Origin of the sequence: Ginsengibacter hankyongi (assembly GCF_008710285.1) — a bacterium.
Classification (GTDB): Bacteria; Bacteroidota; Bacteroidia; order Chitinophagales; family Chitinophagaceae; genus Ginsengibacter; species Ginsengibacter hankyongi.
In genome coordinates, this window is the sequence record NZ_VYQF01000011.1 from 1 (window position 1) to 57,671 (window position 57,671).

Below are 57,671 nucleotides of genomic sequence, written 5' to 3' on the forward strand. Positions count from 1 at the left end.
TCCTTTTTATCGTTTAGCATCAACTTTATTACTGGCAGGTTGCTCTTCAGCAGAGCCTGATTCCTCTTCAAGTTGATAAGCAAAGTTCATTACTCAAATCAACAAAATCACCAACCATTTTTGTCCACATTGCCTTTGACATTGCAGTCCAAAGCGCTTTAAAACCATTTAAACTCGATTATTATTTACCCACCACCTTCATAATCCCTCTCATAAGAAGATAATGTCCCGGATAAGTGCATATGTAAGGATAGTCTCCGGGTTTTGAAGGTGCAGTGAAATAAATAGATTCCGATTTACCGGGTTGCAATAATAAAGTATGATACAATACTCTTGAAGTAGCTGGCACAAAACTCAGCCTTTGTCCCTTCAATCCCATTTCCAATGCCATTTTACCTACAATATCGGCTGAACCCGGCACGGTGATTACCACATTGTGCAGCATATCATCCGAGTTTCTGAAAATGAGTTTAATCTTTGCCCCGGCTTTCACGGTGACAGAGTTGATGTTGTATTTTAATCCCGGAACAGGATTTAGCGCAATAATTTGATCGGGCCCTTTTTTCCAATCTGACGGCTGTTTTGTAAGATGCTTAATTGTAACCGTTTTCTTTATTGACGATAGACTTTTTCCTTCATTGTTCAGCATAGCAGCATGATGCATCATTGCCATCCTATTTACTTTATTTTCACTGGTAATCGTAAGCTTGTCACCGTCGGGGAAATTATTAAGGGTATAATATCCAAAGTCATGCACCAAAGCGTAATTTTCTGTTGACCGTATACCTGAAGCTTTTATTTCATGAATGTAACCCAGCCTTAAGCTATCTACAACCAGCCTTACTTTCAAACCATCAGGCGATACAACAATTGCCTTTATAGGGCAATTGCCTTCGTTTATTACAGGGCTTCCATATTCGTGGCCATATTTATAAGTAAAGCTTGTGATCTCATAAGAGTGAACATCCGATGCCCTATTCCTGTCGACAGGCAGAGTAAATTCAATTTCAAAACCATCGGGCTTTGCTTGCACCGTTTTCATTTCAAAAGGAATTTTTCCATTCCAAACTAACTTTTGCAAGCCATAAAGTTCCCCACCGGTAGAGCCCCAGCCCCTGGCGGTCATACCAACAAACATACTTCCATCGGAACCCCAGTTTAGTCGTAAAACGCCGGAGCTAAAACCTTCACGGAAGGGAAAAGAAATTCCCTGGTAAACGCCTTTTATCTTTTCCAAATATACACGCATGATCTTACTTTGTCCCTGGTCGCCTACAAATAACTGTCCTTCGAAAGGCCCCATTTCCCCTTTATCTTCATAACTTAATATCCCGGAGGTTGAAACGCCGAGAATGGATTGAGGAAACCACACAGACGGACTTTTCAAACCGGGGACTCTTTTTGCTACATCATATTTTGGCTCACCATCATCGGGAATATCCTTAATGCGCAGTTTCACCGGAGAGCCGGGAAGCCCTGCCCATCGTAAGCTGGCTGGATTGCCCAGGAAATCACCTTCATTTATTTCAGTAATATGGCCCGAACCTACCCATTCACCCTGGTTCTCGGCATAAAAAATATCTCCTTTATTATTCAATGCAAATGCTGCCGGTGAACGCATACCAGCTGCAAAAGGTTTCATACGGCCATCCGGGGTTATCTTCAACATCCATCCATGCCATGGGGAGAGACTTTCCATCTTATTTGTCCATGCAAGGTTTAATGTAACGACCAAATTACCTTCTTTATCCAATATGGGACCAAAAGCATATTCATGATAGTTACCTGCTAAAGGCCATGAATAAATGGTTTTATATTCATCCGCTTCGCCATCGTGGTCCAGGTCACGCAATCTTGTAATTTCTGACCGTTGGGTGACGTATAGTTCGCCGTTGATGTAATTTATCCCAAGAGGTTCATGCAGGCCTTGTGCAAATAGCCGATAACGAGGTAAAGATCCATTCTTCATGTACGGATTAGAAATCATCCAAACCTCTCCCCGGCGGGTGCAAACAGCCAACTCATCATCAGGCATAAAAGTCATTCCTCCTACTTCAAGAAGAACACCTTCAGGGATGGGCACAGAATAAATTTTATAAAAATCTTCTTCCTTTTGGATTTTTGCTGTATCCGTATTTTCTTTTTGTGCAAATACTGTATTTAGTAAGAAACTAAAAATAATTTGCAAAAAGACAATTATGAAAATCCTGTTTCTTGTAAAAGACATAAACTAATTATATTAATTACCAAATAAATGAATACTCAACCGGTTGCTCCCCATTAATCTTCACGATAATCTCCTTCCCGTTAGGGGAATTTCGAATGATGGGGGCGTATTTATTATCAATACGGATATAAAACATTTTATCATTAACTGAATATAAATCTTCTCCAAGCCGGGTGATATCTTTTCCATTAATGATCCTGCAGTATACATTTTCCGGAGGATTAGTAATAGAAATTTTGCGTAAAATACCTTGTCCATTTGCCTCACAAACTATGCTGTCTTTTACGTCGATACCTTTAATAGTATAGAGAAATGTGGGATTTCTTTCCTTATTCAGCACATAACCATGATCTTGCAAATCATCGAAAGATACAGAATCGGGCCAGGGGGCATTTTCATCATGTAATATGGCAACTGCGGGTGCATCATTGAGGATAATGACACTTCCTAAAGGCGATGCAAGTTGTGACTCTCCTCTGCCTACCCACATGTCTGTAACGTCCAGAAATTGTCCTCTCCATATTTTAAAAATCGCTCCTTGTTTCAGGTCGTAAGCAAAATTCACTTGCGATGGGCTGCCAATTGAAATCATATGTGTAAGCTTTTTGTCTCCATACTTCATAAAACTTCGCAGCACATAATTTTTCGTTTGTGGATTTATATAAACCGGATTTTTTGGCCGCCGGTTGGTAGCATTATTATCACCTTCCACGTTGTCGTTAACAGAAGATAACTTGCGGTATTGTATATTTTTAAAAGCGACGGGTCCATGATCGCCCTGTAATACCACGGGGCCCGTAGCTTCTTCATCAGTAAACATACCTGAAGTGGTTGGGCCTGTAACGTTAGCCCCTTCCTGTATAAGAACTCCGTTTAAATAAACTTCTTCAAAACGTGCGTCTTTTATTTTATTTCCATTTTTATCAAACTGTGGTGCACGAAATTTTATATCCAAATGCTGCCATAACCCTGGCGCACGCGCAACATTCATCATTGGCGGAACTCCTTCAAAACTTCCACGCTGCTGATCCCTCCTTGGATAGATCGCCCCTTCATCATAAGCCGTAGGATTGATCTTTGTCCAGCTATCCAGTAATTGAATCTCGTACCGCCCCTGCAGATATACCCCCGAATTGGAATTTTTCGCCATCATAAAATCCAGTTTCAATTCAAGGTCTCCAAATTTTTCTTTGGTGTAAAGATGCATCTGGTTATTTTTAGCAAAGTCATCCACTACCACACCGGTGCCTTGTATCGATTGCAGGTCGTGTGTTTTTGTGTAATCAGCCACTGCATCCCCGGAAATAATCCAATTTTTAGGCGGATCAAGAAATGCATCAAGGTTATTCAATGAAACATTTTTGAAAGATTCCTGGCTTTGCCCGTAGACTTTACCGAGAAATAAAAAAATTGTCAACAAAAAGCATTTCTTAATTTTCAACTTGTACATATATATGTCTTTCCTTTATTTCGAAATTAGATAAGGGGCCGAGATGATATAGCAAAAGGCCTTTTAAAAAAATGTTTTTTAAATCGGGAATTTTAGCTGTAAGCATAAGTCCCACTATGTCTTTTCAATTGACCATTAATGCCAGCAAAATAGATTTCCGTGGTTCACTTTTCTTTTATAAATCGGAATTTTAAAAATGACCCTCATCTTCCATTCAAACAAATTTTCGCTTAAGTGCAAGAGGTATTTTTCATCCAATCGTTTATTTCATCTATATCCTGATGCCTTTTTTGGTGAACTTCTATTTTATTACGGACGGCTTTCACTCCTGTTGTTTTATGGGCTTATCAACTTATCAATTCTATAGTGACAAATGTATGCTAAGTTTCTCTGCCGGAATAGCAACCGATTACCAAATAATTAACAATAATTACCGGATAGGGAACTGCAAGAGAAGGATAAGTTTATTCACTTGTAAGGGCTGCAGCGTATGATTATTACGAACATTTTATGTCATGCAGATCAGGAAAATCCGCACTACATTATTAATTTATTTTTGAACAAACTTGCTTGATCGTTCCATTATTTTTTTAATACAAAAAATATATTGGTCAAGAAATAATACCGGCATATCTCATCATGGGACGTGCCAAAAGGATAAACTTATTTCAGCCATCGCACAGTATGTTGCTACCAAAAGTGAAATTTATTCCTGCATTAGTAGCGCAAAATGCAATGATTCAAAAAAAGGGACGTGGAATTCCTTGAAATTCTATTTCTGACCAATTACAATGGGAACAAATCCAATTTCAAGCCCTGGTGGAGGCTGAACGATCAATGCTGGATCTAACGAAACTAATTCCCCTTCTTTTGGCGGTGCCATATAATTTTTGTTGATTAGCCACTGGCGCTGTATTTTTTCTACAAAGGCCTGGAGTTTTTCTTTTTCTTCTTTACTCCAGTGAAATTGTTGCAATGATGGCTGATCGATAAAACGATACCAGCAATAAGTAACGGTTGAACCATCAGCTAAAACAACATTAATGGGTTTTGTTGCAGGCCCGGGATTTATCCACGATCCTGAATCAGGAGATGTATAAGGGGCGCCCCATTCAGCTAATTTGAATTCGCTTTTTTTCAATTCAGCTGGAACTATTGATGCTGAAACAGGCTCTCTTGGTCCATTACCTACCTGCATAAAATATTGAGGAAACTCCCCTTCTTTTGTTAGCGGATTATTTTTCCATTGCATCCCAAAAACGTTATCAGAAAATATTTTTGTCGTAAAAGTAGTTTCCATGCCGGATAACTTTATTCCCTTTTGATCAAACACCGGCATTTTGGTAGTTAGCACCGGTTCCCATGTTCCATTTTTATTAAAGGACCCACTGCATTCATTTTTATCATCTTTCCACCCTTTAAAAGAATTATAAAGCGCATCTTTTGAATAGTATTTTACGTCTCTTACCAGCACGCTTCTTCCCTGGTTATCTACGTGGAAAAATAGCTGGGGGATTTTATAAAATACCGTATCACCTGAGCGTTTTTCATCCATTCTGGGAACGGTATTGATCTCCATGGCACCACCGCCCATTACACCGGGCCTTGCATCGAGTCCGCGCCCGTAATCTGCATGATAGTCTTTTGAGATTTTACTCCAGGTTTCAGGTATATAATACGCCACCGGACCTTTGAAATTTGATGAATTTAAAAATAGCGTCCAGCTTTGATCTCCGGTGGGTGGAGGACCTGGTTTAGCGTCCATAAAACTTAAAGACATCCATGCATAACCTAAAAATTTACCATCGGGATTATTTATGAAAGTAAATCCATCCGGGGGAACAAGAATACGGTTGCTTAGCTGGGCTATTCCCATTTTATTATCTGGAAGCGCCGTGGCACTATAGAAAAATGACCATCCGGGAGACGCAATTTCGAGATCATAACAATTTGGTGTACCATTCATACTAAACTTAGGAGGTCCGTAACGAAATCTGTTTCCAGCCCAATAACCCAATCCTCCTTCAATAGTTTCAAATACACTTCCCCACGTGGGAGCTCGTTTTGGCCAATTATCCCGTGCAAGAGTTCCTACCGGGCAAAGTGGAAAATTGACATCATTGTTCTCCGGAATGACCCAGGTACCCGGTAATCCTATTTGAAAGTCTGCATACGGCTTATGCACCAGTGGCCAAACGGCAGAATAAAAGCTTATTCCTGCCCCGAAACCTGCCGGCGGTTTTGTCGAACTAAAACTGATGTAGCCATGTAATCCATCGGATCCCACCGTTATTTTATTTTCATTGTTCTGGCCAAGCCCTGGCAAACAATTCAAACTCAGAAACACACTTATTATAAATGCTAATTTTTTCATGATACAATTAATTAGAATAATTTAATTAGATTCCGGATGCATTGTGCATGTTCTTTTTGGTTTTTTACCGAATAGTTTTTCCATTCTTAAAATAAGATTCCGGGGGGCCAAGGTATGAATCCTTAACGCCACCTGTATTTATTACAAGTTTATCAATCACAATTCCAGGATCAACCATCCATATCTTAAGAGTATGTTGACCTTCCACTTTAATCAAATCTTTAGCAGTCATTGTCATGAGGTTAGCAATCACATCCCGGTTTCCTTTTTGATTTGTAATGATCTTGGGAGGGTCATCATCAAAAGCAACTCCGATTCTGCTGCCGTAATTTGAATTTATGGGAAACGATGGTGTACAATAGAATGTCGATGTGACAGAATCAGTTGAAAAAAAATAAATTTTGTATTCAAGGACGGGAGATTTCTCAAGAATATCAGCTGTATTTGCGTTGCAGGGCACGGTGGAGGGCAGAACCGTAACTGACTTCCCATTTCTTCCCAAACCATTGATTACACTCCACCGCGCCCCGTTTTTATCTATTTTTTTGGTATAATGTTCGGCTTCTATAGACACATAACCATTACTTTCAATATGGCCATTTACTTTGGACCGAATAGGGGACTGAGGATTAAAAACAGAAACATCCACCGCAAATTCATTACCTGGCCCGGTTATTTTAATGAATCCTTTTATATTCCTGCCTTTTGGCACTTTATCCCAGTTAATCGTTACCCAAATCCTTTTTTCGTGATCAAAGTTCCCGGCCTTTGAACTAAGAATGATCCAATTATCTGATACGGTACTTTGCCACTTTATTTTTCCTGTGCCCGAATTATACAAGTCAATAAATCGTTTATCCCGGTTATATTCGCTAAAACCTGGCAATTCTTTTGCATTTCCACCTTCTGTAGCAAGGTTCAGTGTGGCAGGGCCTGACCCGGAAAAATCACTAAGTGGCGGCATATCCCATTGATGCCATTGAGCACCCCAAGGACCCGGTAGAGAAGCCATATAATTCCATTTACTTCCAACCGTTAAAAGTTCTTTGTTGTAATGGTCTATTACTTCATGAATTTGCCGATCCGCTTGTTTTGCCAATAAGGCATAGGTGTCAGCACAAGACCTTTTTTGTTCACCATAAGTGTGACTCTTCTGTGCATAAATATCCTTTATATTTTGGAGAGCTGTACATTTAACATCATAAAGCACCATCTCGTAAAAAGCGTCTTTTTTATCCACGGGGAGTGATTCATAAACTTCATCAACTTCCTTCATTAATTTTCCGTATTCATCAACTCTTCGCTGCGCTTCGTCATTATAGTTTTGAATACTGAACCACTCCCAGCTTTTGACACCCTTTGCAAACATTACCATGTGCTCTGGTCTGCGGGCATAGGCAAGATTATAGTGTTCTTCCATGATATCCGCGATTCGTGGAGCATATTTCGCCCCAAAGTCCCGGGTTGCCCAATCTATTAGGAATCCTCTCGGATCGCTCTTGCTGAAGTCCGAAACGTTCCATGCCATCTGCATGAAAAATTCAATTCCAATTTCGTAGGGCTTAATATCTCCGACATTCACAATCCACAGTTTCCTTGCATTATAATCATAAGCCTTTTTCATTTCCGACCAGGTTAAGCCAAGCGAAGTTGTATAGAGCCAGGGGTATGCTGTGGTTGCTCCATTAAGCCACTGGAAATGATAATAAATACCAGATCCACCTGATCTTTGTTGCTCTTTTTTATCTGGTAGCTGCCGGATATTTCCAAAATTATCATCAGGCCAGCAGATAGTGACATCGTCCGGTACTTTCAATCCTTTATTATATAAGTTCAGGACTTCGGTATAGGGGATCAGGATTTGCGGTACCTTAGTGACATCGTTATTTACCCATTTTCTTAAAATATTTCTTTGATCTGAAATAACCTGTTCCAGTACCGGTACTGTTACCTCTTTTCCAGGTTCGTCATCCTGCCCCCTCTTTCCCAGTGTATAAATGTTTTCATATTTCCCGTTTTCTTTTACCCTTTCTTCCCAGTATTTATAAATATGCTCCCTGTTGGTCACATAATTAAAAGGCTCTCCCGGGTAGGCAGAATCCCATTCGGCACCTCTCATATTATTCCGTAGCATCGGTTCAATGTGCGATGAACCCATTACAATGGCAAATGAATCAGCAACTATTTTATTTTCAATGAAACTGTTAAACGGTCTTGTGTCCTGTTGCATTGCAGGCCAGAGATAATTTGCCTTCAGTCGCAATAAAAGTTCAAAGATCTTTCTGTAAGTTGTTGGACCAAGCCCGGTGCTATCCTTTTGTGCCAGAGTTTTTTCCGACCAGGGCCTGATTCCCCATATTTCATCATTAATAAATATCCCCCTGTATTTTACGGAAGGTGAATTCATGATATACATTCCTGGTTTTATCATTAACTCTCTGTGCCTTTTAACCGGTACATCTGCAAAATAATACCATGGTGAAACGCCCATCTGTTTTGAAATTTCTAATAATCCATAAGCCGTCCCTCTTCTGTCGCTGCCTGCAATTACGAGGGCCTTGTCGATACCTTTAAACGGCTTATCAACAACCTGGATCAGGCAGCTCTCCCATTTGTTATTTACTTCAGTAACATCAATTTTATGGCTTGCTATCAACTCCTTAATAAACCGGTTTTTTTGAATGCTGCCTGCAATTACAATATTTTTTGAAACTTCATTGAGACTGTTTCTGAAAGTCGGCCTGAAACCAGTTACCCGATTTACATCATCAGAAAATAACCCGGCAACAAGTAAGACCGTTTTGTCATCTCCAGGATCAACCAGTATGTTCGCAACAATTCCTTTCTTAAAGAGCGGAAAGTCTCTAGCCGTACCTTTCACTTCCACAAGATTATTAATAGAATGCACCGACTGTCCCATCAAACAGTCAACACATATTAAAAATATCAGGGGTAATAATAACTTCTTCATCGATTTCTCTATTTTCTGCGGTATTTGGATCATATTCGATTACCTGTTAACTAAATTAAATTTGAATTTAAGGTATTCAAGCTGGCAAGAAGACATACAATCCCATTAATAGATAAAATAAATTTAAAAAATGATAAATTTTGATCATTTTCAGCTGATATCTGACATATTTTTAGATAATATTCACTAATTGCTTTTTTGGTTTAATCATAAATGGTATATGTTTCTCTATTAATATTTAAAAATTATTTAGTGCCTCAAATTCGTAAACACTTTCAATTATAGAATTTTATCTTGATTACTATTATTTTGATATTACTTATCGCTCTTGCAATCTGGTTCACCATAATATTGACCCGGGATTTTGTAAGACATAGAGAAAACCTTGAGAAATCAAGCTGGTTAAAAACTTCAATCATAGGTTTTGTAGTTGATTTTTTTGATGCTCTCGGTATTGGCGCTTTCGCCCCTCAAATTGCCTTATTAAAATTTACGAAGCAAACTGAAGACAGAGTTATGCCAGGAACGCTAAATGTTTCTAACACGATTCCGGCATTAGTTGAGGCGATCATATTCATCAAAATAATTGAAGTTGACCCGCTCACATTGATCTTAATGTTATTATCAGCAACGATTGGTGGCGTTTTTGGTGCCGGTATCGTTTCAAAGCTTCCAGTTAGGAAAGTTAGGATCACCATTGGAATTGCACTTTTGATAGCGGCTTTTTTCATGTTAGCAAACAGGCTGGGATGGATACAGGGTAGCGGTGATGAAATTGGTTTGACAGGGTGGAAATTGCTTATCGCGTTAATAGTGAATTGTATTCTGGGGGCTATGAATACTGCTGGTATTGGATTGTTTGCTCCATGCATGGCCCTGGTATTTGCGCTCGGAATGTCGCCGAAGGTTGCTTTTCCGATTATGATGGGGTCCTGCGCTTTTCTTATGCCGCCTGCATCGGCCAGATTTATAAAGGAAGGAGCTTACAACAGGAAAGCGTCTTTCAGTATGGCTTTTGCCGGTACCGTCGCCGTGCTGATTGCGGTATTTATTGTTAAGTCGTTGCCTTTGGATATTCTAAAATGGGTTGTCTTTGGAGTTATTGTCTTCACTTCGATGATGATGCTGCGGGCTGCCTTCAAGTGGGAAAAATTTAATATCAATGGTTGAAAAATTCTAATATGAATAATAACTGCGGAAGAAGATTATTTATAAAAAAATCAGCGGCTATTACTGCAGGTGCATTCCTAATTCCTGAATCTTCGGTATTGACCGGTTCCGACAAAAATATACCATCAAGGTCCGCTAATTTACCCGGGTATACTGATATTAAAATAAATGTTGACTGGCAAAGGATGATGAAAGATCATGACCTTTTATGGAAGAAACTACCAGGAGATATGACTGAGGCACCTCATTTTGGAAATGGAATTATTGGATCTATGACATGGGTAGAAAATAATTGCCTGCGCCTCCAGGTTTTCAGGTCAGATGTGCATGACCATAATGATTACCATTATGGGTGGACAGCGTATAGCCGTCCCCGTTACCAGATTGGGTATTTTTCGATTCAACCCAAAGGAATAATAATCGATTGTGATCTCAGGCAGGACATATACAATGCCGAACTTAAAGGAAAAATAAACACCAGTATCGGAAGCCTTAACATTCGACATTTGACTCACAGGCACGACGATGTAATTTTTACAGAAATTGAAGTATCAGGAAAGGAAGAGTTATCCGGATGGGAATGGCATCCATTTGAAGCCAAAACTTCAAGAGGTGGTGATGCTGATGAAAAAAGATATGGGCAATCCTATGCGCCATACAAAAAGTACGAAAATCCTGAACACAGAGTTGAAAACCATGATGATATTTGTGTGGGAGTGCAGGATTTATCATCAGGTGGTAATTATGCTACTGCATGGAAAGAGAAAAAAGTGAAGACCAATAAAAAGACTTTGCTGGTGAGCATCGAAAACAGTTATCCCGACAAAGTATCGGCCAATCGGGCAATAAGTAATATTAAACGGGCCAGTAAAAAAACTGATAATGATATTGATAAATGGATTGTCAATCATCGTACGTGGTGGCATAATTATTACAGGGAAAGTTTTGTTTCATTTCCTGATAGTATAGGACAGACATTTTATTGGAATAATATTTATCGATTGGCTTGTTGTACTCGTCCTGATGCCCAATATATCGATACAGCCGGATTATGGAATTCGGGGGGACCCTGGCCTTACAGTACTCATGACTTTAATACCCAGACAGCTCATTTCCCGGTTTACACTGCTAACAGACTCCACTTGGGAGAGGCACTGGTAGCATCGCTACACCGAAACTACAGTAACCTTGTTGAAAACGTTGTTCCGAATGAGTGGCAGTCTGATTCCGCATTACTTCCGCTGGCGACAGCTTTTGATCTTAAAGGGAAAAGGGATGGTGATGGAAGATACAGGGAAATGGTTGGTTGTCTGCCCTGGCTGCTAAATAACTGCTGGCTTCATTACCGCTATACTATGGATAATGACATGCTAACGATTAAGTTGTTTCCTTTGCTGCGCCGAAGTATCAATATGTATCGACACCTGTTATATATCGGTGATGACGGCAAATTACATCTCCCCCCTACATTTTCACCTGAGTCGGGTAATTTTAGTGACTGCAATTTCGATCTAGCTTTGTTGAGATGGGGATGCAAAAGGCTGATTGAAATTTGCGGAATATTAAAGATCGATGATCCTCTTATTACGGAATGGAAAAATATTCTTAAGCTATTAATCGATTATTCTGTGGATGAAAGAGGATATATGCTGGGACGTGATAATACAGCTCCTCTTGAATACCGGCATATGTCCCACCTTATGATGATCTATCCGCTTTATCTTGAAAATATTGATAACAATACTGACAAAGGCTTAATAGAGAAGTCTGTAAGAAACTTTAAATCCTCCAGCATGCCAAAGATGGCAGCATCACAATCGTCACCGGCTGCCGCCGCATTAGGACTTGCGGATCTGGCCCTCAAGCGGATGAATGATATCCTGTACACTGAAACGGAGGATGAAAAACTGGGTAAAAACGGAATATACTACCTGGCCACTCCCTGCATTGAGACTTCATTAAGTTACAATACATGTGTTCAGGATATGTTGTTGCAAAGCTGGGGGAATAAAATAAGGATTTTTCCGGCATTGCCCGACGAATGGAAAGATGTTGCGTTCCATAATTTCAGAACTGAAGGAGCATTTTTGATAAGTGCCTGCCGAAAGAACGGGATCACAAAATTCGTAAAAATAAAAAGCCTGGCAGGAGAACCATGTAAAATCTGTCCTTCAATTGCTGGTATCCCGGGTATCAGCAGTCAGAATAGAAATGAATTAACGGAATTAGGTAAGGGTTTTTATGCGATTGATCTCAGGAAAGGCGAAGAGGCCATTCTTTACCCCGGCAATAGAATGCCTGATATCATCATTGAGCCTCAACCTCTGGATAAAGGTAAAATAAATTATTTTGGTTTAAAATAGCTTTTCAATTAGGCAAAAAAAGTCAAAATCATTTATCTGAAAAAGTTTCCAGTTCATATTTTGCAATTGAAGACTTACAAATATGGCCGGACAGTGTATAGCCGTTTGCGTCACTAGATTGGATATTATTGATTCAGCCTAAGGGACTAATAATCGATGTGGATCTCAGGCAGAATAATAAGTAACCGTTTTTACAAAATTTCTTTAAAAAAATTTACTCTTTTAACTTGATACTTTAAATAACTCAAACTTAAGATTCAAACTCTTTACTAAATAATATACACATGAAAAAACTATTGATTCTTATAATAACCGCATTAAATGTAATGGTACTCCCTGCCCAGGTGAAACCCAACCATATATTTGCAGATAACATGGTTTTACAACGCGACAAACCAATAAAAATATGGGGTTGGGCCTCCCCCGGAGAAAAAGTTCAGGTTATATTTGGCCCCCAGGTAAGAAATACGGAAACTAATAAAAAGGGAGAGTGGTTTTTATACCTTGACCCTTTAAAGGCAAACAACCAACCCAAAGATCTTATTATTAAGGGGAAGAAGAACCGTATTGTTTTTACCAATATACTGGTAGGTGATGTTTGGGTATTGGGAGGACAAAGCAATATGGAGTTTGATCTGGACAGAATCTACAATGGGGACCTGGAAGTAGCATCCGCCCATTTTAATAATATACGTCTTATGACCATTCCTAAGGCAGCCAGTCAAAAACCTCAACAGGATTTTGAGCGGATTAACGAGTATGATGGATGGTTAGATCGTTATGATAAAAAGGGATATTGGTTTGTTTGTTCACCTGAAACCGTAAAAACCTTTTCGGCTATGGGTTATATTTTTGGAAGAAGAATCTATATGGCTTCTCAAATTCCCATTGGTCTTATCGACGTATCAGTCGGAGGAACTACGCTCGAAGCCTGGCTTTCTTCAGAAATATTGAATGAAATACCGGGGGATAACAAGCTAATTGCCGAATGGAATAAAAAGGTTGAATCATTTGACCCAAAGGAAAATCTGAGATCGAAGATTGCTAACTGGGAAAGGCGTTCTGAGATCAGAAAAAAGCAGGGCTTGGAACCCGTTCCAAAACCAACCGAGCCAGACCAGAACCCTGCCCTTGACAGAAATTATCCCGGCTCTTCCTATAATGGTATGGTAGCAGCAATAGCCGGTCTGTCCATCAAGGGCATTATATTTAACCAGGGATATAATAATGCGCTGTCAGGAGATTCCAGGCCACAGCTTTATGCAAAAAATTTTATCGCTCTTATACAAGACTGGAGAAAAGCTTTTAATGATGAAAATTTGCCTTTTGGAATAATCGAATTAAGTGCAGGTGGTACCCCTCAGACCCTTGATAATTATGAAACGCAAATGTTTGATCCTGCCTCTTATATTCGAGAAGGGCAATTCAACGCATATAAACATTCAAAAAATACAGGCCTTGTTGCCATTTACGATCAACAGGAAAATTGGTATCACCCCAGAAAAAAGATTGAGGCCGGAGAAAGAATGGCACGTTGGGCTTTACAAACGCAGTATAACTTAGAAATGGGTTGGGAACCTGCAGAATGTATTGCCAAAGATAGAATATCAGGCAGAATAATACTAACCTTCAATAAAGAGATCAAGACTTCGGATGATAGACCATTTGAAGGTTTTGCGATAGCGGGGAAAGATGGTCATTTCTTCCCTGCACAGGCAAAATATTTTATCAAGGAAAAGGATAAAGCAGGAAATGATATACAAGATAAAACGAAGCTTGTAATATGGAATGAATTGGTGCAGGAGCCGGAAGAAGTAAGGTATGCCTGGGCCAGAAACCCTATTGGAAATGCAGTTAATGAATCTTTTAGAGAAAGAATAATCCCTTTGCCCTCATTCCGCACCGATTCCTGGGATTATCCTGAAGCTCCGTTTGGACAAGATGAATTGGAAACTTACAGAAAAAAGACAGATTCCCTGCACAATCAGGCAGTGGAATGGCTTAAACTTAGAAAAATACTGGAGAAAGATATGAAATAGAATATTTATCATAGCTTATCAGAAAAAATAAAAATGATTTTATCATAGTTTTCTTCGGTATCAAAAATAAAGTATGTCGTTATTGTCTTCAGTAAAATATCCGCATACTTTTGAAGCTATTCCATATGCTCTTTAGAGCATGCCTTATCATTGATGTTTTTGATGTCTAGTATATAACTGCGAGTAAATTGATTTTCGCTTATTATTTCTACAAAATCTTTATGTTTTAACCCTGAATGAATCATTAAGGGACTGTTTAGGGTAAATTTTGTAAACAAGTGGATAATCTGTTTTTATCCAACGAACAAAACTCACCGTAAATTTATCCCAACTAAATATACAGTCTTATGAGAAAACTTAACTTATTACAGTTTACTACCGTAATCCTTGCATTTCTCTTATTTTCTTTCGGGGCCAACGCACAACAAAGGGTAATAACCGGGGTTGTATTGAATGCTGACGGGAATGGTATTCCTTCTGCTACGGTTCAAATAAAAGAAACAAAGGAAACAGCCATCACAAACGAAGATGGAAGATTTTCAATAAAAGCTGCCAACGGCCAGCAGTTAGAAATTAGTTCGGTAGGGTATGTAAATAATTCTATTGTTGTCGGAAAGGGAAGTAATTTACGGATTCGTCTCGAAGCCTCCGGAAAAGAATTGGGGGAAGTAGTGGTAACTGCATTAGGAATATCCAAGCAAAAGAGATCGCTGGGGTATGCTGTTCAGACCGTGGACAATAAGCAATTATCTGAAGTAAAACCTGAAAATATTGTAAATGCACTCTCAGGTAAGGTTGCCGGTGTGCAAGTAACGAATGCTACCGGCGCCGTAGGTGGTTCTGCCCGTATTGTGATCAGGGGAGAAAGTTCTTTTACAAATAGTCAACCCCTGTGGGTAGTAGACGGAACCCCCTTTATTAATTTTGAATCGAATAAGGACCCTTATGATGGGGCAGACTTTGGTAATGGTGCTTTGGATATTGACCCCAGCAACGTTGAATCAATCACTGTTTTGAAAGGTGCAAATGCTGCGGCGCTTTACGGATCAAGAGGTGCGAATGGTGTCATTGTCGTGACCACAAAAAGAGGATCAAAAACAAAAGGTTTTGGTGTTGAGGTTTCTTCTGCGGTGACTGCCGATGTAGACCCTTATCTTCCTTACTATCAAAATAAGTATGGCGGAGGTAACAATGGAGAAGAATGGTATTGGAATGATTACAATAAAAGAAACGGTACAAATTTAACCTACCAGGAATATGCCCAGAAGTTCGGATACAGTTATGTTGATGGAAAAAACGGCGTAAATGATGGTACTCCATCAAGCTGGGGTCCGCGATTGGATATTGGCCTTATGCTTCCCCAATTTACCAGTCCGCGTGATGCAAACGGTAACATTATTCCTACACCATGGATTTCTCACCCGAATAATGTGAGAGATTTTTATGAAACCGGCATCACGGCTGATAATTCTATTGCATTATCAAAATCAGGAGACCTGGGTTCCATGAGAGCATATTTTAATGATAACAGGGAAAAAGGAACCTTGCCCAATACTGATTATCGCAAGAATACATTCGGTTTCAGCAATGATTTAAAATTAAATGATCGGTTAAAGTTTAGTTCTAACTTAAGTTATATAGTCAATAGGAGCGATAATATGCCGTCACAGGGTTATTATGGTGATGCACCAAACAGTCCCCAATCAGGCGTAACGTTCATGCCGCGCCAGGTTGATATTGTACCTTTAAAAAAATACTGGAATACTATTATGCCATCCGGGATGCCTTATAATTTTGGAACTGGTGAAACACCCAATCCTTACCTGCAGGCGCATAACACCAATAGCCAGGATAGAAACCGAATCTTCGGAAATGTATCCCTGGATCTGAAATTAACAGATTGGTTAACACTGAGAGGACGTGCAGGAACAGATTATTATGATCAGAACCAGAAAAGTATTTCCAAGTCACTTACATTCAGGGCAACTGATGGTTCCGGAATAAATGGCACATTTTCTGAGTCGAATATCATGCAGTCAGAGACAAACTATGATTTGCTGGCCGTATTCAACAAAAAATTGGGAAGCAAATTCACGCTTGATGGAACAGTTGGTGGTAACGTGATGGATGCCAAGGTTGTCAGGAAAACTATAGGAGCAAATGACCTCGTAGTACCCGACCTGTTTACCATTGCTAATGCAAAAGGAGTGCAGTCAGTTAGTGAGTACAATAGCAAGAAGGAGACACAAAGTGTGTTTGGTTCTTTTAATCTTTCTTATAAGGATTACCTGTTCCTGGGTGTTACCGGCCGTAACGACTGGAGCTCAACACTTCCGTCGAATTCATGGTCCTATTTTTATCCCTCCTTCAGTTTGAGTTTTGTATTTACAGATGCATTTCATATCTCTTCGGACATATTATCTTATGGCAAGGTGCGTGGAAGCTGGGCAAACGTAGGTAGGGATACTGGTCCTTTTATGCTGCAGCCAACCTATCAGCCATACGGAGGCGGACTGTGGAACGGGAATGGCCTATATACGCTGCCGGGTACATTACCTAACCAGAAGCTGAAACCTGAAGCTAACAAATCAGTTGAGTTCGGTGGTAATTTCAAATTCTTTAAGAACAGGATTGGAATTGATGTTTCATACTATGATGCAAAAAACCAGGACCAGATTCTCAATGTTGCCGTTCCAAATTCATCCGGTTATAATGCTGTAACGGTAAATGCAGGAGAAATTGAAAATAAAGGTATTGAGGTTATACTGAATACAATACCCATAGAAACCCGTAATTTCAGATGGAATCTGGATATCAACTATGCGAAAAACAAAAACCGCGTGAACTCACTCTATAAAGACCTTGAAACATACCAGATATCGTCAATGTGGGCATCTTCAATTCAAGCCCGCCCGGGTGAGTCATTTGGTACTATTATTGGTAATGCATATTTAAAAGATGCTGCCGGAAATATTTTGGTTAACGATAAAGGTAGAATACTCAAAGCTCAGAATCAGGAGATTGGTAATATTACTCCCAAGTGGTTAGGTGGCATGACCAATACATTTACCTATAAGAATTTTTCTTTACGCGTTCTGCTTGATACCAGGATTGGTGGCGACTTTGTTGCAGGTACCATTCGCTGGGGAGGTTCCGGCGGAGCACTTAAGTTTACTGCTGACGGCAATCTCAGGGAAGTAGGAACTGTTTGGAATGCTCTTAGAAAAAGCGACGGAAAGCCAAACACTCAGAATATAAGTGGTCACGCCTGGGTAAGTGATTTTGCCACGACAACGCAAAACTGGGTGGTGGACGGCTCATATGTAAAATTACGCGAAGTGAGTTTTGGATATACCTTACCAGTAAGCAAGATGGGTAATTTTGGAAATTATGTGCATAGTGTAAGAATAGCCTTAATCGGTAGAAATCTTGCGATTCTTCACCACAGCAAACAAAATATTTATGGAATTGATCCGGAAGTATCATCCGGGAATAGCCTTGTCGGGCTCGGCTATGAGCAAATGACAGTACCTGTGTGCAGGAATATTGGAGCAAGAGTTACTTTCTCATTTTAATTTATGGATAGCTATTATCAACACAGAAAATATTTAAAATTTAAACAAATGAAAAAAAAATATATATACCTACTACCTGTTGTCTCACTTGTCTTTTTGGTGAGTGCATGTACCAAAAAATTCCCGGAGATCAACACGGACCCCAACCTTCCGACGGAAGTTCCTCTTGCGAACCACCTGGCGGGAGCCATGATCAGTTTCGATCAGGGTTTTATGGCGCCTTCTAACACTAATATTGACCTTAGTACAAATTATGTAGGTGAACGAAATTCTGCCTACCCTGCAGATCTTTCCAGTACCTATCAGAATTGGACAAGCGAGGACTGGGGGGGGTATTATAGCACTCTGAATGATATGAACGACATCATTGCCAAAGCTAAAGAAGCCAATGCTTACAATATGCTGGCTGCTGCGCTTACTTTCAGGGCCGAAATTACGCAGATTGCCACAGACGAGTGGGGTGACATGCCCTATTCCGAAGCAGCGAAAGCTTCAAACGGCGTATTGCGTCCTAAATATGATGATCAGAAATCGATATATGATTCAATCATCAATGACTTAAAAACAGCCGCAGATATATTTAAAGCAGGACACACTGACCAGATTGGTACCGTGGAGCCCTTCTACAGCGGAGATGTACATAAATGGCAAAAACTATGTAATTCTTTACGTATGCGGGTAGCTACACGTATTTCATTTGTGGATGCAGCTAAAGCCCAATCAATTATTGCAGAAGTGCTGGGTAATCCCTCTGATTATCCCATCTCTCAGACTATTGATGACAGGGCTGAGATCACTTACGCCGGCGACAATACCTGGCAAATTGGCTTCTGGTATTGGGCCAACCTGCTTGAGTTCGAATGTGCCGGACAACGTATTGTGGATATATTGAAAGCTTACGATGATCCACGTCTTATGAGACTTGTTGCACCTGCAGTTTCTGATGGTCAATACAGGGGTACTTCAAGAATTGGCCGTAGTTCAAATTTTAAAGTTAACGATATCTCCTATTTCAACAAGAACTATTATGTTGTCAATGGCACCACAGGCCCTAATATTCACTACAGGCACTCAGAAGTGTTGTTTGACGAAGCAGAAATTTATTTAAGGGGATTATATCCTGGCGGAGATGCTGCTGCGCAACAGGCCTATGAAGCGGGGATTTACGCATCGATGAAAGAGTTGTCCATTATGGCTGATGGATCTCCAAAAATACCGGATGATTCAATTGCTTTATATATTGCAAGTGATTCAATAAAATGGAGTGGAACCACCCAGGAAAAACTGTGGAAGATATGGAATCAGAAGTATATTGCCCATTGCTTCATGCTGAATGAGTCATGGGCTGAAATGAGAAGGACAGATGTTCCACTGTGTTTACCTGCAATAGGTTCTTACTATCCGAGCCATAACAGGGGACCTTTCCGTGTTCCATATCCTGCTAATGAACAACTGATGAATTCTGTGAATTCTAAACAGTATTTTGCCGCACAAATAGCAGGAGACTACCTTTGGGGAGGCCAACTGTGGTGGGATAAAAGAACAGGCGTGCATTAAACTACTGGTCGCAAAAAATGAACATCCATATTTATTAATAAAACTTCGCGAAATTCTTAGACACTACAAAAGATGAATTATACAAAAGTGTATTGGATCTATACAAACTAAACGATTCAATAGAAAACATCTATTGTACCGAACCCAAAAATTGTTTGAATTGTAAGATTAATTTATTGGGTAAAACAGGCAAGCTGTAGTGAAGTGAAAGGAAGCGGCGCAAAGCTGTTTTGCTGGTTTTGTTTGTTGAGGTAAAAGACTTCGTAAACTACTTGCCAATACCGGAAAACAATATTGCAGACTTAAACAAAATCTTTATGAAAACCAGGCACCGCTGCATTTTTACTATCATTGTAATCTTCGCTTGCGTTGGGATATGTGTGGCTTTTAAAGAAAAAAATAAAAGTGTTAAAAGGGCCCCCGACAAGCGGCCTAACATTCTTTTTGTGATCTCGGATGATCAGTCATATCCTTATGCGTCAATATATGGGACAACCGGGGTAAAAACGCCGGCTTTTGATGAGGTAGCCAGGTCAGGAGTGCTATTTAACAATGCGTTTGTTGCGGCGCCTCAGTGTAGTCCTTCGAGGGCTGCGATCTTAACGGGGAGGAATATCTGGCAACTGGAAGAAGCGGGTACACACAGCAGCTATTTCCCCAAAAAATTCCAGGTGTTTACGAATGTATTGGAAAACTCGGGCTATTGGATCGGCTATACCGGCAAACCCTGGGCGCCGGGTAACTGGAAAAATGCAGGCTGGACACGTAATCCTGTTGGTCCTGAATTCGACGATAAAACATTACAACCTCCTACGAAGGACATTGCCAATTTAGATTACTTTGAAAACTTTGTTGATTTCTACAATCAGAAAAAAGATCATGAACCTTTCTTTTTTTGGTATGGAGGGTACGAACCGCATAGAACTTATGCGGAAGGTTCCGGCAAAAATGCTGGTAAAAATATCATGAAAAGTTTCGTTCCGAAATTTCTTCCATCAGACACCGTCGTGAAAAGCGATATAGCAGATTATGACCTTGAGATTGAATGGTTTGATCAACAGCTAGGTAAAATGATCAATTTCCTGCGCCAGAAAGGGGAACTTGAAAATACCATAATCGTGGTCACATCAGATAACGGAATGCCTTTTCCGTCGGCAAAAGCCAACCTCATGGAATATGGGACACACGTGCCATTAGCAATAAGCTGGCCCGCAAAAGTAAAAGCCGGAAGAATTTGTAACGACCTGATAAGCCTTATTGATCTGGCGCCGACTTTTTTACAAGTAGCTGGAACTGACACTATGCACGGTATCACCGGCAAAAGCCTGACCAGCCTTCTTTTAAATAATAATAATAACAGACCGCACCGGACCTATGTATTAACCGGACGAGAAAGACATACTCATGCGAGGCCGGATGACCTTGGTTATCCATCGCGAGCCATAAGGACAAAAGACTTTTTATATATTATGAATATTAAGCCTGATCTATGGCCCGCAGGTAACCCGCCACCTGATAATGCGATGAGTGCAGATGGTACGATAAAAAGCAAGGAAAATAAATCTATTGGCATTGGTTACAAGGATATTGACGATCCAAGCCCTACGAAGAAATTTATGATAAAATATAAAGATGAGTTTCCCGCGCTGTTTGAGGAAGGGTTTGAGAAACGCCCTGCCGATCAGCTATTTGATATAAAAAGGGATCCCTGGTGCACTAAGAACCTTGCTGATAAGCCGGAATATGTTGTCATAAAAAATGCCTTAAAAGATCAATTAAAAAAGTTATTGACACAGCAGGGTGACCCCCGCATGCTTGGATATGGTGATATTTTTGACAGTTATCCTCGTTTTGGTTTAATGCGTAACTGGCCGGGATTTAAGGAGAAAGGGGAATATAACCCGGCATATGAGCCTAAAGGGATGCAAGAAATAAAATAAAAAAGTTTTAATTTTTTTTATTATTAACAATTTTGTTTGATCATCCGGCAATATTCATGCTCCCGGATTGCCTTCACAATTTGTGTTTCTGTACAACCCTTTTTTTTTCATCATTATCCATTTAAAGTGAAAAATTTATGCAACTTTTAAACGGACGGTTAAATTTCATATTGTCAGCTGCGGACTTTTGAAACCTCAAAGCTTTGCAAAGAACTGGCATCCATTTGCACCCAGATAATTAACGTGCAAGTACCATCAGAATCAATAAAGGTTCCCTGCCTGAAATTTGCTCCTGGCTTTATTAAATTTCCATTTATCTTCAAACCTGCTTCTACCGTTCTGCTGTTCCAGTTTTTTATCTCAAAGCACAGGTTATGCATAGGACACTTATTGCTGCCAGCAATTTGAAATTTCAGTGGAATATTATTAATGATAAAACTATACGCCCGGTGGGCCGGGTTATATCCAAAGCTTTTACCTCCCGAGATATTTACAGCAGAAGGCGCATTCAGCCACGACTTTGCAAGGTTTGTAAGTGAGACAGCGCGCTTATCGGTCATTCCTTCCATCAAAATATCTTCCTGGTAAGCCGCTTTTCCATCTTTTTCTTTATATAGGTTCCAGTACAAATGAGAAATCGAACTATGGGAGGCTCTGTCAGGGAAACTTGCGTTTCTACCTGAGGAGTTAATTTGGGCCGTCGGCCAGTGGTTCCAACTCGGGAAAACAGAATACCATGTTCTTTCTCCTTTATAAATGTCTCCATCTGTAAAATTCTGGATACTATAGGGATCATATTTTCCAGTATAATTTATTTTTTGAATCAAAGTGCCTTTAAAGTTGGGCTTCGGCGGATTAGGATTCCAGTCATAATCTACAGACTTGCCAGAAGTGTCAACTAAAGTCATCACCGGAGTTTTTTTAAGCACACTTTCAGGATGTTGACCTTCACTTAAAACGGCAATTTGTTCGTCCCATTCGTGCCATTCTTCTGGCTTGGAAGAATACCATTTCATAACTTTACAAGCGACACCATCCGGATAAATATAATAATCCCAATCAGATATGTCCCCCCAACCTGTTGTTGAATCATAATTGGCCCAGTGATGACTGGGATCGGCCTGCCGATATCTCCAGTTAACAACAACTCTTGCAGGAGTGTTCTCTATAATCCTGACTTGAGAATCCCAGCATCCTTTGTCAGACATAGGTTCACAGTCTCCCGGCGCATCTTTTGTAAATCCTGTTTCATCGAATTGGTTTGTAAACCATTGACCGGATTCATTTACGATCATGGGAATATAACTAACTCCTCTCCAGAAAACATACTTTATTGGCAATTTATCAAACCCCACAACAACGTCAGCAAATTTACCAAAACGAAACATATTCTCCCATGTTTCATAATAAGGCAGATGCGTATAAACTCCTTTAAATTCTCCGTTTGTAGAGGGAGCCGGAAATTTACGTTTTTGCAGGTCCGGAGAGTTGGCAATTGCTTTTCCTGGAAAAAAATTCCTGTAAGTTTCGGCAATCTGGTTATTATTTAATGCTACATCATATATCTGCACTTCATCAATTAGTCCATCTATTCCAAAATTACTTGGATAAGTATCATGGGTTCCTTCAGTGGGCGTTCTCATTATACCTGCTTTCCCGATGCGAATGTCGGTATTGACAGTCCGGACACCGCTTTTGCCAACTGATTTACTCGCAATTTCTTTTCCATCTAGAAACAGCCGCATTACCCCTTGGGTTTTATCATAGCTCGCTGCAAGGTTGTACCACCTGAAGAGTGCAAGATGATTTGCATCATTATACGGCGGCTTATTTGGCACACTCAATTTTTCCCACGTCGTATCAATTTTTATCATAACCCCGGGGTAACCATGGCTATCTACACCCAGAAAATATCCATCATTATCACCTTGTTGTACTAAAGGCGCCCAGTTCCAGGGATATGCGCCAAGAGCAATCCATCCTTCAAGGGTTAAACTTTCTCCTGAAGCAACAGCTCTACCAACAGGCGGAATTGATACTACCGTATTATAACCATCAAAATCGAGAGATGTGCCCGAAATGCCCTTTTTCCAAAGTGTTTTATTGCCTGGCACCACGTCTTTTATTTTATGAATTTTTTCACTAACATTATCTCCGAGGCCCTCGTCAAAACTGAACCATATCTTTGGCCGAACTACAACCGGACCTGTTGCCCGGTTGCCCTTAACCCTGATCTCTTTCAATGAATGTCTGGGCTCGCTAATACTAATTTGCCTTATGCCATTTGCTCTTAATTGAAGCTTTTGAGTGGTTTTAAATGCGGGGTCGTTCCATTCGTCAATTTTTACTGTTCCGGTTTTTACTTCACGTTTTACCATGCCATCTGGAGCAATTGTAAAAGTTTCCTCCACAAAGTTATCTGGGTTAACTCCCTTATGAGGATTGCCTTCGGCAAATTGTGATAAATACCGCCATTGAATGATGATTTGTTTGGGACTGTTTTGAATAATTTCTGCGTGAGAATATACATTTGCTCTATCGGGCATTTCACTTGTGCCATTCCCGGTACGCGATATAATTTCCGAAAAATTCCACTGCCCCTGATCTGTTTTCCAGTAGGGTAAATAGCTATTCCCCCTCCAGAAAACAATTTGGCCTCCTGCGCCAGAAAGTTTTACGATAATATCGGCACGGCTACCGGTCCGGGAGTATGCTTCCCAATTCTGTCCCGTATTTATTTTCGTATAATAGGCGCCAAAATCAACTTGACCAGTTGCACCGGTGACAATTAATACAGCTGCAAGAATTGTAAAAAATGTTTTTAGACCGATTTCTGGTAAAATAAATGTTCCTTTCGTGATGTGCATGATGAGTATAAATTGTATGATTAAGTTGCGTTAGTTGGCTTAACTGCAAGTAACCGCCGTTAATCCAAGGGAATCTATACCTTCAACATTCAGGACTTTGTCCGGACGACAATTCTGATCGTGAGACCAAACGTTATTTTTTGATCTCTTGAGGCAAAGGATAACAGGCGCCTCTCATATCGTAATAAGTCCCGGAATCGCCTTTTCATCTGCCACTTATGATTGATTCTCTTTTTTATTCTTATTGATAGTACCAGTCAAAACGGATAACTCCAGGCTGGTTTCAAATATCGGCCATTAATGAAAGAGATAATTATTAATAAATATCACCAATGACAAAACTCACTAACACTTATTACATCGTCTCGGGGGCTGTAGTAGCATCATAATTCGTGTAAACGGAACCTTCCCTTTCACTGTTATTTCAAAAGTAATACTTTCGATTTTACAATGATTCCTCCCATTTAAAATTGGTTAATATCAGCTAAATACTTGGCAATTTATGGATATTAAATAATAGTGATTAACAATAGCTTTATCATTACCTAGATATTGCTTTTAAGTGCCGCTATTTCACGAAAATAAAATTAAGAACTAATCATGATATCCAAAAAATCACTAGTGAAATGAAAAGACAATTTATCTGCGTTGGTAAAAATCAACCTATTTCGTTACGGAATCTGAAAATGAATTTAATTACAACCTTTTTTTTGTTAGCAGTTCTGCAGCCTTCTGCAACAAAAAAGCCCAACGTAATTTATATACTTACCGACCAGTGGCGTTCTACCGCTTACTATCTGACAAATTTGGTTTTCATGAAATGTTTCAACATACCATTTTCACTTTTAAAAGTGAGTTTTGAAAAGGCGTAAATTTTTACAATCAACCGGGCTGCTGACTACTATGGGATATCTGTCTCAAGCTACTCTTTTGCGTGGCCGCTTTTTCATGGGACAAAATATTATAAATGCTGACTTTCATAAAGCTATTATTAGCAAATCCGGGAACCATGTAATCCTGGAAAATCAATATACTTCATTTGCTTTTGATACCGGCACCGGGACCTATGTTATAACGGATAAACTATCCGGAATTAACTCCATATCAGACGCTGCATTCAAAATAAATGAATGGCGTTCTGACGATAAAGATTTTGAAAGGAATTATAAAAAAAGAAAAGTCAGTGATGATTCGGGTGATGCGTTGGCGCTGGATATAACACTCGAAAAACCGAATGGCCCGCGTTTACTTTTTACAGTTATTCTTTACCATAATTACGGATTCCTGAATATTACCGGCGGTATTAAAAATACACTTAACCATTCGATACAGGTACAAGAGATATATGCTGTATCCAATGCAAAGATTTTTCAAGATACAGATGTTGCTGAAAATTTTGCAATGATTGATGGGTTTAGCGGGGGGGAACCACTTGAATATGGAACCAGGATGTATTCGCCGCTCACAAGAAGTAATGCTTTAAAATCGCGAAATAATATACTGCTGACTTTTACAAATGATAACCAGCGAAAAGTTGCCGTCCTTGGAGGGCTTACCTATCATGATTTTGACAAGTTTGCTTTCATCGAACAGGCAAGAAGAACGGAACTGGAGAAGGGGGCCGATGGTAAAAACAGTTTGTTATGTTATCTAAATCTACCCTTTGATACATCAGACCAAAAAGATGATAAAGAACTCCTGCGGGTTGAAAGCAAAATGCTATTACAAAGATGGAATTATCATGAATTTCGTTGTGAGGAAACAGCTACTTCAGCTAAATCACCCGGAGATATAATAATAACTACTGAACACATTGATCCTGACAAAAGATATTTACTCGGATTCTCCTGGTGGAACGGATACCAGCACGGAGATCATGAAGATAATCACCAATCCGTTTATATTGAATATACCAAGGATGATCATTATAAGAGAATTTCTTTAATCAGTAATCATACCGTACCTCGTTTTGATGGTGTGAAAAAGAAAGATGTTGAGCAGGTGGAATTTTCCTTGCCTGCGGACGCGATCGCTTCAAAAACTTTTAAAATAATATTCACAAAAGGTGACGGCCAGGAGAAGGACAGGAACGTTTACCTCAGCGAAATTTGGTTAAGAGATGGTTCCTTTCAGCCGTTATTACCAAATTCATTAACGGAAGTAAAAGAATGTGTGAAACCCCGCATTAGTTATACCGCAAATCTTTTTGCCAAAGACCCTGTTGGAAAGAAAGTGGATCCGGGAATTGTGTACAAACCTCTTGATAGTTTTTACATCGACGTGGGGAGTAATGATCCATTTATTGCCCTGGAAGAATATGGCAAAAGAGTATGTTCGGCACAGGCGGTGAATCTTAGCATCTATGATTTTCCAACCGTTTGCCTTTGGTATGCTGAGAGTGCAGGATATGGCAACAGTGGCGCAGAAAATTCAACGGTTGGGGCCGTGAATGAAATGCAAATTATTAAGGACTCCGGGTTCTTAAATTATTCCCGTGTGGCAGTGCGTTTGGTTCCGGATTCCTATATGCCCGATAACCAGCAGGGATGGTGGGATGATGAACACTGGCAACGTGAAATAAAAGAACATGTCGGAGGTAAACACGGCAGATATATTTCACCTTTTGAGACATCAGAAAAGTGGGGGAAAGCGGTAACCGAACTGGGTGGTATTCCGCTTACTTATTTTCAGACGGGTTACAGGTCAGAAGACTATGCAAAGGCCTATCCCGGACACATGTTATTTAATAAAACGTATGCCTGGAAAAATGGTGCTGAAGACCCGAACGGGGAAATATTTACTTCATGGAAGAAAACATGGGAGCGCAATGGACAAGTGGTTTGGGGGTATGATTATACCGACCCTGGATTCCTTCAACATTTAACCGAAGTATATCATAATCTCAGGAAAGGAGGCGTCAAGGGTTTAATGTTTGATTATCCTTCTTCGGGTTGGGCCAAAGACGGTGGAATGGAGGACAAGCATGCTACGACTGCTGCTGCCTACAGAAATATTTTTAAGTACGCCAGTGACGGCTTAGGGCCCGGGGCTTATGTTCATGAACGTAATATGGAGCGGGGAAGTGATAGTACCATTGGCCTGGTTGCATCGATGCGAACAGAAAATGATACGGACATTATGGACAGCGCAACTGTCACCCGTTGTGGATTGCGGTGGTATAAGAACCGGGTCTTGATAAACCAGGATACTGATTCGAAAAATATTGTGCGGCTAAAGGATAACAGGGATGTGGTGCGGTCTGTGCTAACTATGTGTTATGTGGTTTCAGGAAGATTATTATTGGCAAATAGTTTTCGCCAGTTTTCTAAAGATATGTTTTGGGACCTGACAAGAACCTTTCCTTATCATACCCAAAATAAAAGTGCAAGACCTGTAGACGCATTTGTTTCACCCATACCAATGGTATATGATTTTGAGGTAAATGATAAATGGCACCAGGTAACATTTTTTAATCCCGACCAGGAAAAAGAAAAAAAGATTGGAATTTATATTTCAGGAGATCGTTTTAACGGATCTCTGGCGCTTAATAAACATAAATCTTATTACGTGTATGATTTCTGGAATGACAACTTCACAGGCAAATTAAAAGGATCTGCAAAGCTTGAACAGGTATTGCGTCCCGGCGAAGCACGCATGATGTCGGTAAGAGAAGTGCTTGAGGTGCCGCAGGTGTTATCCACAAATCGTCATATTATGCAGGGATACCTTGACATGATAAAAACGAAGTGGAATCCCGTTACAAAAACATTAAACGGTATCAGCAAGATTGTTAGCAACGATCCTTATGTTATAAGCATTGCTTCCAACGGTTACAAAAGTCTTTATTGTTTCTGCAATGATGATGGGACAAGATTAACCTTGTTCAATGAAAGCAATGGTCTTGTAAAGCTCAAAATCGAATGTCCGGGAAACAAAGAAATTGAATGGGCCGCAGTTTTTGATAGAAGGTAAAAAATTATGGCTTGGTTGTTTTATTAAAATGCCTAAACCAATTTTAATAAATTCTTGATTTAAGCGAATGAAATAAAGCAGAATTGAAATATTAAAAGATGTAAACATGAAAAAAAAGCTATTTGTATTGGTGTTGATTTTCTTAGGTTGTCTTTTTACAACTCTTACTTACGCAAAAGTTACGTTGCCGGAAATTATTTCTTCGAACATGGTATTGCAACGCAATACGAAAGTTTCTTTATGGGGCTGGGCTAATGCGGGCGAAAAAATTAGTATCAGGACATCCTGGTTGAAGGAGACAATGCATGTAACTGCAGCTAATTCTGGTGATTGGAAAATAATACTACAAACTACTAATAGTAAAAAGCCTCAATCAGCATGGATCAATAGCAATAAACAAACTATTGCCCTTACTAATATTTTGTTTGGAGAAGTATGGCTGTGTTCAGGTCAGTCAAATATGGAAATACCCATCAGCGGTTATATGGGGCAGCCGGTATATGGAGCACAAGAAGCAATTGCTGATGCTGCAAATGATAATATCCGGTTGTTTACTGTGAGTAACCAGGCCAGTCTCACGCCCCAGAACAAACTCGGAGCTTATAAAGAATGGCAATCGGCATCGGCTGCAAGTGTAAAAGATTTTAGTGGGGTAGCCTATTTCTTTGGAAAACATTTGCAGGAAGTATTGGGAGTACCTGTAGGGCTAATACATTCATCCTGGGGAGGTAGCCTCATTGAAGCCTGGATGAGCAAAGAATCTTTAGGGGCAATAAAGCATTTTGATCTCAATAATGTTGACCTCAAACGGGGGAATCGTTTCCCGACTGTTCTCTTCAATGCAATGATACATCCGCTTATTCCTTATACTATCAAAGGCGCTATTTGGTACCAGGGAGAAGCCAATATCAGCCAACCCAAACTCTATAAATTACTTTTCCCGGCAATGGTAAGCGACTGGCGTGCCCGCTGGGGAATCGGTGATTTCCCTTTTTATTATGTACAGATTGCACCATTTGCCTACAGCAAACAAAACCGCATGGATGATCCGGATAACGCCGCCTTCTTACGTGAAGCCCAATTGCAGTGCCTCGATATAATTCCCAATTCGGGTATGGCGGTTACGCTTGATATTGGTACAGAACATATCATTCATCCCACTGACAAAAAAGATGTGGCCGACAGGCTTTTATACAATGCCTTAAATAAAACATATGGATACAAAGCCATCGATTATGCAGGACCTATGTACGATTCAATGTATAACAAAAATGATGGCATTTATATCACCTTTAAAAATGCTGAAAAAGGATTGTACGCCTTTAATAAACTCGATGGATTTGAAATAGCCGGAGCAGATAAAGTTTTCTATCCTGCTGAAGCAACTATTTATCAAAGGAAAGAGGTTTTTGTTAAGAGTGATAAAGTAATCAATCCTGTCGCAGTTCGTTACTGTTGGAGAAGCTGGACGGTTGGCACCCTCTTCGATAATTTTTTATTGCCCGCTTCATCTTTCAGAACAGATAATTGGGATGATGCAAAACAATCAGAGTAATTAGAAAGTGAGATTAAAAATTAAAAATGGTTACAATGAAAAATAACAAAAAATGCCGGTATGTGTCAGCTAATCTGTGCATGGATGGCGTAGCGGTCAACACATGCCTTTTTCAATTTTATCGCCCGGTAATCTTAATCTTAAAGGCCGGCATCTTATCTCTTATTTTCATGTTCTTATGCCCTAAAACCTTTTCCCAAAAAAAGAACAACAAACCAGAAATGGTTAACAACAGTGGGCAAAGTGTTGGTGGCTATATGATCGTGCAAACTAAAAAAGTGGATCAAAAATTTAATGCAGGCTATTCGATTTATACAGCCGCGTGGCCTTTATTAAAAGAGTATCCGGGCCGAAGTTTTCAATCTGGTTTGTTTGGCACATGGATGTTCCCCATGCGTGACTCTTCAAAAACAAAAGAGAAACTATATTCTGATATAGAAGGAGGATTAGGATGGTGGCGCTCTACACAGTATGCAACGACCACTCCTAAATTTAATATGGGTGGGGTACAACTGAATTTTGCCGGCTGGGCAAACGGCCCCGGTTCAGGTAAAGGCACGGATTGGAATAAGCCAGAGGGTAAATATGGGGTGGCTCAATTGAGTCCATGGTTGCTTTTCCCGCCAGACGGTCTTAATTTGAAACAAGGAACTTGTGGTGAACTGTTCGGTTACGGATACCTCCCTTTGCCACTAACCGAAGCAAAATCCACTACTGCAGGAGAAAATATCCCAACCGGAAACCAGAGCTGGACCTTATTTCTGAACACCGGAAACTTTAAAGGTCCGGTTGCTTTTTTCACGCCTTATTTCTGGTCACAGGTGGCTCTAAAGAATCCCGGAGTGAGTGGGTTATTCCTGGATGTTTTGCCTTCAAATGCGAACAAGTACTATGAGATGGAAACCCAATATGTTCCTTCCGCTGAAGGTACCGACGCTAAAGGAGAAAAATATATGCGTATTGCATCCATTCAGTATCCTGCGGCACCTGATGGAAATTCCCGAGTGATGAACCGGCTAATGGTGTATAACAAAAAAGCACTTTGGGATGGCGTAAAAGCCTGGTTCGATGGCGGAAAGCCTGTCAGCGGGCTTATTGATACCAGCGAGGGGTTTATGCAACATTTTACCGGAAAAGTCAGGTCGACTTGGCAGTTATTTGAAGACAATGTTCCAAAGAACCACAGAGCGCTGTTGAACATAAATACGTTTTTAAGTGCAGATTCAGCAGACCCGATTACACTCACGCTAAACTGGAATAGCAACCTGGTGACCCGGAGAAAAATAGCTTCTGGCTACTTGTTAACTCTGCCTGAATATTATCATTTTGTAAAAAATAATAACGACAGTATTGGTGAGTGGGTTGCTGTGGCTCCCTCAGACGTACCAACAGAAACAGGATTGCAGAAAGTTTATTTCAAAAATTCAGATACAGCACCACCAAGGTTATATGCTACTCCCGATGATAAAAATAGTTGCTGGAAAAATCCCGGCCCTGTAGCCGGACCTTACAAAGTAAAACTGGGAGACGGAAGTACCCTGACTTATTACTGGTATCGTTTTGCTGACCAGCCAGCTTTACTTAATGCAGATTTGACAAGTGCTGAGCGTGAAGAAATGCAGGGGCGGGTGGAGAAACTTCAAAGGTCATGGACTAAAGACAAAGAATATTTGCCACCGCCAACTATTGGAAAACTGGCGGATATTGACCCGGCACTGATTGTTACTCCTCCTGCGGGTTTGGAGGTTGGTTATGTTCCGATCGTTTCCCGCCAGGATATCGAATAGTAGTGATGTATCCGGAGCATGGTTGGAAAGTATTTTCCAGGCGCGGTTTTTAAAATGATTTTTTTATTGAAAAAAATATATGATATGAGTGTTCGATGTGTGGTTGTTTTCATTGCCTTACTTCTATTGGAAGAGGGTTCTGTCCAATCACAACGAGTGACTTTGTCTCCTGATACGGTAAACTATACTTCTTTTGTCTGGCCTTCTGAAACTCCCGGGGATTGTCCTTTTCCTCAATCAAAAGAATTTAATTCCATAAAATTTCTTGGAATAAAAAGTGGCTATCATTATGGTGATACATGGTTTCCCACCTGGGCCTCCAACGATACATTATATTCACCATGGACCGATGGTGAAACAAGAAGAATCGACGGTTATAATGACCTTTCACAATCATGGATTGATCCGGTGCATATCACAACCGGAGATGGCGTTATCGTTGGGGATGATCCTTTAACCTTACAGGCGTACAGCATTGGGCTTGATAAAAATTCGCCGGCTTTTCCTTACCATGGCCGTTATCCCTCCGGATCATTAATATATAACGGCGTGTGGTATTATGGCACTTATTGCCTCGACCCTGCAGGTCGTGCACAATATGGAAATGAAATCATAAACTGGCCCTGGATGGGACCGTTTGTAGGTTTCAGGTATTCCAAAAACTATGGACACACCTGGATAGCTTGCCCACATACGCCGGAAAATCCATTGTTTGGTGAAACAGGAATTAATGGATACCCTGTTAAAATTGGCGCTCCTCACTTCGTTGATTTTGGCAAAAACATGCAGTATTCCCCCGATGGCAAAGCCTACCTGGTAGCGCATGGCGCTGATACAACAGATAAAAAATGGCGCTTCTGGAATGATAGCTGGATAACGGGAGACCAGATTTATTTGCTGCGGGTTAGTCCTTCCCCAGAGAATATTAATGATGCATCAAAGTATGAATATTATGCGGGCAAAGATGCCAATGGTGTTCCCGTGTGGACAAAAAATTTTAATGAAATACAACCTTTATTAAAATGGAATAACAACATGGGTTGCGTAACGGTTACGTATAATGCGCCACTTCATAAATACCTGATGTGTGTTACCGATGGTGGCAACACCTATTCAAAAATGAACACTTATATGTTGGAGTCAAATAGTATTACAGGTGATTGGCAATTAATCGCCTACATGAAGAATTTTGGTGAACAAGCCTATTTTGTAAATATTCCTTCAAAATTCATTGGTAAGAATGGAAAGACTTTCTGGTTGCTCTACTCAGCAAACTACTGGAGAAGTATGAATGGTCAATCAATTGCCGTAAATCCACCCGGTAGTCATTACGGGATGGTATTTCAGAAAGTGGAGTTGACGAAAATGAAATAAAAATATCAGGCTGACGCTCAAATTAATTTTTTAAAATATCTGCGAGATGACATCATTAAAAAAAATCCTCATTACCTCCATTTGCCTTTTACTGGCTCTTTTAGCCCTATGTACAAGTATGGCTGGTTTTCAGAAACGGAAGACTGATCCGAAAAAGAAAGTTATGCCAAATATCCTCATAGTAACGGTTGATGATATGGCTTATAATTCAGTGGGTGTTTTCGGCTGCAGGATTTCGGGAATTACTCCGAACATTGACAAACTTGCCGCAGAAGGAATGGAGTTTACTTATGCTTTTGTAAATACCGCAGTATGCCAGCCCTGCCGGGAAAGTCTTCAAACCGGCAGGTATCCTCATAACAATGGTGCTGAAGGATTTGAACCCATTAAGTCAGAGGTACCCACACTTTCTGAGCAACTGAGAAAGGCCGGATATATCAATGGAATTCTGGGAAAGGAGATCCACCTACAACCCCTCGAAAAATTCTGTTGGGATTATATTCCATTTAAAACGGAAAAAGATTCTGTGTGGAGAAATAGCTTTGGCCGCAATCCAAAGTTTTATCATGACTATTCAGCAAGATTTTTTCAAATGGCAAAAACGGCGAATAAGCCTTTCTTCCTGCTCGCCAATTCGCAGGATCCCCACCGGCCTTTTGCCGGCAGTGCTGATGATACTGCAGAATTTGGTAACAGACGTCCGCCTTTAACAAGACAGTATAGCCCTGAGGAGGTTGATGTGCCGGGTTACCTTCCCGATATTCCAAACGTGCGAAAAGAAGTAGCACAATACTATGGATCAGTCCATAGAGCCGATCAAAGTATCGGCGGCGTATTAGATGCGTTGAAAGAAAGCGGAATGGCCGACAACACACTTGTCATATTTTTGAGCGACCATGGAGCCGCGTTTCCTTTTTCAAAATCTCAATGCTACTTTAATAGTGATAAAACGCCATTGATTATAAAGTGGCCGCATAAAGTTAAACCGGGTTCTGTGGATTCTACACATATGATTTCAGGAATCGATCTAATGCCCACAATCCTTGATGCATTAGGTCTTCCATTGGTTCCGCATTTAGACGGAAGAAGCTATTTGCCCTTACTTTTCGGAAAAAAACAAAGTGGAAGGACTTACGTGTATGCTACGTTCTATCAGATCTTTGCGAAGATTCGCTATCCTATGAGAGCACTCGAGGACAAAAATTTCGGTTATATCTATAATTTCTGGTCGGATGGTAAATTAGCTATGACCGGCGATGCCACATCGGGCCTAACCTGGAAAGCTATGGTTAAAGCCGCCCAAACCGATCCTTACATAGCACAGCGGGTAGAACTTTACAAGCACAGAGTACCTGAAGAATTTTATGATTTTAAAAAAGATCCTAACGGCTTGCACAACTTGGTAAATGATCCGGCTTATTCTAGTGAAGTACAAAAATTTCGAGACAAGATGCTTGAAGTCATGCGCAATTTTAACGACCCCGCTTTTCAGGCTTTCAGAGATAGAAAGCAGACTGGAGTAATAAAAGAATTTATGCAGCAACAAAAAGTCAAAGCTAGCCATACCGGACATGATATTCGATTCTAGGTGAGTAAGGCAGCCAAGCTTATAAAAGTGTTATTTAGCTGGATCTATATTTTCACGGTGAACTTATGTAGCGACAATTTCTTCCTGGGTAGTCTGAATCCAAATACTGTGTATTCTAAGAATAGGATGGTTGCCAACAGAAGAATGGATGCAGCCATTGTTTGGGTGGATGAAGAAAAATTACTGGACACGTAATTTTAAATTTGGAGAGTAAAATCGAATTTTTCATTATTAATATTTATAAATGAAAACTATACAAATACCCTTATTGCCTGCTACATTACAACTGGGAAGAAGAAACTTATTTGCAATCATTGCGACTTTATCGTTTACCTCATCCGTAAGCAGTCAAACAACGAATAGCAGTCGACCGAATGTATTAATTATACATGTGGATGAATGGCGAGCCCAGTCGACCGGATACTCAGGTGATAAGGATGTTAAGACACCAAATCTTGATAAGTTATCTGCCACAAGTGCCAATTTTGTTAATGCAGTATCCGGTATACCGGTATGCACTCCTTTCCGGGCTTCTCTAGTGACAGGACAAAGGCCTCTGACTAATGGGATATTTATGAATGACGTGAGGCTCGATACTAATGCTATTACGATAGCCAAAGTGTTTGACGAAAACGGATATCAAACAGGTTATATTGGCAAATGGCATCTTGATGGAAAGTACAGGTTAAGCTTCACACCGCCGGGAGCCAGGCGGCAAGGCTTTGAATATTGGAAAGCAGTAAACTGCGATCATAATTATAATCATTCAGTTTATTATGATAATGATGATACAACAAGACACTATTGGAAGGGGTATGATGTTTTTGCTGAAGCAAAAGATGCAGAGAAATATCTCAGAAATCACGCTCATGATCATAATCCTTTCTTCCTGATGCTGGCATTTGGACCACCGCATAATCCCTATAACACAGCACCAGAAGCATATACTAAAATGTACGATCCGTCGAAACTGGCATTGCGCCCCAATGTGCCGGTTAATATGCAAAATGAAGTTCGAGAAAATTTAGTCGGGTATTACTCACACATGACAGCCATTGATGATATGGTAGGTGAAATAATCAATACCTTGAAACAAGAAGGTGTTTATGACAATACCATCATTTTATTTACTTCAGATCATGGAGATTTAATGGGCTCCCATGGAGCTTACCGAAAACAAAAGCCATGGGACGAATCTATTAAGGTACCAATGTTGTTTCATTATTCAGGAAACAATGGGATTAAAGAAGGCAACTATAGTGCTATGATCAATTCTGAAGATATTATGCCTACACTTCTTGGGATGTGTAATATAAAAGTTCCCGGTACGGTAGAAGGCATTGATTTTAGTAAATACTTACAAGGGAAGGAAAAAGACCCGAAAGACACGGTTTCTATAATTACGTGCATACAGCCGTTTGGAGAATGGGCACGGGTTAGGGGCGGTAAAGAATATCGTGGAATACGGACTCCTCAATATACATACGTAAGGGATTTAAATGGACCATGGCTATTATTTGATGATGCGAACGATCCTTACCAAATGAAGAACCTTGTAAATAATCCAGGATATACTTTATTACAGCATCATCTTGATAGTTTACTAGCGGAAAAACTTAAGGTTGCGAACGATAAGTTTTTACCAGGTTTATTCTATGTAAAAAAATTCCATTATCCTCCGTTGGATGCTACCGGCACGGTGGGATATTATGAATAACAGGGTTGAAACATTAAGCGTAAGAAAAAAAATCGATGGAACCGTTGCAAAACTGAAAAATGTGCTGATTGGTGAAGTTTGGCTTTGTTAGTTTTTGCCTTTAACTGTTTTTCGGGAATTATTATCAGTCTTTAAGTTGCATTAGAAACTATCAATATAAATCAAATGAAAATGATGTATAAAAAAATTAAAGTCCTGTTTACAATTAGCCTGGTATTATTATTTTTTTCAGATTCTAAGGCACAAAAAAATGTAATTAGCGTTAAACCCAACATCATATTTTTATTAACGGATGACCAACGATGGGATGCGATGGGGGCAATGGGTAATCCGATTATCCAAACCCCCAATATGGATAAGTTGGCCAGTGCAGGGATATTATTTCAAAATGCATATGTCACAACTTCCATTTGCTGCACAAGCCGCGCCAGTATAATGACTGGCCAATATGAATCGGGCAACCATATAAATGATTTCCGTACAGATTTAAGCGCGGAATCGGTTGCAAATTCCTATCCGGCATTGTTAAAAGCAGCAGGCTATAAAACCGGATTTATTGGCAAATTTGGAATAGGTACACATCCACCACAGCAGGTATTTGACTTTTGGGTTAATTCAGAGGGCGGAGGTAAGATGCAACCAAATTATATTACGTTGGATAAAAACGGAAATAAAATTCATGATACCGATACATTGGGGCACGCAATTCAAGAATTTCTGGATCAGTTTGGCAAAAATGGTCCATTTTGCCTTTCTGTAAGCTTTAAGGCGCCGCATGAACAGGACGGAGATCCCCCAACTTATGTGATTCAACCAAACTATAAAAATTATTATAAAGATGTAACTATCCCTGAACCAGTAACCGCTGATCCCAAGTATTGGCAGCAGTTTCCCGACTTTTTCCGCACAGATACAAACTTCGCAAGGTCAAGATGGAAAGGATTATTTGGGACGCCTGAACTTTATCAGGAAAATGTAAAAAATTATTATCGCCTGATAACAGGAGTGGACGATGTGATTGGAAAAACCATGAAGAAATTGGATGAATTAGGTATAACAAAAAATACCATCATCATATTAATGGGGGACAATGGAATGTTCCTGGGTGAACATGGCATGGAAGGTAAATGGTATGGTTATGAAGAGTCCATTCGGGTACCGCTCCTCATATATGATCCTAATTTGCCGGATAAAATAAAACAGTATAAAGCCCGTCAGATGGCTTTAAATATTGATATCGCCCCTACTATCCTGGGTATGGCAGGTGTTCAGGCCCCCAAAAAAATGCAAGGAGTTGATTTAATAAGTATGCTCGAAAACAAGATTCCTGAAAGAAAAGATTTCTTTTACCAGTATTATTTTTTAGGCGGACCACGGTTACCAGCAGAGGAAGGGGTTGTAACAAGGGACTTTAAATACATGAACTATATTGAACACAATTATGAGGAGTTGTTTGATATAAAGCATGATCCTCATGAAACAAGGAATTTGGCAAATGATCCAAAATACAGGATGAAACTGGAAGAATTACGTATAAGATATCACGAATTGAAAGACATATATGGTCTGCCTCCAAATGAAAGGATGCGTTCGAAGACTAAGTTTTAGAAAGTCTGAGTTTATCATGACAGGGAGAAGATCAGAACTAATTTATTGTCACTTTTTACGTGCATGAGTGGCAATGCTAGGGTCGATAGGTACACGGGATACAGGTACGTTGAGACAGCGAATTCTGTGGAATTAGCTGCCACAAGTTCCAATTATGTTAATTGAAGGAGGTAACTTTAATGCTTTGATAAATTCGGAGTACCTTATGCTCACCTTTTGAGATTACGCGACATAAAGTTCCCGAAACATTAGAAGTTATTGATTTTACCGGTACTAATTCGAAATAATCCTTTGATAATTTGCAACCCTTAGTTTTAGGTAAAGAAAAATGAAAAACGAGTAATATGTTATCACCCAATTTCACTTTTTTAATCATACTAAAAATGAGATTTAATATCAGGAAGCCTTACCCATTAAAATATTTTCTTATCTCGGTATCGATGACTTATGGTTTTATAGCGTCTGCACAAAATATCACTTATTCATTACGTACATCTCCTAAACTTGATTATGACGTATTAAATAAAGGCTTTGCCGTCACTCCCAGTGAGTCTCGTTTAAGGTGCTACTGGTGGTGGCTAAATAGCATGGTGACCCAAGAATCAATAACCCACGATCTCGAACAGATGAAGGCTAATGGATATGGAGGGGCTTCAATTGTTGATGCAGGGAGTTCTAATTATACGGTAGCCAAAAAAACTAAAGCAGGTCCTGTTTTTATGAGTCCTGCGTGGATGGAGCTTTATAAATTCGCCATAAAGGAGGCCCAACGGCTGGGAATAGAATTGAGTGTGAATGTGCAAAGCGGATGGAATCCGGGAGGGCCGACAATAACCCCTGATCTCGCATTAAAGAAACTTGTGTATTCAGATACCATGATAGCAGGTGGAAAAAAGGTATCAGTAAAGCTTCCTCAACCTGAAATGAATCTGTTGTATAAAGATATCCTGGTACAAGCTTTTCAACAACCCAAAACCAACTTGCCGCTGAAAGATAGCGCCATCAAATTTTGGGCACTCAAATCATTTAACAGGGGTTTTGGAGCCATGGGAACCTATCCACTGTATAAACTTCGCGAAGAATATCCCGGTGCTGATCAACTTACCGGGCTTAAAAAAAATAAGATTATTAATCTTACCGGTAATTTTAAAAACGGTGTCTTAACATGGGATATGCCTGCAGGAGAATGGACTATCATCAGGTACGGATGGACTTGTACCGGTGCCATGACCTCCACTACCAGTGAGGGATGGGGAGGATTGTCATTGGATCATTTAAATCCGGATGCGTTTAAAAAATTCAGTCATGATGTAATACTTCCTTTGATCAACGCAGCACAGTCTGTAGGAAACAGTTTGCATTTTCTTCAAACTGATAGCTGGGAAATGGGTAATGTAGGATGGACAAATAATTTCCCCGCTGATTTTAAAAAGTTCAGGGGATATGATCTTACGCCATGGCTCCCGGTACTTGCCGGAAGGGTGGTTGAAAGTGCTGAAGAATCAGGCCGGTTTCTTCACGACTATCGCAAAACAATTGGCGATTGTATTGCAGCTTACCATTACCAACTATTCAGCGACCTGGCGCATAAGCATGGACTGGGCATTCACCCGGAATCAGGAGGCCCTCACTCTGCTCCTGTAGACGCCTTGAAAGTAATGGCCATCAGCGATTTTCCGCAGGGAGAGTTTTGGGCTACAGCCAATACGCACCGGGTAAAGGATGATGAACGGTTGTCCGTTAAACAAAGTGCCTGTGTTGCTCATACTAATGGTAAAAGATTTGTGGCTGCCGAAGGTCCTACTTCTATAGGGCCTCAGTGGGAGCGGGCTCCAAAAGATCTAAAGAGTAATATAGATCGTGTGTTTTGTTCTGGTGTCAACAGAATTGTATGGCACACGTTTACCTCTTCCGGGAAAGAATTCGGAATTCCAGGAAATGAATATTTCGCCGGAACTCACCTGAATCCCAATGTTACCTGGTGGAAACAGGCAGGTAATTTTATAGGGTATCTTGACAGGTGTTCGTACATGCTTTCGAAAGGATTGTTCGTAGCTGATGCACTTTATTACTATGGCGATGATGTTCCAAATTTTGTTTTCCTGAAAGAAGATGTGAAAGATTTGGGTTTTGGATATGATTGGGATAAATGTTCAAAAGATGTCCTTTTAAAGAGAGCTTCTGTAAAAAATAAAAAATTATTTCTTCCGGATGGGATGAATTATAGAGTATTGGTTCTCCCTTCTGAAAAAGCTATTGATCTTAGTGTACTTCTAAAAGTTGAATTGCTGGTGAAGCAAGGATTAACCGTTATTGGCCCTCGTCCGGAAAGGGCAACAGGATTGACAAATTATCCTGCAAGCGACCAGGAAGTAAAGGCCATCGCATCGCGTATGTGGGGCGGCATTGATGGTGCAACAATAACAGAAAATAATTATGGGAAAGGAAGAGTTGTCTTTGGTGAAGACGTAAAGACCGTCTTGCAAGAAATGAAGGTGAAGCCGGACCTCGAATTTACCAGTGCAGAGAAAAACACGGCGTTGGATTACATTCACCGTACTGGCGACGGGATGGATATTTACTTCGTAGTGAATCGATTTGGGCGAAAAGGGATCAACGACTTTGCATTTCGGTATTTAACCACTCTACCTGACAGGTTCGAGCAGGTGGAGTGCAAATTCAGGGTTACCGGTATGGTACCTGAACTTTGGGACCCAATGACTGGTGAAACTAAAGAGATATTAACTTACAGGGAAGAAAACGGGCAAACGATCATACCCCTTAGCTTCGAACCTGAAGGATCGCGATTGATAGTATTTAGGAAAGCACAAGCTTCACCTCACATTATTAAGATTGAAAAGAATGGTAAGACCTTCTTTCCCAACAATCAGTTTACGGGCATTGACCAACCGCCTATTCAAATATTTGAGGATAAAGGAAAGATGAAAACCACCATCTTTGAACCAGGAAATTATACGGTAACCTGGAACGATGGAAAGACAACAAAGTTGGCTCTTACAACTCCAAATGCCACGCTAGCACTATCAGGAAAATGGGAGATTGATTTCGATACAAGCTGGGGTGGCCCTTCACACATAGACGTTGATTCTCTTCAATCCTGGACACAATTTGAACAACCGGGAATTAAATATTATTCGGGGACAGCCATTTATAAAAAAACTTTTTTGCTGTCAGCCGGTAATCTCAAAGGGAAAAAAACAATTCTTGATTTAGGAAATGTTCTTGAGATGGCGTCTGTAAAAATCAACGGTAACAAATTACCCGTTAGGTGGAATGCTCCTTTCCGTTTTGATATTACAAATTATGTAAGGCCAGGCAATAACCAGTTAGAAGTGGAAGTTGTTAATCTTTGGCCTAACCGCCTGATTGGAGATAGTAAATTACCCGCTGATAAAAGATTTACCAAAACCAATATCATTAAATTTGAAGCTCCCGACTCGGAAAAATTATTGCGTGAGTCAGGCTTATTAGGCCCAGTAAAACTTACGTTTGTCCGCTGTGAAAGAGATAAAACTTCAAATCAATAAATAGAACTTCTAACAATAAAAAAATATTTGATCCCCAAAAATATACGATTATTCAATGCATATGATGAAATGAAAATGGAATTAATACTTTTTTGAACATCAAGATAACAATCTAATAAAATGAAAACAGAACTTACAAACGAACAAATTCTTCTTTACCAACAAAATGGTTTTGTGCTCATAGAAGATTTTTTAAACAAAGATGAACTCGAATTTTGGCGGGAAGCGGTTACAGAAGCAATCCGGCAAAGAAATGGTCAAAAAATGCCGGGCAGTGATACCAAAGTTGGTGAAGACGATGGAATCAATAAAGATGCAGATTACTACGGTAAAGTATTTGATCAAATGCTGAATCTTTGGCAAACCAATGATAAGGTAAAGCAACTGATGTTAGACCAAAACCTGGGTAAAGTAGTGGCAGACCTGGCCGGATGGGAAGGTACCAGGATCTGGCACGATCAGGCTTTAATCAAACGTCCGTGGGCCAATCCTACTTCCTGGCATCTAGATACTCCTTTTTGGTCGTTTAGCGACAGAAGAGCATTGTCCATCTGGGTAGCGTTAGATGATGCTACGTTGGAAAATGGATGCCTTTATTTTATACCAGGCTCTTATCATACCACAACCTTTGATAACCCTGGCATTGGCAAAAATATGGATGCGATTTTTGACTTTTATCCTCAGTTTATTCAATCAAAATCGATAGCAGTGCCCATGAAAGCCGGAAGTTGTTCATTTCATAATGGGCTCACCATTCATGGTGCCGGAGCTAATATGACCAATGGGTTCAGGCGTGCAATGACCTGTGCGTATATGCCCGATGGCGCTACTTTTAATGGCATAAAAAATATTTTAAGTGATGAACAGGTGGCAAAGTTAAAGATCGGCGACTTGCTCAATGATGAGGGGCAAAACCCCTTAATTTATTCCAAATCAACAGCTATGTAATCAAACTGTTATAAGCGTAACATAATAAAATATTTCCTGATCTTGAACTTGTTACCGTAATAGATGTTCCGAAGTGTAGGTTTTGGAGCACGGTTCAATGCCAATATAATAGATGGATTTAATAAATCAGGTCAATACAGGATAGTAATAATATTAATGATTGTTATTTTTGATTCTATTCCTTGATCATTTATTTATTTATTTATCAAACTCCATGAAAAAATTTATTGGTATAATCCTTTTTCAATGTATTGGTTTTTTGAGTTTTTCTCAGGTTAACCTAAAACAATTGTTATGTAATAATTGTACCAATCCTATTGGCATTGGTACTTCAAGGGTTCGATTTACTTGGCAACTACATTCCAATAAGAGAAATGTAATGCAATCCGGGTATGAAATAAGGGTGAGCGAAAGTGAACCGCTGTTGCAACAGGGGAAAAAACTAGAATGGAATAGCGGCAAGATTTTATCAGATCAGTCTGTATATGTGGATTATAAGGGTAGCCCGCTTCAATCCAATAAAAAATATTACTGGCAGGTGAGAGTGTGGGATAATGAGGGGAAGCTGTCTGATTGGAGCCAACCTGCTTTTTTTCAAACAGCTTTTTTTCAAACTAATGATTGGAAAGCCAAATGGATACAACCAGGATTTATAGATTCCGTAGGTCAACCAAGCCCCATGTTTAGAAAACAATTTACTGCAAAGAAAAAAATAAAATCAGCTACTGCATACATCACTGCACATGGCTTATATGAAGCGCAGATAAATGGTCAGCGTGTTGGAGATGCTTATTTTACTCCTGGCTGGACCAGCTATAATAAGCGGCTCCAGTACCAGGCATACGATGTAACCAATCTGTTAAAAAAAGGAAGTAATGCTATTGGTGTTACACTGGGCAGTGGTTGGTATAGGGGGCACCTTGCATGGGGCGGCAATAAAAATATCTATGGAAAAGATATTTCGCTTCTGCTTCAACTGATTATTACTTATACTGATGGTACGATGCAAACCATTGTATCAGATGGAAGCTGGAAATCGACTACTGGCAGCGTTATCAGTTCCAGCATTTATGATGGAGAAACAATTGATGACCGTGCCCAAAAGGCAGACTGGACTTTGCCTGGGTATGACGATTCAAAATGGAGCGGGGTAAAAATGGAGAGCTTTTCAAATGATAACTTAATAGCTACAATCAATGAACCAGCAAAAAAACATGAAACAATTAAACCGGTAAAAGTTATTACTACCCCAAAGGGTGAAAAGGTAATTGACTTTGGACAAAATCTTGTAGGCTGGGTAATGCTGAAAGTAAAAGGCAATACAGGAGACACCGTTATTATAAAACATGCTGAAGTGTTAGATAAAGAAGGTAACTTTTATACAACCAACCTTCGCGCCGCAAAAGCTACTTCAACTTATATTTTAAATGGAAAAGGAGAAGAATATTTTGAGCCGCATTTTACGTACTATGGATTCCGTTATATTAAAGTTGAAGGGATCAAAGGGGCATTAAACCCGGAAGATTTTACTGCGGTTGCTATTTATGCCGATATGAAAGAAACCGGCACTTTCTCTACCTCCAATGCAATGATCAATCAATTGCAACATAATATCCAGTGGGGGCAAAAAGGAAATTTTTTGGATGTTCCTACAGATTGTCCGCAACGGGATGAACGCCTCGGGTGGACTGGTGATGCACAAGTTTTTTCCCCCACAGCCTCCTTTAATATGAATGTGAATAATTTTTTAGACAAATGGATGAAAGATGTTGCAGCGGATCAGTTTCCCGATGGCAGGGTACCTCATGTGATACCTAACGTTCTAGGCCCCGACGCCGGAGGCTCCACCGGGTGGTCAGATGTGTCAACCATTATCCCGTGGAATATGTATCTGGCTTATGGCGACAAACAAATATTGGAGGATCAGTACAGTAGTATGAAGGCCTGGGTAGAATATATGCATAAGCAAAGTCATAATAACCTCTGGAATACGGGGACACATTTTGGTGACTGGCTTTTCTATCGTCCGGATGATGATAATAGCGGAAGAGCAGCCGTTACAGATAAATACCTTATTGCACAATGTTTCTATGCACATTCCACACAACTATTGATTAGTTCAGCTAAAGTATTGGGTAAAACAGATGATGTTGATTATTATACTGACCTGTTGCAAAAAATAAAAGGCGCCTTTCTGAAAGAATACGTTACTCCAAACGGAAGGCTTGTTTCCAGCACCCAAACTGCCTATGTGCTGGCCTTGAATTTTGATATGTTGCCTGAATCCTTGCGGACACAGGCTGCAGAACGACTCGTTGAGAATATTAAAAGTTACAACAATCATCTTTCGACAGGTTTCCTTGGAACACCTTATTTATGCCATGTGCTAACACGTTTTGGTTATGACGATGTTGCCTATAAATTATTGTTGCAAACGACTTATCCTTCATGGCTATATCCAGTAAAAATGGGTGCCACCACTATATGGGAAAGATGGGATGGAGAAAAGCCAGATAGCACTTTTGAAAATCCTGGTATGAATTCCTTCAATCATTATGCATATGGTGCAATTGGAGATTGGATGTACCGTAAGATGGTTGGACTGGACACCTATGAAGATGGTGTGGGTTATAAGCATATAAAGATTCAGCCCCACATTGGAGGAGGCTTTACGTACGCATCTGCAAGTCTGCAAACTTACTATGGCAAAGTCAGCAATAGCTGGAAAATTGAAAATCATAAAATACTTATGGACGTTGAGATACCCGCAAATACAAAGGCGACAGTATTTGTTCCTGCAGAGAGCGCAGATGCAATCAAAGAAAGTGGTAACGTTCTATCACAAGTCTTGGGTATAAAATTAAAGAATAGTAAAGATGGTTATGTGGCACTTGAGCTAGGTTCGGGTACCTATCATTTTGAAATTCAAAAATGACGGGAAAAATATCTTTTTTAAATCGTAATTAAAAAAGTGGGATTATATAATATCACAACAATTCTACTATTCTTCCATTAAATTATACAAAATGCAAATAATCTTAAGAATAATATTTCACTTTATTGGCGGCGCTGCCTCAGGGAGTTTTTATGTGCCTTATAATAAAAGTGAAGAGCTGGCATTGGGGAAGTTTTTGGATTGTTGGCGGACTTTTCTCCTGGCTAGTTATTCCGCCGGTAGCTGCGTGGATCACGGTTCCACATCTTTTGGAGATAAATCTTTACCCAATAATATTATCCATCTGAAATCTTTTTCATCAACCTATAATTCGATCTCATGATAATTGCGTATATTCGTAACCGTTATTTATAAGAATTTTAAAGAGAGATTTTAAAACTAAAACAGCATCAATGAAATTTGAATATAATCCACGTTATCCATCTGTTGAAGACCTTAGAAAAAAAGCAAGAGCCAGAATACCCGGATTCGCATTTGACTACCTTGATGGGGGTTGTAACGAGGAAATAAATCTCATAAAAAATACGTCTGAAATCAGGAAGATTGAGTTAATGCCTGAGTACCTAAAAAAGTATTCAGGTATTGATATGAAAACAGAGTTGTTCGGTCATATGTACGATGCACCTTTTGGGATTTCTCCGATTGGTTTGCAAGGGTTAATATGGCCCAATTCTCCTGAAATACTGGCAAAAGCCGCGTTTGATCATAACATCCCATTTATCTTAAGTACCGTAAGTACAAGTAGTATAGAACGAATCAGCGAAATTACAGAAGGAAAAGCATGGTTTCAATTATACCACCCTGCAGACAATGGCCTCCGTGATCAGATTTTACAAAGGGCTGACGCTGCACACTGCCCTGTGCTCGTCATTCTGAGCGATGTACCATCGTTTGGCTATCGGGCTAAAGAAATCAGGAACGGGCTGGCAATGCCACCAAGGATGACGATGAAAAACGTGCTCCAAATTTTAAGTAGACCCAATTGGGCATTCAAAACACTTATGCATGGTCAACCTTCCTTCCAGACATTACGGCCCTATATACCCAAGGGAATGAACATGCATCATCTCGGTTTATTTATGAACAAAACTTTTGATGGAAGGCTGAATTCAGAGAAGGTTGCTGAGATTCGCAATAAGTGGAAAGGTAAGCTGGTTTTAAAGGGTATCGTCAACGAAGCCGATGTTGTGAAAGCAATGCAGTTGGGTATTGATGGAATTATTGTTTCCAATCATGGTGGCCGGCAGTTGGACGCAGGCGAATCCGCTATAAAATCGCTTTTTCGGATTGCAGAAAACTACAGAGATAAAATTAAGATTATGATGGATAGTGGCTTACGGTCTGGCCCCGACATCGCAAGGGCTCTTGCGTCCGGTGCCACCTTCACCTTTCTGGGGAGAAGTTTTATGTATGGTGCTGCTGCTTTAGGAAAACAAGGAGGCAATCATACAGTTGCGATTTTAAAAACCCAGCTTCAGCAAGTGATGCAACAAATTTGCTGCGAAAGAGTAGAAGATTTACCCAATCATTTGATAACTAATATTAGTCAATTATGATCGCTACACGTTAGAAAAGCCTGTAGGGCGAATTTGAGCTTTTAAATTCTTTTTCAAATTTCCTAATAACTTCTCCAATTTCTGAGTAGAACATTTTGAAAGTAACCAGTTATTCCATTGTACGTACCGAAAACAGTTCCATTGATTGTTGCTGTTTGTTGGGATGGTGCGAACTGCGTATACTCGTAAACGTTATCGCACACATTTTTAAACGCGGTGGATAATTCGTCCAATTTACCTGACTTAATATTGGTTGGAATTGCTTTATTAGGAACCATGACCAGTTGTGTTAATTGTTTTAATCAAATAGAAATTCTGTCATGAAAATTTCGGGAGGCTTTCCCACAATGTTCAGAAAATAGTGGAGAGTTCTCAATTTAAAAAGATTATTCACACACGTAATGGTAACCGTTAGATATTTACAAAAACGGAAATAGTAAAAACGAAAAACGAAGCTAAAAGTTTATTTCCCTTTGCTGCCCCGAAGACTTTAACTACTGTAAGAAATGGACGTTAGCGATAAATTGAATAAATAATTCGACAATCAAGGAAATCGGCCGTTTGACGATGTGCTGACAAATTTGCTCCCGCCATCCAATTTTTGCCGAACTTATAATACAAGCCCCACCGGTGGTAAATACGGGTAAGTTCGGGGATTTGATTATATCCATAAATACCAATTTGCTGGCTAAAATTGAATTTTTTAAAAATGAATTCATGCCCCAGTAAAATTCCGGCACGCTTATAATCTAAACCTGATCTTCCCTCTATTTCCAGAGTTTTCTTGGCGCCAAAATCAACTACACATTCCAATCCAACATTAACCGCATTAAAATATCCTATTTTCCGGTTCGCCTGCAACGCAGCCCCATACACCCAATAAAAATGTTTCTTATCCAGTGAAATTGTTTTATAAGAAGCAAATGGCATCAGGTCAAACCTCCAAACAAACTTTTCAGGAGGTATAATATCTTTGATCTTCGTTCTCTTTAAATCATAGACAATTCCCAATGATGCAGTGGGAAAATTAATACCATAATTTGGATGATACACCGCTCCATTAGAATTATGATTGAACATAACGTCTAAGTCAAGATCAAGATTTTTACTAGCGCTGATAGAGCTATTAAACCCAAGACACAAATAGGGATTAAGATATAAGCTATAGGAAAAGTTTTGGCTGTTTGTTATTTCATTAAATGGGTTACTGTTATAGCTTAACCCTGCTTTTGCTACCACTCCAAGCACAAACTTTTTATGATTGATTAAATAAGGCTCAATATAGTACGAGCCATAAAATGCATATCCCAAAAAATCCTTGCTGAATTGATAATAGGCCAGTGAAAAACCTGAATTAAATGAGTTATGAATATAATGTTTTGCTTCAGCATCAAGTCGTATCCTCTTGAGCTTAATCTCTACTCCGGTAACTATAGTGCCAGCCGTATTTTTAACCTGCACGTCGTGCGCAAAAACAAAACCATAGACAGGACTTAAAGAAATTTTGAAACGTGTAATTTTTTTTTCAGGTAGATCGTTAATTTGAGCCAACGATTTTTCAATTATTAAAAAAATGAAAAAAAATAATATGCCTGTAATTTTTTTCAATGCCAGGGTTGACGGGTTTATTATTGTTTTGTAAGAACATGTACAACAACCTTAATAAAACTACAGAAGTATGCGATGAAATTTAATGACCGCAATCACCGCTGCAAATGATTATGGACTTTACTATTTAAGTCTCTTTGATGAGCCTCTTAATAAGTTGCCATCTTCTAATTGGAAATTTACTTTCGCCAATCAGCAATGCCGATGACTGCGGTCATTCAAATTCACGGGTTACTCCCATAATTTCAAAGTGGAAATTTTCACCTCAACCAAACAGATGTACAAATGGACATTAAGCCATTAATGCAAATAGCAGAAAAAGCAGCATTTGAAGCAGGCAAAGCAATAATGGATGTGTATGGTTCCAGTGATTTTTCAACAGAACTAAAGAATAATAAATCGCCGGTAACAAAGGCTGATAAAAATGCTCATCAACTTATAACTGAATATTTAAAAGAAACACATCTTTCTGTTCTTTCGGAAGAAGGATCGGATACTAATTTCCTGGAAAGACGATCGTGGGAATATTTTTGGCTGATAGATCCACTTGACGGAACGAAAGAGTTTATAAATAAGAATGGTGAATTCACTGTTAATATAGCATTGTTAAAACAGAACAAACCCCTAGGGGGCATTATTTATAGACCATCTACAGGCACTTTATATACAGGCTCAAAAGAAACTGGTGTTTATAAAATCAAGAACGGTACACAAACCCAACTTTCACCTTTAACGAAAAGAACGACTTTCGATGAACTTCTAAAAAAAGACTGCGTAAGAATCGTTGCATCAAGATCTCATCCATCGCCGGAGACAAAGCTTTTTGCTGATAAGTTTAAAAATGTGACACTGTTGACAATGGGAAGCGCACTTAAATTTATGCTGCTTCTTGAAAACGAAGCTGACATTTATCCAAGATATGGAACTACAATGGAATGGGACACTGCCGCAGCGCATGCTATTTTAAATGCGTCAAACCGCGGCGTATATCAATTAGATTTAAGATCGGAATTGATGTATAATAAACCGGATCTCCGGAATCCGTTTTTTATTTCTTTTTGAATGAATGTGCGATCTTCAGGAGAATATAAATTTTTAAACGAAGGGTCAACAATAGTCTCAACAACTGTCTACAGAGATTTAAAAAATATCTTCTTATCGGACTTACGATCCAGGCCGTCTTAATTAATAAAAGCTGGATTTCTTACAATCTTCCGGGAAAAAACAACTGCTGACCAAATGGCCTTCACGGGTAGAAAGTCATATACTCCAGTGCCGGGAATCATTGTATTATTAACCATAATAATGTTCTTTTAATTGTCGAATGAAATGAAATATCGATCCTTAATAAGTAATATAAAAAAACTTTCGTAAAAATTAAAACAGGTTTAAAATGGTTGTAATAGTTTTCGGTTTACCGGGTTCTGGCAAAAGTTATTTTGCTGAAAGACTTGCTAAATTGATTAAGGCTGATTATATAAATAGCGACAGGGTAAGGAAGGAGCTGTTTAAAAAGAGAACCTATTCAAAGGCCGAAAAACAATCAGTGTACGATGAAATGCTGGCAACCATGAAGGACGCAGTTGATCAAGATAGGAATGTGGTCTTGGATGCAACATTTCATACAAAAGAAACAAGAAACCCATTTGTGAAGGAGATGAAAAGCAAGGGTGGAATTTATTTCATTGAAGTAACGGCCAATGAGGAATTAATCAGGGAAAGATTAAAAAAAGCGAGACCCTACAGCGAGGCTGATTTTAAGATTTATAAAATTATCGGCAGTGATAATGAACCGCTGAAGGAGCCGCACCTGGTATTGCAATCAACTAATAATAACATAGGAGAGATGCTTCAAAAAGCTTATGATTACCTGAAATAAAAAATGACAAAAGAACAAATCAATAGACTGGTTTCAGATGGAATATTTCCCGACGTCTCCGGGAATCGGGAATTAATTGAAACCCACATATCATGGGTAATTAAGTGCAATAAATTCGTATACAAAATCAAAAAGCCGGTTCATTACTCATTCCTCGATTTTTCCACCGTTGAGTTACGACGACATTTTTGCGAAAGGGAAATTGAGCTGAATAGAAGATTGGCAAAAAAAGTATACCTGGATGTGCTGCCGATACATGAATGGAAGAGTAAATTTATTGTAGGTGGAAAAGGAGGGAAGATAATTGACAATACAGTGCGGATGCTTAAACTGGACGCGAATAAGCAAATGGATCATCTTTTAAAAAAGAACCAGGTAACGAAATCCCATATAAAAAAGCTCGCTAAGACAATAGCCGGCTTCCACAAGCGCACTGAAATAATTTATGAAAAAGATTTTATGAAAATAAAACAGGATTTTAGTGACCTGAAAGTTGATAAAACTTTTTTAGTTAACCAGTTGGGAAGCGAATACAACAACATGATTAATGATGCAGTGGAAAAATCAGATTCATTTATAGAACAGAATAAAGAACTGCTTGCAGCAAGGCTCCGTGACGGTTTGTACAGGGATTGCCACGGAGATTTACATTCGAGGAACATCTTTTTGTTGCCGGCTCCGTTGCCTTTCGATTGTATAGAATTCAATGATGATTTTCGCCAAATTGATGTGGTGAATGAGATCGCATTTCTTTGCATGGACCTTGATGCATTTGGAAGGGAAGATCTTTCAGCTTTATTTATAGATTATTATAACCGTTTTTTTCCTGCGATAAAAACAAATAAAGACCATACTCTTTTTATTTATTATAAAAGCTATCGGGCTAACGTACGGGCAAAAGTAAACGGCCTGAGAGCAAAGTCAGCGGCGAACAAAGAAGATAGAACAAAAGCGCTGAGTGAGGCAGAAAAATATCTTCGGCTGATGAATGATTATTTGCGATCTGTTGGATAGGCTTATTTAACTGCTTTTACCAAAACAAATGATCCTTTTCCATAACCAGGCAAAGGCGTTTCCGTACTTTCGGTTTTATCAAGAGCATGAAACAATGTTTGCGAAAACTGCAATTCTTTAAATCCTGCTTTTTTTAATTCCTCTTCAACTTTGTTCACTGAATAGAAATTAGCGTGTTTATAAAAAATGCTTTTCGGTTTCCTGTCTTCATAATACTTCCCTATTCGGCTGTTTTTATCTATAAAGCCAACGATGAGGCAGCCTTTCCGTTTCAGTACTCTCAGGGCTTCCTTAAAGGCGTCCTGAACGTCAGTGAAATAACTAATACAAGAATTCATTAGCACAAAATCGAACTGAAGAGATTTGTAAGGCAGCTTTTCAGCTACTGCGTTCATGACAAAAATCTTTTTCTTTAGTGCCAGCGCACGCATATTTGCAGCCGGTTCTATTCCTTCTTTTATCCCTAATGCCTTTGCAAAGCGGCCGGTGCCTAATCCCACTTCAATGCCGTGAATATTTTCTCCCTTTGGCATTAACTCTCTTATTGCGGCTACTTCTGATTTAAATACAAAAGGATATTTTTTATACCACTCTTCATATTCAGCCACATGATCATTAAATGGAAGTGTTAGCGTCATAACAAAATTTATAATAGATAAATCAAATAAAATCCTGTTTGTAAAGCAACTCTAAATAAGTATTATATACAATGACAGTTATCACTGATGCTAGTGATGACAGTCAGTAATATAAAAATGAGAACAATGAAATCGGCTACATCAATCATTTTTGAACTCTTTAGAAAGCAGCTATTATTGTTTCACCACTTAAATGATATGTAGCTTAATCGTGATTGACCAGGAAAATATTGAATTCTTACTTTTTGTTCTGCATGATATAATTCACAAGATCTTTCAGCGTAGTGATCTTCCCGTAATCCTCTTCAGGTGTTTCAATTCCAAACTGCTCATCGAGTGCTACAACAAATTGCAACGCATCAAAAGAATCTATTTCCAATGTATGCCGGATGTCATCTTCCGGTTCCAGTTTTTCAGGTTCTGTATCAGGAGCAATTTTTTTCAGCAACTGAAAAATTATTTGTTTGATTTCCGGTTCTGTCATAACGCTTCTGGTTTTTGTAAATGATTTTTTACAGCCATTAAAAAACGACTTCCTGTTGCTCCGTCTGATGCACGATGATCAGCGGATAAAGTAATGGTCAACACAGGCCGCACATCCAGCATCCCTGATTCTGCCCAGGGTTGTTCAATAATGCTGCCAAAGCCTGCCAGGGCCACTTGTGGCGGATAGATTACACCATAAACGGTCTCAACATTTCCTTCGCCCAGGCTGGTAACCGTAAAGGTTGATTCGCTTAATTCAGAACTTCTCAGCTTCATTGCCCTTGCTCTCGGAATAATATCATTCAGTGAAGTCATCAGTTCATCAACCGTTTTTTTATCAGCGTTATGAATAGCTGGTATCATTACACCACCTGTCCGCAATGAAACCACAAAACCAATATTGATATCTTGCTTTTGATGCAAACCATTTTCCCAATAGCCATTGAGATCGGGCAATTCTGTCAATGCTTTGGCGACCGCTTTTATTAATAATACAACCGGCAGCAATCTTTGTTTTACTGATCGTTGCTTATTTGCTCCAGCCAGCCAGGATAATGCCTTGCTCATGTCAACTTTTGTTTCTAAATAGTAATGTGGTATTTCCCGGTTGGATTTACTCATAGCAGCAGCAACAGCCATGCGGATATTTTCCGCTGTTGCTATTTTCTTTTCTTCTTTGGGCGCCATTTTTTCTACAATAGCTTTTTCCACATCATCTTTAGTAATGGCACCGTCTTCTCCAGTTCCGTGTATCGTATTTAACTCAATTCCTTTTTCTGCCGCAATTCTTTTTGCTAATGGCGAAGCTTTGATAAAATGGGGAGCTTTAGCGGCTACAATTTTTTCCATTGCTATTTTCTCTTCAACTTTTTTTGCCGGCTTTATTACTTCTTTCTTTATTCCTTCTTCTTTACCTGATGCAATCAATGCCATCACAGTGCCCACCGGGACTTTTTCATTTTCTTTGATCACCAATTCACTGATGGTTCCTTCATCAAATACTTCAATATCTATCAAACCTTTTTGTGTATCCACCACGGCAATAATATCTCCACGCTTAACAGGATTGCCGGGTTTTACGAGCCACTCCACCAAAGTACCCGCTTCCATATCAGCGCCAAGGCTGGGCATTTTAAACTCAATCATGCTGTAACATTTTCTTTACCTTTTTAACAATGTCTGCATTCTGTGGTATGGAGGCATCTTCCAGGTGTTTGGGATAAGGAATCGGGACTTCTACTCCGCCGAGCCTTTGCACTGGCGCATCCAGTTCATAAAAAACATTCTCCATAATTCTTGCGCTTACTTCCGACGAAACATTCACAGAACCCCATGCTTCTTCTACCAATAATACCCTATGCGTCTTTTTTACCGAATTAAAAATAGTTACCTCATCCAATGGGCGTAGCACTCTTAAATCAATTACTTCTGCGTCTATCCCTGTTGCTATTAATTCTTTTGCAGCATCCAATGCTTTATATACTCCGGCTCCATAAGTGATAATGGAAACATCTCTTCCTTCACGACGAACTTTTGCTTTTGTAATATCTACCGCACCAGCATTGGCCGATATTTCTTCTTCTTTATTTAACAGGAAAGTATATTCAAAAATAATTACAGGGTCGCGGTTTTGTAACGCGGTTAATAGCATTCCTCTTGCATCTTCATGTGTACCTGCAGATAACACTTTTAATCCCGGAATATGCGCATACAATGGTTCCCAGCTATGTGAATGTTGTGCAGCCAGTTGCCTGCCGATTCCGCAGCTTATTCGTATCACAACCGGTACATTTATTTGACCACCTGACATGTGTAATAAAGTGGCTGCATTATTCACTATCTGGTCCATTGCCAACAAACTAAAATTCACTGTCATTATTTCCACAATAGGGCGCATGCCATTAAGTGCAGCGCCGATACCGGCACCCACAAATCCGGATTCTGATAGGGGGACATCCATGATCCTTTCGGGACCAAACTCCTGCAGCAAACCTTTACTTACAGCAAAAGCGCCACCATAACGGCCTACATCTTCACCCATCAAAAAAACTTTTTCATCTTTTTGCAACGCTTCGCGAATACCTCGCTTAAGCGCTTCGCGATAAGTGAGTTTAATGATGTTGTTTTCACTCATTATTTTATTTTTGTTGAATCCGCTATTATACTGCTATCAAGCTATTATAAAGTAACTGCCACCGTTTTCCATCTCTTTAAATTAGGTAAGGCGCTTACCGCTATATCAATTGCTCTCGAATCCATATTCATTTTTTCCATTTGAGTTATAACAATTGACGTCATTTCCTTTAAAGTCGTATTGGGATTAATGAAAGCTCCATCCCGGTAACAATACTTGCAATACTCATTGCTTTTAGTGCCATCTTTTTCTGTGCCCTGCAGATCGGGATTGTCTAACGGCATGCTGCAGCTTTGACAATATGTTTCGGTTTGCATAATTTAATTATTTATAATTTAAATATTTTTTTCATGAGTAAATAATTAGCCATGAGTCGCGACGCTGGTTGATGACAGTAGCTGTCCGCGATAATAAAAATCGTTGACCGAGTTTATCAAGGGTGTAAGGTTATCCTTTTTTACTGCATCAAGATCGGACCGCATAGCTTTTCTTTTTTCCGGATTTTTTTCAATCCTTACGCCAATTGCAACCATTAGCCGGTCGAATAAAGTAAGTTTTTTGTGTATTAACCTTCCGGGAAGAAAATATATGGAACTCTTTGCCCTTATTTCTCCAGGGAGATTATCCAGCACAAATTTATCTCGCTTGGCCAATTCACCAGGCGCCGTGGCATTTACAATAAAAAAGAATAATTTTTTATTCCTGATATTCTTCATGTTTTTCCTTATCCATTTTAACATCCTGAACTTTCCCATATAAACAGGGGTGCCAATCAATAAAAAATCAGCGTTTGTTACTTGTGCTGCTGTTGTTTCACCGCTGCGTATTAACGGTATTTTCAACGCCTGGGCCAGCCATTCTGCATATTGCCTGGTAGCTCCGTATTTACTGTTATAAATAATTAACCCATTCAATATCGAATCTTTATTTTTCATGTTATCAATTTTAAATTAAGTAATTATTAACGTTAACTAACGGTGCCGGTTATCCGTTTTCGCTATATACAAATTTTGTCAATTCTTCTGCCGGTTCCCATGTTCCCGCCTCAGCGAAGTCCACTGCTTTTTGAACTTCGTCCTCCACCTTTTTGCTCATGATCACTATATCATTTTGTGAAATGAAATTTTCGCCAAGCATTTGTTGCTGCAGTTTTGGAATGGGGTCTCGTTTTTTCCACTCTTCCACTTCGGTTTTATCACGGTATAATTCTGCATCAAACATGGAATGAGCACGAAAGCGATAGGTGTTGCAAACAATAAAGTATGGCTTTCCTGTGGCGTGTATTTTTTCAACGGCTCTCCCGGCTGCATTTTCCACTGCCAATACATCCATCCCATCCACAACAACAGTTTCAATACCATAAGCCGGCCCTTTTTTTTCTATTTCTGTTACTGCATGAGAATACCTGATTGCAGTTCCCATAGCATACAAATTGTTTTCGCAAACAAACAAAACAGGCACACTCCATAATGCCGCAAGGTTCATAGCTTCATGAAATTCACCTTCTGCCGCAGCGCCTTCACCAAAGAAACAAACCGTGATATTATTTTTCTTTTGCTTTTTGGAAGCCAGTGCCATACCAACAGACATAGCCAGGTGCCCACCCACAATAGCATTCCCTCCGTAAAATTTTCTCTTCGCATCAAATAAATGCATAGAACCGCCACGACCACGACTGCAGCCCTCCTGCTTTCCGTACATTTCAGCCATAATCATTCCGGCGTCTATGCCTCTTGCCAGTGCATGGCCATGTTCACGATATGTACAAAGTATATTATCATCAGCACTTAATGTGTTGATCACTCCAACTGCTACAGCTTCTTCACCTACGTACAAATGCAGGAATCCACGGATTTTTTCTTTTGTATATAATTCAGCACTTTTTTCTTCAAACCTACGTATCAGCATCATCTGGTACAAAAGATCTAAGCCATGATTTTTTTCTATTGCCGGGAGGGATTGTATAGTTTGTACTTCTTCCATAAATTGATTATGGGGTTTGTTCTAATGTTGAAATATCTCCTTCTGGCAACCCCAGTTCCCTTGCTTTTAATAACCGTCTTAATATTTTTCCGCTTTTTGTTTTGGGTAGTTCGTTTACAAAAGCAATTTCTTTTGGTGCAACAGCCGCACCTAATTTTTTTCTCGCATAACCGATAATATCCAATTGCATTTTTTCATCAGCGGTAAATCCTTTTTTTAATACTATGAAAGCTTTCACTAATTCGCCAATTATTGGTTCAGGTTTTCCAATCACTGCAGCTTCCGCCACAGCGGGATGTTCCATTACAATATTTTCCACTTCAAAGGGGCCTACCATGTGGCCCGAACTTTTGATAATATCATCGGCTCTGCCAACAAACCAATAATAACCGTCTTTATCTTTTTTTGCTAAGTCGCCTGTTAGGTACCAATCGCCGCGAAAAGATTTTTTATAGCGTTCTTCATCATGCAGGTATGAGCGAAACATAGAAGGCCATCCTTTTTTTAATATTAAATGACCTTGTTTATTTGGCTCTGTTATAATTTCTATTTCTGTATCCGTTACTTCTGCTATGGCTGCTTCCACACCCGGTAAAGGTTTTCCCATGCTGCCGGGTTTTACTTTCATCGATAGATAGTTGGCAATCATAATACCACCTGTTTCTGTTTGCCACCAGTTATCCAGTATTGGCATACCAAAAGTTTTTTCTCCCCAAAGCACTGCTTCTGCATGTAATGGTTCACCTACGCTGCATATTAACCGGAGATGTTCAAGATTATATTTTTC

The 57,671-nt window shown here is 39.6% G+C and carries 36 protein-coding genes and 1 pseudogene (1 of these 37 running past the window's edge); 22 read left to right on the top strand and 15 right to left on the bottom strand.

From position 1 onward, the window contains the following. Positions 1-181 precede the first annotated feature (181 nt). The 4 genes from FW778_RS20605 to FW778_RS20620 all read right to left on the bottom strand — a co-directional run bounded on the left by FW778_RS20605 (position 182) and on the right by FW778_RS20620 (position 9,022). Complete coding sequence (locus tag FW778_RS20605) at positions 182-2,227, bottom strand: plastocyanin/azurin family copper-binding protein (RefSeq protein ID WP_150416782.1); 2,046 nt, start codon at positions 2,225-2,227, stop codon at positions 182-184. Positions 2,228-2,243: 16 nt separating this feature from the next. Beyond that, positions 2,244-3,647, bottom strand: coding sequence for a 3-keto-disaccharide hydrolase (locus FW778_RS20610; protein WP_202552404.1), 1,404 nt, complete (start codon positions 3,645-3,647; stop codon positions 2,244-2,246). 802 nt (positions 3,648-4,449) lie between these two features. Beyond that, positions 4,450-6,051 (bottom strand): hypothetical protein, encoded by a 1,602-nt coding sequence (locus FW778_RS20615; protein ID WP_150416784.1) that lies wholly within the window; start codon positions 6,049-6,051, stop codon positions 4,450-4,452. A gap of 64 nt (positions 6,052-6,115) precedes the next feature. Continuing rightward, positions 6,116-9,022: a glycosyl hydrolase 115 family protein gene (locus FW778_RS20620; protein ID WP_202552405.1), complete on the bottom strand. Its 2,907-nt coding sequence runs from the start codon at positions 9,020-9,022 to the stop codon at positions 6,116-6,118. A 294-nt stretch (positions 9,023-9,316) separates the two neighbouring features. On the opposite strand from FW778_RS20620, the gene FW778_RS20625 reads away from it, so the two are divergent. From FW778_RS20625 to FW778_RS20650, 6 genes are all read left to right on the top strand, one after another. Beyond that, positions 9,317-10,192 (top strand): sulfite exporter TauE/SafE family protein, encoded by an 876-nt coding sequence (locus tag FW778_RS20625; RefSeq protein ID WP_150416786.1) that lies wholly within the window; start codon positions 9,317-9,319, stop codon positions 10,190-10,192. A gap of 11 nt (positions 10,193-10,203) precedes the next feature. After that, positions 10,204-12,555, top strand: a complete 2,352-nt coding sequence (locus FW778_RS20630; RefSeq protein WP_150416787.1) for a glycosyl hydrolase family 95 catalytic domain-containing protein — start codon at positions 10,204-10,206, stop codon at positions 12,553-12,555. Between the two features lie 284 nt (positions 12,556-12,839). Beyond that, on the top strand, positions 12,840-14,594 hold the full coding sequence (locus FW778_RS20635) for a sialate O-acetylesterase (RefSeq protein ID WP_150416788.1): 1,755 nt from the start codon (positions 12,840-12,842) through the stop codon (positions 14,592-14,594). 347 nt (positions 14,595-14,941) lie between these two features. Next, positions 14,942-18,169, top strand: a complete 3,228-nt coding sequence (locus tag FW778_RS20640; RefSeq protein ID WP_150416789.1) for a SusC/RagA family TonB-linked outer membrane protein — start codon at positions 14,942-14,944, stop codon at positions 18,167-18,169. A gap of 48 nt (positions 18,170-18,217) precedes the next feature. Next, positions 18,218-19,726, top strand: coding sequence for a SusD/RagB family nutrient-binding outer membrane lipoprotein (locus FW778_RS20645; protein ID WP_202552406.1), 1,509 nt, complete (start codon positions 18,218-18,220; stop codon positions 19,724-19,726). A gap of 317 nt (positions 19,727-20,043) precedes the next feature. Then, positions 20,044-21,666, top strand: coding sequence for a sulfatase family protein (locus FW778_RS20650; RefSeq protein ID WP_150416791.1), 1,623 nt, complete (start codon positions 20,044-20,046; stop codon positions 21,664-21,666). A 173-nt stretch (positions 21,667-21,839) separates the two neighbouring features. Here the strand turns inward: FW778_RS20650 and FW778_RS20655 are convergent, their stop codons facing one another. Continuing rightward, positions 21,840-24,533, bottom strand: coding sequence for a LamG domain-containing protein (locus FW778_RS20655; RefSeq protein WP_150416792.1), 2,694 nt, complete (start codon positions 24,531-24,533; stop codon positions 21,840-21,842). An 858-nt stretch (positions 24,534-25,391) separates the two neighbouring features. On the opposite strand from FW778_RS20655, the gene FW778_RS20660 reads away from it, so the two are divergent. The 13 genes from FW778_RS20660 (at position 25,392) to FW778_RS20720 (ending at position 47,142) form a co-directional block, all read left to right on the top strand. Further along, positions 25,392-28,505 (top strand): hypothetical protein, encoded by a 3,114-nt coding sequence (locus FW778_RS20660; protein ID WP_150416793.1) that lies wholly within the window; start codon positions 25,392-25,394, stop codon positions 28,503-28,505. Positions 28,506-28,611: 106 nt separating this feature from the next. Further along, positions 28,612-30,060, top strand: coding sequence for a sialate O-acetylesterase (locus tag FW778_RS20665; protein ID WP_150416794.1), 1,449 nt, complete (start codon positions 28,612-28,614; stop codon positions 30,058-30,060). A gap of 35 nt (positions 30,061-30,095) precedes the next feature. After that, positions 30,096-31,847, top strand: a complete 1,752-nt coding sequence (locus FW778_RS20670) for a hypothetical protein (protein WP_202552407.1) — start codon at positions 30,096-30,098, stop codon at positions 31,845-31,847. Positions 31,848-31,931: 84 nt separating this feature from the next. Beyond that, entirely contained in the window at positions 31,932-33,221 is a 1,290-nt protein-coding gene (locus tag FW778_RS20675; protein ID WP_150416795.1) for a DUF4185 domain-containing protein, read from the top strand. 163 nt (positions 33,222-33,384) lie between these two features. Further along, a complete protein-coding gene (locus FW778_RS20680; RefSeq protein ID WP_202552408.1) occupies positions 33,385-34,809 on the top strand; it encodes a sulfatase family protein in 1,425 nt (474 codons plus the stop codon). Beyond that, a complete protein-coding gene (locus FW778_RS20685) occupies positions 34,810-35,004 on the top strand; it encodes a hypothetical protein (RefSeq protein ID WP_150416797.1) in 195 nt (64 codons plus the stop codon). A 49-nt stretch (positions 35,005-35,053) separates the two neighbouring features. Further along, positions 35,054-36,526: a sulfatase family protein gene (locus FW778_RS20690; RefSeq protein WP_150416798.1), complete on the top strand. Its 1,473-nt coding sequence runs from the start codon at positions 35,054-35,056 to the stop codon at positions 36,524-36,526. A 171-nt stretch (positions 36,527-36,697) separates the two neighbouring features. Beyond that, positions 36,698-38,134: a sulfatase family protein gene (locus tag FW778_RS20695; protein WP_202552409.1), complete on the top strand. Its 1,437-nt coding sequence runs from the start codon at positions 36,698-36,700 to the stop codon at positions 38,132-38,134. Positions 38,135-38,517: 383 nt separating this feature from the next. Then, complete coding sequence (locus FW778_RS20700; RefSeq protein WP_235906511.1) at positions 38,518-41,682, top strand: glycosyl hydrolase; 3,165 nt, start codon at positions 38,518-38,520, stop codon at positions 41,680-41,682. 120 nt (positions 41,683-41,802) lie between these two features. Then, positions 41,803-42,630: a phytanoyl-CoA dioxygenase family protein gene (locus FW778_RS20705; protein WP_150416800.1), complete on the top strand. Its 828-nt coding sequence runs from the start codon at positions 41,803-41,805 to the stop codon at positions 42,628-42,630. Positions 42,631-42,844: 214 nt separating this feature from the next. Then, complete coding sequence (locus FW778_RS20710; protein WP_150416801.1) at positions 42,845-45,565, top strand: alpha-L-rhamnosidase; 2,721 nt, start codon at positions 42,845-42,847, stop codon at positions 45,563-45,565. 91 nt (positions 45,566-45,656) lie between these two features. Then, the gene (locus tag FW778_RS23650) at positions 45,657-45,908 is read left to right on the top strand and encodes a hypothetical protein (protein WP_317132393.1); all 252 of its coding nucleotides are present in this window, start codon (positions 45,657-45,659) and stop codon (positions 45,906-45,908) included. 70 nt (positions 45,909-45,978) lie between these two features. Further along, positions 45,979-47,142, top strand: a complete 1,164-nt coding sequence (locus FW778_RS20720) for an alpha-hydroxy acid oxidase (protein WP_150416802.1) — start codon at positions 45,979-45,981, stop codon at positions 47,140-47,142. Between the two features lie 62 nt (positions 47,143-47,204). Here FW778_RS20720 and FW778_RS23805 read toward each other — a convergent pair. Together FW778_RS23805 and FW778_RS20725 are read right to left on the bottom strand one after the other, a co-directional pair. Next, positions 47,205-47,429, bottom strand: a pseudogene (locus FW778_RS23805) (hypothetical protein); the annotation flags it as partial. Positions 47,430-47,655: 226 nt separating this feature from the next. Further along, a complete protein-coding gene (locus tag FW778_RS20725) occupies positions 47,656-48,750 on the bottom strand; it encodes an acyloxyacyl hydrolase (RefSeq protein WP_202552410.1) in 1,095 nt (364 codons plus the stop codon). 285 nt (positions 48,751-49,035) lie between these two features. Between FW778_RS20725 and cysQ the strand changes: the two genes are divergently transcribed. The 3 genes from cysQ to FW778_RS20740 all read left to right on the top strand — a co-directional run bounded on the left by cysQ (position 49,036) and on the right by FW778_RS20740 (position 51,643). Continuing rightward, positions 49,036-49,812, top strand: coding sequence for a 3'(2'),5'-bisphosphate nucleotidase CysQ (gene cysQ / locus FW778_RS20730; RefSeq protein ID WP_150416804.1), 777 nt, complete (start codon positions 49,036-49,038; stop codon positions 49,810-49,812). A gap of 331 nt (positions 49,813-50,143) precedes the next feature. Continuing rightward, positions 50,144-50,629 (top strand): AAA family ATPase, encoded by a 486-nt coding sequence (locus FW778_RS20735; protein WP_150416805.1) that lies wholly within the window; start codon positions 50,144-50,146, stop codon positions 50,627-50,629. 3 nt (positions 50,630-50,632) lie between these two features. Continuing rightward, on the top strand, positions 50,633-51,643 hold the full coding sequence (locus tag FW778_RS20740) for a hypothetical protein (protein WP_150416806.1): 1,011 nt from the start codon (positions 50,633-50,635) through the stop codon (positions 51,641-51,643). A 2-nt stretch (positions 51,644-51,645) separates the two neighbouring features. Here FW778_RS20740 and FW778_RS20745 read toward each other — a convergent pair whose 3' ends face one another. From FW778_RS20745 to acsA, 8 genes are all read right to left on the bottom strand, one after another. Continuing rightward, the gene (locus FW778_RS20745) at positions 51,646-52,281 is read right to left on the bottom strand and encodes a class I SAM-dependent methyltransferase (protein WP_150416807.1); all 636 of its coding nucleotides are present in this window, start codon (positions 52,279-52,281) and stop codon (positions 51,646-51,648) included. Between the two features lie 238 nt (positions 52,282-52,519). Beyond that, positions 52,520-52,765, bottom strand: a complete 246-nt coding sequence (locus FW778_RS20750; RefSeq protein WP_150416808.1) for an acyl carrier protein — start codon at positions 52,763-52,765, stop codon at positions 52,520-52,522. Beyond that, a complete protein-coding gene (locus FW778_RS20755; RefSeq protein ID WP_150416809.1) occupies positions 52,762-53,913 on the bottom strand; it encodes a dihydrolipoamide acetyltransferase family protein in 1,152 nt (383 codons plus the stop codon). The genes FW778_RS20750 and FW778_RS20755 overlap by 4 nt, the downstream gene beginning before the upstream one ends. Next, entirely contained in the window at positions 53,906-54,901 is a 996-nt protein-coding gene (locus FW778_RS20760; RefSeq protein ID WP_150416810.1) for an alpha-ketoacid dehydrogenase subunit beta, read from the bottom strand. Before FW778_RS20760 ends, FW778_RS20755 begins: the two co-directional genes overlap by 8 nt. Positions 54,902-54,945: 44 nt before the next feature. Beyond that, complete coding sequence (locus tag FW778_RS20765; protein WP_150416811.1) at positions 54,946-55,218, bottom strand: zinc ribbon domain-containing protein; 273 nt, start codon at positions 55,216-55,218, stop codon at positions 54,946-54,948. Positions 55,219-55,263: 45 nt separating this feature from the next. Continuing rightward, positions 55,264-55,836 carry a flavodoxin domain-containing protein gene (locus FW778_RS20770; protein ID WP_150416812.1) on the bottom strand — a complete coding sequence of 191 codons (573 nt, stop codon included), beginning with the start codon at positions 55,834-55,836 and terminating at the stop codon, positions 55,264-55,266. A 49-nt stretch (positions 55,837-55,885) separates the two neighbouring features. After that, positions 55,886-56,884, bottom strand: coding sequence for a pyruvate dehydrogenase (acetyl-transferring) E1 component subunit alpha (pdhA, locus tag FW778_RS20775; protein WP_150416813.1), 999 nt, complete (start codon positions 56,882-56,884; stop codon positions 55,886-55,888). Between the two features lie 7 nt (positions 56,885-56,891). Then, on the bottom strand, positions 56,892-57,671 hold the 3' end of the coding sequence (gene acsA / locus FW778_RS20780) for an acetate--CoA ligase (protein WP_150416814.1). 972 nt of this gene lie beyond the right edge of the window; the window shows 780 of its 1,752 coding nt (coding positions 973-1,752); its start codon lies beyond the right edge, outside the window; its stop codon occupies positions 56,892-56,894.

Bases quoted from the DNA above. Each gene is read 5' to 3' on its own strand.
- FW778_RS20605 (WP_150416782.1), bottom strand. From the start codon at position 2,227: ATGTCTTTTACAAGAAACAGGATTTTCATAATTGTCTTTTTGCAAATT.
- FW778_RS20615 (WP_150416784.1), bottom strand. From the start codon at position 6,051: ATGAAAAAATTAGCATTTATAATAAGTGTGTTTCTGAGTTTGAATTGT.
- FW778_RS20620 (WP_202552405.1), bottom strand. From the start codon at position 9,022: ATGAAGAAGTTATTATTACCCCTGATATTTTTAATATGTGTTGACTGT.
- FW778_RS20630 (WP_150416787.1), top strand. From the start codon at position 10,204: ATGAATAATAACTGCGGAAGAAGATTATTTATAAAAAAATCAGCGGCT.
- FW778_RS20635 (WP_150416788.1), top strand. From the start codon at position 12,840: ATGAAAAAACTATTGATTCTTATAATAACCGCATTAAATGTAATGGTA.
- FW778_RS20640 (WP_150416789.1), top strand. From the start codon at position 14,942: ATGAGAAAACTTAACTTATTACAGTTTACTACCGTAATCCTTGCATTT.
- FW778_RS20645 (WP_202552406.1), top strand. From the start codon at position 18,218: ATGAAAAAAAAATATATATACCTACTACCTGTTGTCTCACTTGTCTTT.
- FW778_RS20650 (WP_150416791.1), top strand. From the start codon at position 20,044: ATGAAAACCAGGCACCGCTGCATTTTTACTATCATTGTAATCTTCGCT.
- FW778_RS20655 (WP_150416792.1), bottom strand. From the start codon at position 24,533: ATGCACATCACGAAAGGAACATTTATTTTACCAGAAATCGGTCTAAAA.
- FW778_RS20665 (WP_150416794.1), top strand. From the start codon at position 28,612: ATGAAAAAAAAGCTATTTGTATTGGTGTTGATTTTCTTAGGTTGTCTT.
- FW778_RS20670 (WP_202552407.1), top strand. From the start codon at position 30,096: ATGAAAAATAACAAAAAATGCCGGTATGTGTCAGCTAATCTGTGCATG.
- FW778_RS20675 (WP_150416795.1), top strand. From the start codon at position 31,932: ATGAGTGTTCGATGTGTGGTTGTTTTCATTGCCTTACTTCTATTGGAA.
- FW778_RS20680 (WP_202552408.1), top strand. From the start codon at position 33,385: ATGCCAAATATCCTCATAGTAACGGTTGATGATATGGCTTATAATTCA.
- FW778_RS20690 (WP_150416798.1), top strand. From the start codon at position 35,054: ATGAAAACTATACAAATACCCTTATTGCCTGCTACATTACAACTGGGA.
- FW778_RS20695 (WP_202552409.1), top strand. From the start codon at position 36,698: ATGATGTATAAAAAAATTAAAGTCCTGTTTACAATTAGCCTGGTATTA.
- FW778_RS20700 (WP_235906511.1), top strand. From the start codon at position 38,518: ATGAGATTTAATATCAGGAAGCCTTACCCATTAAAATATTTTCTTATC.
- FW778_RS20705 (WP_150416800.1), top strand. From the start codon at position 41,803: ATGAAAACAGAACTTACAAACGAACAAATTCTTCTTTACCAACAAAAT.
- FW778_RS20710 (WP_150416801.1), top strand. From the start codon at position 42,845: ATGAAAAAATTTATTGGTATAATCCTTTTTCAATGTATTGGTTTTTTG.
- FW778_RS23650 (WP_317132393.1), top strand. From the start codon at position 45,657: ATGCAAATAATCTTAAGAATAATATTTCACTTTATTGGCGGCGCTGCC.
- FW778_RS20720 (WP_150416802.1), top strand. From the start codon at position 45,979: ATGAAATTTGAATATAATCCACGTTATCCATCTGTTGAAGACCTTAGA.
- cysQ (WP_150416804.1), top strand. From the start codon at position 49,036: ATGGACATTAAGCCATTAATGCAAATAGCAGAAAAAGCAGCATTTGAA.
- FW778_RS20735 (WP_150416805.1), top strand. From the start codon at position 50,144: ATGGTTGTAATAGTTTTCGGTTTACCGGGTTCTGGCAAAAGTTATTTT.
- FW778_RS20740 (WP_150416806.1), top strand. From the start codon at position 50,633: ATGACAAAAGAACAAATCAATAGACTGGTTTCAGATGGAATATTTCCC.
- FW778_RS20745 (WP_150416807.1), bottom strand. From the start codon at position 52,281: ATGACGCTAACACTTCCATTTAATGATCATGTGGCTGAATATGAAGAG.
- FW778_RS20750 (WP_150416808.1), bottom strand. From the start codon at position 52,765: ATGACAGAACCGGAAATCAAACAAATAATTTTTCAGTTGCTGAAAAAA.
- FW778_RS20755 (WP_150416809.1), bottom strand. From the start codon at position 53,913: ATGATTGAGTTTAAAATGCCCAGCCTTGGCGCTGATATGGAAGCGGGT.
- FW778_RS20760 (WP_150416810.1), bottom strand. From the start codon at position 54,901: ATGAGTGAAAACAACATCATTAAACTCACTTATCGCGAAGCGCTTAAG.
- FW778_RS20765 (WP_150416811.1), bottom strand. From the start codon at position 55,218: ATGCAAACCGAAACATATTGTCAAAGCTGCAGCATGCCGTTAGACAAT.
- FW778_RS20770 (WP_150416812.1), bottom strand. From the start codon at position 55,836: ATGAAAAATAAAGATTCGATATTGAATGGGTTAATTATTTATAACAGT.
- pdhA (WP_150416813.1), bottom strand. From the start codon at position 56,884: ATGGAAGAAGTACAAACTATACAATCCCTCCCGGCAATAGAAAAAAAT.